The sequence below is a fragment of the Streptococcus sanguinis genome (assembly GCF_003943655.1).
GTDB lineage: Bacteria > Bacillota > Bacilli > Lactobacillales > Streptococcaceae > Streptococcus > Streptococcus sanguinis_F.
The window spans coordinates 1-55,702 of record NZ_RJMM01000006.1 but is presented as its reverse complement, the minus strand read 5'-3'; the positions used below and the strand labels follow the sequence as shown (position 1 = coordinate 55,702).

The window sequence follows — 55,702 nt, the reverse complement described above, 5'->3', positions numbered from 1 at the left end:
GACGACACATTCTTGAGTGCGGATGCGAAATCAGTCAGCAGTCTGAGACTAGTGTCCGACGGCTGATTGCCGTTATCAATCTGGAGTCCCGTACTCCCAGAGAGTCCTCAGGCGACTGAGGGCTGAATAAAGGTGGAACCGCGTGTCAACGTCCTTGCAAAGTTTTTTTGCGAGGGCTTTTTATTATATTTAAATCAGAAGATTCCCCTATTTTCCTTTAGCAAAGCGGTAAAGTTCGTCTTTCATTTATTAGAAGTTCTAAAAGATAATCAGAGTCAGATAATGGCTAGTGCGTGAAAGAGAGGTGGCAAGATGGTTAAGCTAAAAGGTCTCAGGCAGATCAATCCCTATGTAGCAGGGCAGCAACCCAATGATCCAGACATGATTAAGCTCAATACCAATGAAAATGCTTATGGGCCAAGTCCTAAGGTGGCAGAGGCCCTGCAGAACTTTGATGACCAGGAGTTGCGAAAGTATTCCAGTTTGGACCAGACGGAGCTTTGTCAGGCTTTGGCGGCCAACTTGGGTGTATCGCCCGATCAGCTCATTATCGGAAACGGAAGTGACGACATCTTGTCCATGGCTTTTCTGGCCTTCTTTAACAGTGGCGAGTCGGTCTTATTTCCAGACTTGACCTATGGTTTTTACAAGGTCTGGGCTGACCTCTATCACGTGCCTTTTCGCGAAATCCCTCTGACAGATGATTTTGAGGTCCATCCGTCAGATTATTTTGGAGACAACGGCGGCATTATCCTAGCTAATCCTAATGCTCCGACAGGGATTTATCTGCCGCTGGAACAGTTGGAGGAAATTCTGGCGTCCAATCAAGATGTGGTCGTGGTGGTGGACGAGGCCTATATTCACTTTGGCGGTCAATCTGCCCTGCCTCTTCTAGAAACCTATCCCAACCTCTTTATCACACGGACCTTTTCCAAGGATGCGGCCTTGGCTGGTCTGCGGGTGGGCTACGGCCTTGGCCATCCAGACTTAATAGCTGTCATGAAAGCTGTCAAGGATTCCATCAATCCTTACTCGGTGGATCTGTTAGCAGAGAGCTTGGCTCTTGCTGCGGTGCAAGACTGGGATTATTATCTGGAGACCGGTAGAGCCATTCAAGAGACCCGAGATTGGTTCGCTGGAGAATTGGCTGCGCTGGATTTCCAAGTCCTGACAAGTCAGACTAACTTTGTCCTAGCCCAGCCTAGTGGAATTTCTGCAGCAGAGCTTTTCCAGCAGTTAGAGGAGCGTCGGATTTATGTGCGGTATTTTCCAAAAGCAGAACGAATCAAAGACTTTCTGCGCATCTCTATCGGACGGCGAGAGGAGATGGAAACAGTCCTGGCAGCTATCGAGGAAATTTGCAGCAGCTGAGAGTTTGACTCAGAGCCAACCAATGTAAGAATAGAGTAAGAAAGGAAAGCAGCCTATGAATAAAATCACCCTTCCGATTGGCATGCATGACAAGCTTTTCAAGAGGGCGCGTGTGACTTACGAGATTGAGCGGGACATCAGTGATTTCCTGATGGCTCAGGGCTTCAATCGGATTGACACACCGACTTTGGAGCACTTCGAGGTCTTCAGTGACTATGTGGAGCCCCATCATTATCATCTTTTCGATAAAAAAGGCGAGCTACTGGTTCTACGGCCAGATGTGACCAGCCAGATTGGTCGGGTTATTGCTTCGACCAGGGTGCATACGCCTACCAAGTTTTCCTATTCGGGCAAGGTCTTTCACTATCAAGAAGAGCTGCGCGGTCTTGCCAACGAGCTCAGCCAAGCTGGTATTGAGATTATCGGCTATCCAGCTCGCAAGGCGGTGCTTGAGGCTATCAAGACAGCCAAGCAGTCGCTGGATTTAGCGCAGGTTAAGTCTTATCAGTTTGAGTTTTCCCATGCAGCAATCCTGCAGACAATCCTAGAGAGTCTGGCCTTGGATTCGCAGGAGGAGGCCCAGCTGCTTGATTATATTCGCAAGAAAAACAGGACGGGACTCTTTGAATTCACCCAGACCAGATCGAGTGAATTTGATGATTTTTTACAGGAGCTGCCTTATCTGTTCGGCCCTAGCCAACAGGTTTTAGCTAGGGCCAGAGAGCTGGTTGACAACGAGAGAATATTGACAGCTCTAGATGATATAGAGCAGGTTCTGCAGAGCCTATCAGGCTTGCTGGATCAGACAACCATGGACCTAGGGCAGGTAGCGGCCATGCCATACTATACTGGTCTGACCTTTAAGGTCTTTGGTGACCGAGTGCCAGATGCTTTTCTATCTGGTGGTCGCTATGACCAGCTTTTCAAGCGCTTTGGGGCAGCAGAACTGACAGCTATCGGCTGGTCCCTAGACATTGACAGTGTCTATCAGGCCATTCATGATGACCTACCGGACGAGGGTGGAAAGGAAGGTGATGGCAGATGAGTCAGATTACCATTGCCCTGACCAAGGGGCGGATTGAGAAAGATACGGTCAAGCTCTTGACCCAGGCTGGCTTTGATATGTCCTTCATGGCAGACAAGGGGCGCAGCTTGATTTTTGAAAGTCCAGACAGTCGCTTTCGCTTTCTCTTGGTCAAAGGGCCTGATGTGACGACCTATGTGCGCCATGGAGTCGCTGATTTGGGCATTGTCGGCAAGGATATTCTCTTTGAGCATCCGACTGGCTATCTGGAGCTGCTGGATCTGAACTTTGGGCTTTGTAAATTTTCACTGGCCTCGGTGCCCAGCTATGACCCTCATGATCACAAGCGCAAGCGGATTGCGACCAAGTACCCGACGGTGGCGACTGATTATTTTAATCAAAAGGGGGAAGATGTGGAAATCATCTCCATCCAAGGTAGCGTGGAGATTTCACCGGTGCTGGGTCTGGCGGATGCCATTGTCGATATTGTGGAGACAGGGCATACCCTGTCAGCTAACGGCCTGCTGGTTTTTGAAGACATTTGTCGGGTGTCAGCCCGGCTCATTGCTAATCAGGCTTCCCTGAAAAATAACCCGGATATCATGCCTTTTGTGGCAAAGATTGAATCCCTAGTAGGAAGAAGAGAGGTGGCTTTTAAATGACAATTATCAAACGTTTAAGCGGAAGTAACGAAGAAATTTCACGGATTTTATACGAAGAGCAGCTGCAGCTCAGCCAACAAAACTTAGATGTGGAAGAAGCGGTGGCTGAGATTATTGAAACGGTCAAACAAGACGGTGACCAAGCTTTAAGAGACTATACCATGCTTTTTGATAAGGTTGAGGTGACAGATTTTGAGATTGGGCAGGAGCTAATTGACAAGGCCTTTGAGGAGATTGATCCAGAGGTCTTGGCCGCCCTTAAAAATGCCCAAGCCAATATCGAATCCTACCACCGCCAGCAGTTGGAGACTGGTTTTGAGGATAGTCCCAGCGAGGGCGTTATCCGTGGTCAGTTGATTCGGCCGATTGAGCGGGTTGGTACCTATGTACCTGGTGGTACCGCAGCCTATCCGTCCTCCGTCCTCATGAATGTTATCCCAGCCAAGATTGCTGGTGTCAAAGAAATCATCATGATTACACCGCCCCAAGAGCACTTTACCCCAGCGATTTTGGTCGCAGCCAAGCTGGCTGGTGTGGATCGGATTTTCCAAATTGGCGGAGCCCAAGGTGTAGCAGCTCTGGCTTATGGAACGGAGACCATTCCCAAGGTGGATAAGATAACTGGACCGGGTAATATCTTTGTGGCTACGGCCAAAAAGATGGTTTATGGTGTCGTGGGAATTGACATGATTGCCGGACCTTCGGAGATTGGAGTCATTGCGGATCGTTCAGCCAGTCCAATCTATGTGGCTGCTGACCTTTTGTCGCAAGCCGAGCACGACAAGCTGGCTCGGGCTATTCTGGTGACCGATTCAGAGGAGCTGGCAGACCAAGTGGAAGCAGAGCTAGACAGACAGCTGAAAGAGCTGCCGCGGGAGGAAATCGCGCGTGCTTCGATTGAGAACAACGGCCGCATCATCCTTGCACCTTCTAAGGAAGCCATGTTTGAGCTCATGAATCAGGTGGCACCTGAGCATTTGGAAATTGCCATGGATGATGCCTACAGCTATCTGGATCAGGTTGAAAATGCTGGCTCTGTCTTTCTGGGGCATTATACTAGTGAGCCAATCGGTGACTACTATGCGGGAGCCAATCACGTTTTACCGACAACCAGCACCAGCCGTTTTTCATCAGCTCTGGGAGTCTATGACTTCATCAAGCGCATCCAGTACACCCAGTACAGCCGTGCTGCTGTAGGTGCGGCTGACAAAGATATTACCAGTCTGGCCTATGCAGAAGGACTGCAGGGACATGCCAAGGCCATCGAAGCCCGCAGACAGGAAAAATAAAAGGAGTTGCCATGAGACAAGCTGAAATCAAGCGTAAAACACAGGAGACCGATATTGAACTGGCTGTCAATCTGGACCAACAGGAGCCGGTAGCTATCGAGACCGGTGTCGGATTCTTTGACCACATGCTGACCCTTTTTGCCCGCCACAGTCGGATTTCTCTGACAGTCAAGGCTGAAAGCGACCTATGGGTGGATAGCCACCATACGGTTGAAGATGTGGGCATCGTATTAGGACAGGCTCTGCGTCAGGCTTTGGGAGACAAGGCTGGTATCAACCGCTACGGCACTAGTTTTGTGCCCATGGATGAAACGCTGGGTATGGCCAGCCTGGACCTATCCGGTCGCTCCTATCTGGTTTTTGAGGCTGATTTTGACAATCCCAAACTTGGGAATTTTGACACCGAGCTGGTAGAGGAATTTTTCCAAGCCCTAGCCTTTAATCTGCAGATGAATCTGCACCTGAAAATCTTTCATGGCAAGAACAGTCACCACAAGGCGGAAAGCCTCTTTAAAGCGACTGGACGAGCTCTACGGGAGGCTATTACGATCAATCCAGATATTCATGGAGTCAACTCCACCAAGGGCTTGCTCTAGCTTGTCCTTCTGAGTGAAAGGAGTTGATGTAGTGATGATGATTGTTATTGATTATGACGCGGGAAATACTGCCAATGTCCTCCGTGCTCTGGCTCAGGTCGGAGTAGCAGCGCGTCTGTCAGCTAATCCGCAGGAAATTTTGGACGCCGATGGTTTAATTTTACCAGGAGTCGGTGCTTTTCCCACTGCCTTGCAAGAGTTGGAAAATCGAGGGCTGGTCTCCGTTATCCAGCAGGCTGTGGCCGATGGCAAGCCTCTCTTGGGGATTTGCTTAGGTATGCAGCTCCTGCTGGAGTCGGGATTGGAGAATGGTCAAAGTTCTGGACTAGGCTTGATTCCCGGTGTTTGTCGCCGGATTCCGGATCAGGCTGGTCTGCCTGTGCCTCACATGGGCTGGAATGATTTACAGGTCCAGCAGTCGTCTGCTTTGACAGCTGATCTTGATGGCCAGTCAGTCTATTTTGTCCATAGCTACTATACAGATGTTCCGGAGGAGTACTTGGATGTGACGGCTGATTACGGGCTCCCTATCCCAGCCATGATTCACCAAGGATCGGTTTTTGGCTGCCAGTTTCACCCAGAGAAGTCAGGTGCTGTAGGCCTCGGTATCCTAGAGAAGTTTAAGGAGTATGTCTATGAAAATACTGCCCGCTATTGATATCAAAGATGGCCAGGCCGTCCGCCTTTTTAAAGGGGATTTTAGCCAGAAGACGGTGGTAAATCCCGATGTCTTGGAGCAAGCCAAAATTTTCAAAAAAGCTGGGGTTACTATGATTCATGTGGTTGACTTGGACGGAGCCTTAGAAGGTCGGGCGGCCAATCGGGATTTGATTGCCCGAATTAAGTCGGAGACTGGTCTAGTTATCCAAGTCGGGGGTGGTATCCGCTGTCTGGAGCAGATTGAAGATTACCTAGCGGTTGGCATTGACCGTGTCATTATTGGCTCTATGGCTGTTAAAAATCCTGCCTTTGTTGAGGCCGCACTAGAGCGCTTTGGAAGCAGCAAAATCGTGATTGGCATTGATGCGAAAGACGGTCTAGTTGCGACTGAGGGCTGGCTGGAAACCAGCAGTCAGGACTATATCAGCCTAGCATTGGCCATGGAAAAGCTCGGCGTTCGACTCTTCGTCTATACAGATGTGGATCGAGATGGGACTCTGACTGGCCCTAATATTCAGCATTATCAAAAATTGCTGGTAGCGCTCAAGGATGCTCAAGTCATTGCCTCTGGCGGCATCCAGTCAGCAGAGGATTTGGAAGAGCTGAAAAAGCTGGGCTTGACTGGTGCCATTGTGGGTAAGGCCTATTACAGTGGACGAATTAGCCTAGAGCAGATCAAGGAAGCAGAAAGGGGCTAGCCATGCTGAAAAAACGAATCATTCCCTGTCTAGATGTCAAGAACGGCCGGGTGGTCAAGGGCATCAACTTTGTCAATCTGACTGATGTGGGCGATCCAGTTGATGCTGCCAAGGCTTACTATGAAGCCGGCTGCGATGAGTTGGTCTTTCTGGACATCACCGCCACCCATGAGGAGCGGGATACGACGGTCGAGATGGTCCGGCGCGTGGCGGAGCAGGTTTTCATTCCCTTTACCGTCGGGGGCGGCATTCGCACGGTTGAGGACATGAAGCGGATGCTCCAAGCTGGGGCGGATAAGGTTGCAGTTAATTCATCAGCACTGACAAATCCTCAGCTTTTGGCTGATTGCGCTGAGAAATTCGGCAGTCAATGTGTGGTGCTGGCCGTGGATGCTAAGAAAGTAGCGGGCGGCAGCTGGCATGTTTATCTGGCTGGTGGCCGTAAGGACAGCGGTCGCGACCTGTTAGACTGGGTCCAAGAAGCTGTCAGTCTTGGAGCGGGGGAAATTCTTCTGACCAGTATGGACAAGGACGGGACCAAGTCTGGTTTTGACTTGCCTATGCTGGAAGCCGTCTCTCAAGTGGTTTCCGTTCCTATCATCGCCTCTGGTGGTGCTGGCTCTAGCCAGCATATCCTAGAAGTTTTTGAAAAGACTGCAGCGACGGGTGCCTTGGCAGCCTCGATTTTCCATTATGGTCAGGTCTCCATCTCAGATACCAAAAAAGCCATGCAGGCCGCTGGATTGGAGGTGCGCATCTAATGACAGAAGTAAAGTTAGATTTTCAAAAGCAAGGCGGTCTCATACCTGCCATTATCCTAGACCACACCAGCAAAGAGGTCCTCATGCTGGCCTATCTCAATGAAGAAGCCTACCAGCTGACTCGCACTAGTGGGCAAATGTGGTACTGGAGCCGGTCACGTCAGGAGCTTTGGCATAAGGGGGCCACCAGCGGCCACTACCAGACTGTCAAAAAAATCACGGCTGACTGCGACCTAGATACCCTGCTGATCGAGGTAGACCAGCTGGGAGCAGCCTGCCACACCGGTGCCAAATCCTGCTTTTTCCATACAATCTGGGATGAACAAGCCAGCAAAACTGACTAAAAGTTCCCTCGGTTTACTTTAGTACTTGGTTAATGCAAATATAAAACTAAGAAGTCAGTATCAAGAAACCGGCCTGCCATTGGAAAGAATTGCTTTTTATAGTAAAATAAGGACAGTAACAAGGAGATACTATGCTAGAAACCCTCTATCAAGAAGCCCTCAAACGCAAAAAAGAGCCCAAGGAAGGCTCCTATACCAGCTATCTCTATGACAAGGGGCTGGACAAGATTCTCAAAAAAGTCGGTGAAGAAGCGACTGAAGTAGTCATTGCGGCCAAAAACGCTGATAAGAACGAGATGGCCAATGAGACAGCTGATCTGCTCTACCATCTGGCGGTCGCTCTCGTTGAGACTGGCGTCAGTCTGGAAGAGGTAGAGGCCGTCCTCCAGGCCCGTCAGGGCAAGCAGAGCCGGATTCATGATCGACCTGAAATCGACCAATACTAAACGGATATAAGATTTGCAGAAAGGCGGCCCAGCATGCGCGACAACCATCTTCATACCTATTTTTCCTATGATTCTGAGGCGGATTTCTGTGACTATCTGGACCATTATGAGGGCGAGATTGTCACTACTGAGCACTATGATTTGTCCAATCCCTACCCTTACGAAGCTGCCTCGCCCCACGATGATGTGCCTGACTATGAGGCCTATTCAGCAAAAATAGCAGAGCTGAACCAGCAGTATGGCAACCGCATCAAAAAGGGCATTGAAATTGGCTATTACGCTCCGCGTAAAGACGATATTCTAGCTTTCCTAGCAGACAAGGATTATGACCTCAAGCTCCTATCGGTTCACCACAATGGCAGTTTTGACTATCTGGAAGATCCGGTCTTGCAGCTGGACAAGATGGAGCTGATTCCCTCCTATCTGATAGAGTTAGAGGAGGCTATTGAGGCTGTGCCAGCAGATGTACTAGCTCACTTTGACTATGGTTTCCGAAAATTTGCGCTTACCGTAGAGGAGTTAAAAACTTTTGAACCAGAGTTGCGACAGCTTTTTCAAAAGATGATTGACCATGGTCTGGCTTTTGAGCTCAACTGCAAGTCCATGTATCTATATGGACACGAGGAACTCTATATCTACGCTCTCTCTCTAGTCAAGGAGCTGGGCGGTCAGCGCTTTTCAGTGGGATCAGACGGCCACAAGCTGGAGCATTTCCGCTTGCAATTTGACCGAGTTGCCAAAATCTTAGCGGAGGCCGGCATAGGCGAGGAGCAGTTGATCTAGAAGGAGAAATCATGGCCGAGATTATGCCCTTAAAATCAGAGGAAATCCCACTCTTAGAGGAATTTCTTTACCAAGCTATTTTTATTCCCCAAGGTCTAGCGCCGCTTTCTAGAAGCATCCTGAAAGAACCAGATTTAGAGATGTATATCAAGGACTTTGGCAAGCAGCCAGATGATTGGGCTTTAGTTGCAGAAGTGGACGACCGGTTGGTCGGAGCCGTTTGGATTCGCATCATGAAAGATTACAGTTATTATGACGACCAGACGCCCTCTCTGTCCATTTCATTCCTGCCTGACTTCAGAAGCCAAGGACTAGGCCAGCAGTTGATGATGGCCATGCTGGACTTGCTCAAGGCCAAAGGCTACCCAAGTGTCTCCCTCTCCGTTTCCAAAGACAATCCCGCACATCGCTTTTATCAAAGACTGGGCTTTGTCACGGTTGAAGAAAGGGAAGATGATTATTTGATGCTGTGCCGATTATAGCAAGAAGAAAGACCACCCAAACGAGCGGTCTTTTCGTATTATTGTGTCTGCTAGAAGGAGCCTCCTCCTCCTCCGCCCCCACCACCCGAGAAACCACCTGAAATACCAGATGACAAGCTGAAGTAGCTACTTGAGCTGGGAGGATTCAATGAAATATCAACATTGCTAAAGACTGTGGCAAAACCTGTAGATATATTACTGAAGAAGAAACTTTCAAGATTTGTTTCTTCTAATTGAATGTCTCTTCCTTTTAATGTTTGACTGACTTTTTCCGCATAGCCAAAAAGAGTCGCATATACTAGAATTCGATTCCAGAGGATGATTCCCTCTACCTCAGTTTGACTAAGATGAGCAATATCGCGCAGCATATTGGAGAAGCTCTGCCATTCAATTACTTCTTCTCTAAATTCCTTTTTTAGGTATCTATCTGCCATTCGATTCAATTTTATTTGAGCTGCTTTCCCAAGGAACCACGCGACAAATAGAAGCAAAGGATAAATATAGGAATATGAGTAATCAAACTGTCCGGTAGTAAAAGGATTATAAAAAAGAGAACCTAAAGAGAGAATAATAATACCAATGTAATAGGAAATATAAGCTAATGAAACAGGTCTTTCTTCTTTTTTGCTTATTTTACGGTATCGTATAGGGAGATTTAAATCGACTCTTTCTTGACGGACATAGTTCGCAACAGTACGTAGAGCCTCTTGAAATTTCTTTCGTGTAGAAGACTTGGAGCTTTGTTGGTAATCTGGGAACATCGTATCGGGAGTAACTTTATCCTTATCGCCAAAGACCATTTCCAACAGTTTTATCTCGTAGCGGCTTAGGTTATCTAAGTGAACAATTTCCAGTTTCTCTCCTGATCTTCCAATGCGAAATTTTATATTTCCTCTGTCAATCAGATCCATTAAAGTAGCCTGTACTAAACTAGAAAAGCTAGGAGTTCCTGTTTTTCTAGTATGAGCAAGAGATTTTTCAATTGATATATTATAGATATTGTATGCAAGTTGCAGAGGAGTAAGATTCTGAGGCGGTTCATAGAGTCGCGTATTTTTAGGAAGCTTGTTTAGATAATAAAATCTTAGTAAATAGTAAAGAAAGCAAGCCAGACTTATAATCAGAAACGAGATAGCAATGCCTGGACCTAGGACATAAATTATAAAGCTATGTTGCTTCTGTTTTTCTTCAATTTCTTTTTCCTTCTCTTCAAATTGCTTGCGGTGGGTTGAAGGGATAATACTGGCAGTATCAATATCTGTAAATATACTCTTGTCCCAAGCGCCGTGCAATTCAAGTTTTGTTCCTTTTGTGAGATTATTTGATCTAACCGTCAGAATCTGATTTAATTTTTCTACCTTTGGTTGGTTTTTATTGAAGCCTATATGGGCGAAAAGCTGAGCACTAGTATCGAAACGATCCGTAGAAACAGAAAAATATAATCGTCGAATATCCGCATCCCAATCAGAAATAGGTATCCAGTTCAGCTCAGCTATATCTTGATACACCCAAAGCATATTTCGTAATTTCCAAGTTATAGTGATAATGACTTGATCACCAGATTTACCAGAATTATAGATTGTAATCTTTTTTCCATCTTTTACAGCCTCTTCTTTTATCTCTTGCGGGGACTTTTTCTGTCCATTGGTGATAATATCTATCTTAGGATTGTCTTCGATTTGAAAGCCTTTAGGCATCTTGCCAGCCTGGCCCAGCGTGATATATTGACCGTTATAGGAACTGTCGTATTCAAAAGTTACTTCCTCTGTAAAAGTGGCTGTATTATCGCTATGCAGCTCTAGCTGTCCTACGTAGGATGTAATCCTGCTCTCGACATCGTCAGCCAATATGTGACGAGGAACAAAGATGCAAAGTAATGAAGTAAGAAGTGCTAGACTAAGCAGAAGTCTGTACAATCTGTAGGTGTTTTTCATAAATCTTCCTTTCGCTAATGCCTTATTATAACACGTTTCTAAAGCTCTGTCTTAATTTGTTTTCAGTAACCAATGACTTCTACAAATGCTTTATCATATTATTTGTAAGTTTTCTTGCCAAGTGGTAAAATAAAGCCGAAATAAAATATGTTCTCCTAGAGCAATCTAATCGATTAGCAATAATTAATTTGACTGTTCTTCGTAGTCATATAAAGGAGTTGATTTTATGGCTAATACTAGGCGAGCAGTGGTGGCGCTGAGCTTGGGTGTTTTGTTATTGCTAGCAATGGGAATTCTACTGCAGGTTCATTTTTGGAGAATAATCATTTTGCTAGGTCTATTCTTTTTTGCGGAAGTATTTATCATCTGGTACTCGGGAAGTAAGTTTAAGCCGCAGATTAATGGCAGGCAAAGCCTTGAACTCTTCTGGCTTTATATCAAACGCTTGAAAATTCTTTATATCATAATTATGTGTGTCGCGATTCCTTTCGTTTCCTTGTCTTCCAAGCCTGCTTTAGATTTGTTTTTTGTGTTTGAGTTGTTAGTATTCTTGCTCTTAAGCAATTATATCTTTAGCTCTTATGGCATTCAACCGCCCAAGAAAGAAAGAGCTTTTAAAGTCTAATAGCTTTGTTTGCAGCAGTTGATTTGACTGCTGTTTTTCAAAAAAGAAAAAACCTGGATTTTTCCAGGCTTTTTAGTGAAATGTGCAGGCTTAGTGTGCTACACGTTTGCGAGCTGCTTTTTTACGGTTTTCTTCGATGAAAGCCGCTTTTTGTTCTTCAGGTTCGATGACTTTTTTCTTGACTGCATATACTGCGCCTGCCACAGCAGCAACTGTAGCTGCAACTCCTGTAAGAACGCCTTTTCCAAATCCTTTAGCCATGTGATTTCTCCTTTTCTGAACTTTTATTATTTATGTTATAATTAATAGTAACGAAAAATCAAAATTTTTTCAAGGAAAAAAGATGAAAACCAAGATAATTGTGATAGTGGGGCCTACGGCAGTTGGAAAAACAGCTCTGAGTATTGAGGTAGCCAAGCGCTTCAATGGTCAAATCATCAGTGGTGACAGCCAGCAGGTCTATCGTGGCTTAGATATTGGTACAGCTAAGATTCGTCCTGAAGAGCAGGAGGGTGTTCTCCATCATCTGCTGGATGTGAGGGAGGTTGGAGAAAGCTACTCGGCCTATGATTTTGTGACTGAGGCGGCTCAGGCTATTCGTGAGATTGCGGCTCAAGGTCAGCTTCCCATCATTTGCGGTGGCACAGGGCTCTATATCCAGAGCTTACTCGAGGGCTACCATCTGGGTGGTTCCGTCCCTCACGAGGAGATTCTGGCCTATCGGGCGCAGCTGGATAGTTGGTCAGATGAAGCTTTGTTTGGAAAAATAGCAGAGCTAGGTATCGAGATTCCTCAGATAAATCGACGCAGGGCTATGAGGGCGCTGGAGATTGCCCATCTGGGTGGTCAACTAGAAAACAATCTTCCAGATTATGAAGCCCTGCTGATTTGCCTAGATGATGAGCGACAAAAACTTTATGAGCGAATCAATCAGAGGATTGATCTGATGCTAGAAGCGGGACTTTTAGAAGAAGCCCGTTGGCTTTATGAACAAGCTCCGACCAGTCAAGCCAGCAAAGGAATCGGCTACAAGGAACTTTTCCCCTACTTTGAAGGTCTGATAAGTCTTGAAGAGGCCGTGGACAAGCTCAAGCAGAATACCCGCCGTTTTGCCAAGCGCCAGCTGACTTGGTTTCGCAACCGGATGTCTGTAACCTTTTATCAGGTGGAAAATCCAGACTATAAAAATCAGGTCATGGAAGACATCAAGAATTTTTTGGACAAGTAGCTGGCTGACCAGGTCTTAGTAAGGATATGAGATGATAGAAACAGAGAAAAAAACAGAGCGTGTCTTTTTGGTCGGTGTGGAACTGGCAGACACGGAGAATTTTGACCTATCCATGGAGGAACTGCAAAGTTTAGCTAAGACGGCAGGGGCTGAAGTAGTCGGCTCCTATAGCCAGAAGCGGGAAAAGTATGACAGCAAGACCTTTGTCGGTTCTGGTAAGTTAGAAGAAATCCGACAGATGGTTGATGCCGAAGAGATTTCGACCGTTATTGTCAATAACCGTCTGACACCCCGCCAAAATGTCAATCTGGAGGAAAGCTTGGGCGTTAAGGTCATTGACCGTATGCAGCTGATTTTGGATATTTTTGCCATGAGAGCTAGGAGTCATGAGGGCAAGCTGCAAGTTCATCTGGCCCAGCTCAAGTACCTGCTGCCTCGCTTGGTTGGCCAGGGAATTATGCTCAGCCGTCAGGCAGGTGGCATTGGCTCCCGCGGTCCTGGTGAAAGCCAGCTGGAGCTCAATCGACGCAGTGTCCGCAATCAGATTCATGATATTGAGCGCCAGCTCAAGGCAGTGGAGAAAAATCGGGCAACCGTTCGTGAAAAACGGCTGGAATCCACTATTTTCAAAATCGGCCTCATCGGCTATACCAATGCTGGAAAGTCTACGATCATGAACTGCTTGACCAGCAAGAGCCAGTATGAGGCCGACGAACTTTTTGCGACGCTAGATGCCACGACTAAGAACATCAACCTCAGTGGTCAGCTCAATGTCACTCTGACAGACACAGTTGGCTTCATTCAGGATTTGCCGACAGAGCTGGTATCCAGCTTTAAATCCACACTAGAAGAGAGTAAAAATGTCGATTTGCTGGTCCATGTTATTGACGCCAGCGACCCTCATCATGAGGAGCATGAAAAGACCGTACTCGACATCATGAAAGAGCTGGACATGCTGGATATTCCCCGGCTGACTCTCTATAACAAAGCAGACAAGGCGGAGTATTTCACTCCGACCCTAACTCCTTATTCTTTAATTTCGGCTAAGGCGGACAATAGCAGAGCTATTTTGCAGCAAGTCCTACTGGAGCGGATGAAAGAGATTTTCCTGCCTTTTACCATCAAAGTAGCGCCGGCTAAAGCTTACAAGATTCATGATTTAGAGAAAGTCGCGATTATGGGAAATCGAGAATACATAGACGATGTCGAAGTCATTTCAGGCTGGATTGCCGAGAAAAACAAATGGAAACTGGAAGAATTTTATGACTGATTATATTGACTTGGCCCTGAAATACGGCGGTTTTACTAGCCTAGACAGGGTCTACTTAGAGCAAGTATTGGCTGGACTGACAAAGGAGCAGAAGCGTAGCTTCATCACTCCTCCGCCCAGCGTTATCAATGCTTACTTTGCTGAGCTTTATCAAAAGAAAAGTCCGGAAGCCGCAACAGCCTATTTTCTAGAAATTACTCAGGCGCTGGACTTGTGGAATACGGAGCCTAGCTTTGTAGAAAATAAACCTTTTGTACGGCTTAATCTTTCTGGCAAGTCCTATGGATTTTGCTATGAGAGCGAGGAAGTCGGCTTGGTCTTCCCTGAAAAGCCAGAGCCGGTATCAGCTGACTTGCTCTTTGAAATCGCCCAAGTCTTTCCACAGTACTTGGTTTACGAAGAAGCTGGGAGAATAAAAATGGTACCTCTCAATGCTGAGTCTCAAGTCGTTAATAGTCAGGAGTTGACTGCTTTGACCGATTGGCAGCAGCTAGCTGATGGCAGCCAGAGAGTTCTGGGCTACAATCAAGATGAAGTCAGTCAGCTGGCTCAGTCCTATTCTGGCAGGAAATACTATCACTCGCAGAATCGCTCTGCTATGATTTATATCATTTAGAAAGAAAAACATGCAATTACAATTTTTAGGAACCGGAGCCGGTCAGCCATCCAAAGCTCGCAATGTGTCCAGCCTTGTCCTCAAGCTGTTAGAGGAGATCAATGAGGTCTGGATGTTTGACTGTGGTGAGGGGACCCAGCACCAGATCTTGGAGACGACAATTAAACCGCGCAAAATCAGCAAGATTTTTATCACGCATCTGCATGGCGACCATATTTTTGGCTTGCCGGGTTTTCTGTCCAGTCGTTCTTTTCAGGCTAATGAAGAGCAGACTGACTTGGAAATTTATGGTCCCAAAGGCATTAAAAACTTTGTCCTGTCTAGCCTGCGCGTGTCTGGCTCTCGTCTGCCTTATCGGATTGATTTTCATGAGTTTGATGAAAACAGTCTGGGCAAGATTCTTGAAACGGACAAGTTCACAGTTTATGCGGATAAGCTGGATCACACAATTTTCTGTGTGGGTTATCGGGTGATGCAGAAAGATTTGGAAGGAACGCTGGATGCAGACAAGCTAAGAGAGGCGGGCGTACCTTTTGGTCCTCTCTTTGGTAAGGTCAAGAACGGTCAGGATATCGTCCTAGAAGATGGGACCAAAATTATTGCAGCAGACTATATCTCAGCTCCTCGTCCAGGCAAGACCATTGCTATTCTGGGTGATACTCGGAAGACTGCTGCCAGCGTCCGTCTGGCAGTGGCAGCAGATGTGTTGGTCCATGAAGCGACCTATGGCAAGGGAGACGAAAAATTGGCCCGCAATCACGGTCATTCTACCAATATGCAAGCCGCAGAAGTAGCCAAGGAAGCAGGTGCCAAGCGCCTTCTCCTCAACCATATCAGTGCTCGCTTTCTAGCCAAGGACATCAGCCAAATGCGTCGCGATGCCAGTGCTGTCTTTGAAAAGGTCCATGTGGTCAAGGACTTGGAAGAGGTTGAGATATGAGAACCATCATCATCACAGGGGCTAGCGGTGGGCTAGCTCAGGAAATGGTTAAGCTCTTGCCCCATGACCGACTGATTTTGGTCGGACGGAGCAAGGCTAAGCTGGAAAAACTATATGGAGAAAGGGAAATTCTTGACTTAGTGGAGCTGGATATCACAGATAGCTCAGCTTTGGAAAGATTTGCTGAGCGGATTGACAGCCAGTACGGTCGTGTTGATGTCCTGGTCAATAACGCTGGCTATGGGATTTTTGAGGAATTTGACAAAATCAGCTCCAGTGATATTGAGGCCATGTTTGAAGTCAATACCTTTGCCCTGATGAATCTGTCCCGGCTCTTTGGAGCTCGCATGAAGCAGGCAGGTCAAGGACACATCGTCAATATCGTTAGTATGGCCGGCCTCATTGCCAGTAGCAAGTCCAGTCTTTACTCAGCGACTAAGTTTGCGGCGATTGGCTTTTCTAATGCCCTGCGTTTGGAACTCCTGCCTTTTGGGGTCTATGTCACGACGGTTAATCCAGGTCCTATCAAAACAGCCTTTTTCGATCAGGCAGATCCTGATGGTTCCTATGTAAAAGCAGTCGACAAGTATATCCTTGAGCCTGATTTTGTAGCGAGCAAAATTGTCAGTTCCTTTGGTAAAAATAAGCGGGAAATGAATCTACCAGGGATTCTCAATCTAGCTCACAAGCTTTATACCCTTTTTCCAAGAATTGCCGACAAGATGGCAGCCAATATGTTTAACTATAAGTGAGGTTTTATGCCAGCTAATCTACAAGCCTACAAAGCTCATCTGCAGGCGCCTTGGGGCAAGCTTCAGTATGATATTGTTTTTGCCTTTCTAGAGTCACTTAAGGGCCAGAAAATTCTTGATTTCGGCAGCGGTTTTGGGATTGTGGCTGATTTTCTAGCGGAAAAGAACCAAGTGACCGCCATCGAGCCAAGCCCAGAAATGATTGCTGAGCGCAAGCAGGACTTTTCCTATGAGCAATTGCAAGGCAGCTTGGGCTTTCTGCAAAATCTGCCGGACCAGTCTTTTGATGTCATCATCTGTCATAATGTCTTAGAGTATGTATCTGACCCTGCTCTTTATTTAGCAGAATTTTCCCGCCTCTTAAAAAAGGACGGCAAAATTTCTCTGGTCAAGCATCACGAGGTTGGGCGCATTATGCATACAGTGGTTTTTGAAAATGACATAGAAAAAGCCCAGCAACTGTTGGCGGGACAGGAATATCAAACCCACAGCATGGGAGCTGCTAAGGTCTATCAGATTCAGGAAGTGATTTCAGGTCTGCCTTTAGAAGTTGAGGATTATCAAGGGATACGGATTTTTTACGGGCTGCAATCCAATGACTACAAAATTGCCCCTGATTGGGCTGAAAAGATGCTTAAGATGGAGTTAGCAGTCTGTAACCAATCTCCTTATCGAGACATCGCTGCCTTTCAGCATGTTTGGCTAGCCAAGTCCTAGGTCAAAGGGAAAAAGTGCTCATTTACATCTTAAACAAACCTCGTAAGGAGAAAGCTTGATGCAAAAGAGAGAAGTCATAGGGCCAGGGCAGCCAGTCAATTATGCCTTGCTCAGCCTTTTTCAATATATTGCTTCTATTTTGGTAATTTTGGTCCATTGCCAGAGGCTTTTTGAACATGAAGCCCTGCATTTTGTTCAAAAGAGTATGTTTGGTCGCATGGCGGTTCCTTTCTTTTTAATTTCTTCAGCCTATTTTTTCCGATTACGCTGGAAGCGAGAACACGGTTCTACGAAACTGACTCTGTATATTAAAGGCATTTTAAAGGTTTATGGCTTTTGGAGCTTGGTCTATCTCCCCTATGCTTTGACTTACTTCCAATCTCTGCACTTGCCTCTCTACCTAGCTCCGCTGGCTATTCTAGCAGCGCTCTTCTACATCGGAATGAGCTACCAGCTCTGGTATATTCCTGCCTTTCTCTTAGGTTTGCTGCTGGTCCATTTCTTGTATAGGAAATTGGGTCCAAAGAAAACATTTGCTCTTTTGTTAATTCTCTACGCCTTAGGTGCTATTGAGACTTATCACGCCTATCTGGCGCCTAATCTGCTGACAGACTGGTACGATGCCTATGCCAAGCTCTTTTTCACTAGCAGGAATGGCCTCTTCTATACGCCCATTTTTATCTATTTAGGCTACTTTCTAGCTGATTACGGGCAGATAGCCTTATTTCAGAAAAAACGCTGGCTTTCTCTTCTGTTGGTAAGTCTTTTCCTAGCAGGTGAAGGAGTGCTGGTTTATATCAGGCAGGGATTAGATAAAAACTTTTTCTTTGCTCTCATTCCCTTTACACTTTTCTTATTTAACTGGCTACTAAACGCAGAGTGGAAGCGCGAAAAAAACTGGCGACATTTAAAAGATCTAAGTATCCTTTATTTCTTCCTCCATCCTATCTTTATTGAGTTATCTTTCTTTCTGCTCAAATCCCAGCAGTTGACCAAGTGGGAAAATGGCCGTTGGGCCTTCCTTCTGACGATTATCCTGACCCATCTGACTTCAGAGTTGGTGATTCGATGGCGAGGAAAGAAAATCATATAGAGCGTTAAGAACAACTATCAATTTTAAATAGAATTAGCTATAAAAACATTTCAAAGGAGTTCCACATGCTTGAACGTCTACAACAGCAGCTGGCTTTTACCAATGAGCTGGAAAAACTGAAAGCCACTCATCGCAACAATCGAACCTTGGACGCTTATCGTTTTGAAAATTCTGCTGAGCATAGTTGGCAGGGGGCGCTCATGGCGCTCGTCTTTCGAGAATATATTCCTGAAGAGGTCAATCTAGAAAAGGTCATGTCTATGTTATTGATTCATGATTTGGGCGAAATATATGCTGGCGATACCTTTATCTTTGACGACGTGGGCAAGAGCGATTCTTACGATAGAGAGCTGGACTCCTTGAAAATCAGTTTAGACAAGCTGCCGTTAGATCAGCAGGATTCCTTTTTAGAGCTTTGGCAGGAGTTTGAGACAGGCATTAGCATAGAGGCTAAATATGCCCGAGTGCTGGATGCTCTGGTTCCCCTGCTCAATCACTTGGAAGTTGCTCAGCCTCATGATAACCCTCATGGCCTGACCAAGTCGCAGGTTATTGCGAAAAAATCCTTTATCAAAGAAACCTCTGAAACTCTTTGGGAATTGGCTCAGGAAGTTATTGACCAAAGCGTTGCTAAGGGTCTTTACCTAGATGAGTGAGACTGAGGGCCTTGCTCGTAGATAGAAAGTTTGAGACTGGTTGAACCAGTCTTTTCATGTTATAATATTCAGACAAGATTGAACGGAGAAAGTGTTTCACTCATCATGATTAGCTCAAAATACGACTGGCAGTTTGCCACTAATTTTATAGACGAAAAATTTTTAAAAAAGGCTAAGAAAGCTGGATTAGAACCTGCCGCTGCCAGTCTTCTTTACCAAAGAGGTATGCAGACTGAAGAGGCTTTACAGGAATTTTTGGAGCCTAGTTTAGACCAGCTTCACGATCCTTATGACCTGCATGATATGGATCGGGCAGTGGAGCGCATTCGCACAGCCATTGAGAATTACGAACAAATTTTGATCTACGGTGATTATGATGCTGATGGGATGACCTCGGCATCTATTGTCAAGGAAGCCTTGGAGCAGCTGGGGGCGGAGTGTCAGGTCTATCTGCCCAATCGCTTTACGGACGGCTATGGTCCTAATAGCAGTGTTTACAAATATTTTATTGAAAATCAAGGCATCTCGCTCATTATTACAGTGGATAATGGAGTGGCTGGCCTTGAAGCTATCGAGCTGGCCCAGTCTCTCGGCGTGGATGTCATCGTGACGGATCACCACTCCATGCCTGAGGAGCTGCCAAATGCCTATGCGATTGTCCATCCGGAACATAGCGGAGCGGATTACCCTTTCAAGCATCTGGCTGGCTGTGGAGTGGCTTTTAAGCTGGCAACAGCCTTGCTGGAAGAAGTCCAAGTCGAACTTTTGGACTTAGTTGCTATCGGTACCATTGCCGATATGGTCAGTCTGACGGGGGAAAATCGGATTCTAGTCAAATATGGTCTCTCTGTTCTCAAAAATACCCAGCGAGTAGGACTTCAGGAACTCTTCAAAATTGCAGGCATTCAGCCTGATGAGATTGATGAAGAAACGGTTGGTTTCCAGCTTGCCCCCAGACTCAATGCACTGGGACGGCTGGATGATCCCAATCCAGCAGTTGAGCTTTTGACTGGCTTTGATGACGAAGAAGCTCGTGACATTGCGCTTATGATCAACCAAAAAAATGACGAACGCAAAGAAATCGTCCAGCAGATTTATGAAGAAGCACAAACCATGCTGGACCCTAAGAGACCAGTGCAGGTGCTGGCCAAGGAAGGCTGGAATCCCGGTGTGCTAGGGATTGTCGCTGGGCGCTTGCTGGAAGAGTTGCACCAGCCAGTTATAGTGCTCAATATTGAGGATGGTATCGCTAAGGGTAGCGCCCGCAGTATTGAAGCGGTCGATATTTTTGAGGCCTTGGACAGCCATCGTGATCTCTTTGTAGCCTTTGGTGGGCACGCTGGAGCAGCTGGAATGACTCTCGAAGCAGACAAGCTGGCGGAGCTTGCTGATATCTTGACAGAGTATATCTTAGACAATGATTTGGATTTGACTGGCAAAACAGCCCTGTATTTAGATGAGGAGCTGCACCTGCCAGAACTAACCCTCGATACACTCAAAAGCTTTGAAAAACTGGCGCCTTTTGGTATGGATAATAAGAAGCCGCTTTTTTACCTCAAGGACTTTAAAGTGGACAATGCACGGACTATGGGGGCTGGCAATAGCCATCTCAAGCTGAAAATTTCTCAGCAAGATGCATCTTTTGAAGTAGTAGCTTTTGGGCAAGGAAGCCTGGCGACAGAGTTTGCCCAGACAAAGAATCTGGAGCTGGCGGTCAGCCTCTCTGTCAATAAATGGAATGGACAGACCAGTCTCCAGCTCATGCTGGTAGATGCCCGTGTGGACGGCGTTCAGCTTTTCAATATCCGCAGCAAAAATGCGACGCTGCCTGACAAGGTTCCAGTCTTGCGTTTCACAGAGGAATTGCCGGATTTGGCAAATAGCAGAGCGGTTGTGGTTTATGACCTTCCCGATGATTTGCAGGACTTGAAGAAGATTCTTCAATCTCAGGATTTCGAAGCGATTTACTTTAAGAATGAGATTGCCAAGCCATACTATCTGACAGGTTATGGTACCCGTGAGCAGTTTGCCAAACTATATAAGACAATCTATCAGTTCCCCGAGTTTGACGTTCGCTATAAGCTCAAGGACCTAGCAGTTTATCTGAAAATTGATCCTATTCTCTTGGTCAAAATGATTCAGATTTTTGAAGAGCTGGGCTTTGTCAGCATCACAGAAGGCGTCATGACGGTCAATAAGGAAGCTGAAAAGAAAGAAATTGACAGTAGTCATATTTACCAAGACCTCAAGCGCATGGTCAAAGAACAAGAACTCATGGCTCTGGGCACCGTGCAGGAGATTTATGATTATTTGATGGAGAGATGAGATGGTACCAGACTAAGCCTAAGTCTTGCAAAGGAGAACATTTTAGATGAATGAAATTATCCTGAGCGTCAAAACTGAATTTTTTCTCTCTGTTCGATAGATTTGAAATCATCTCATCTTCTATGAAACAATCTAATCCTTTCCACTTGATGGAAAGGATTTTAACTTTCGTGAGATTTACCTTAAATGAATGTGAAATTGGCTTTTCTATGTAAATAATAGATAGGCTTAAAAAGTAAGTTTTTCTGTTACCATTTGGATGAAAAAGTGATATAATAGAGAGTAAAAAATTTTTTTGAAAGAAAGTATATCATGAATTTAAAAGACTACATTGCAACAATCGAAAATTATCCAAAGGAAGGCGTGACATTCCGTGATATCAGCCCATTGATGGCTGACGGAAATGCATATAGCTACGCTGTTCGTGAGATTGTTCAGTATGCGACAGATAAGAAGATTGACATGATTGTTGGACCGGAAGCTCGTGGCTTTATCGTGGGCTGTCCAGTTGCCTTTGAGTTAGGAATCGGCTTTGCTCCAGTCCGCAAGCCTGGCAAGCTTCCTCGTGAAGTTATCTCAGCCGACTATGAAAAAGAGTATGGTATAGATACCCTGACTATGCATGCGGATGCTATCAAGCCAGGTCAGCGCGTTCTGATTGTCGATGATCTTCTTGCGACTGGTGGAACAGTGAAGGCAACGATTGAGATGATTGAGCGTCTTGGCGGTGTAGTGGCTGGCTGCGCCTTTCTTATTGAGCTTGATGAACTCAAGGGTCGCGAAGTTATCGGCGATTACGACTACAAGGTTCTGATGCACTATTAATACATAGTTTCTAGCTATATCTAGTTAGAGAAAAAGTATAATTGAAAACTATATCTCCTTTCAGTATAATGAAAGTACATTGGATAAACAAAGAATAGGCTGGATAAGTATTTCTAAGCCTTTCTAACGATTGAAGGAGATATTTTCATGCCAATTAAGATTGATAAGAAACTGCCAGCTGTTGACATTTTAAGTTCTGAGAATATCTTTGTCATGGATGACGATAGGGCGGACCATCAGGATATCCGCCCTCTGAATATTTTGGTACTCAACCTCATGCCTCAGAAAATGGTGACAGAGACTCAGATACTGCGCCATTTGGCTAATACCCCGCTGCAGTTGACTATTGACTTCCTCTACATGAAATCTCATCAGTCTAAAACGACACGTGCAGAGCATATGGAGACTTTCTATAAGACTTTTGATGAGGTTAAAAATCGCTATTTTGATGGCTTGATTATCACTGGTGCACCGGTAGAGCATCTGCCTTTTGAAGCGGTGGACTACTGGGAAGAATTCCAGCAGGTGATTGAATGGTCTAAGACCCATGTCTTTTCGACTCTGCATATCTGTTGGGGAGCTCAGGCTGGACTTTACGCTCGCTACGGCGTTGACAAGCACCAGATGACGCGCAAATTATCGGGTGTTTATAGCCAGTCAGCTGACAGCAGCAATCTGCTTTTTCGTGGCTTTGACGATGAGTTTTATGCGCCGCATTCCCGTCATACTGAAGTTCTGAAGGAAGATATTGTCAATCTGACTAATCTGGAAATTCTCTCGTATGGAGAGGATACGGGTCTCTCTGTGCTGGCTAGCCGAGACTTGCGAGAGGTGTATAGCTTCGGTCACATGGAATACGACCGCGATACTCTATCCAAGGAGTATTTCCGCGACTTGAAGGCAGGGAAGAATCCACACATTCCAGAGAATTATTTTAAAAACGATGATGTCCATACGACACCGGCCTTGTGCTGGAGTTCGGCCGCTGCACTCTTTTTCAGCAATTGGGTCAATTATGCTGTCTATCAGGAGACGCCTTTTGACTGGGAAAGTCCTGAAAATGATGTATCGTTTTTTGCTTATCTATAAGAGGTGACATGACTTATTTATCAGCTTTTAAATCGGGCAATCTAGTAATCCCGAGCGCTCTTCTTTTACATTTTAAGGACATCTTTGATTCCAGCGATGATTTTTTGGTCTGGCAGTTTTTCTATCTGCAAAATACGACTTCCTTGGAAGAGCTGGCGCCTAGTCAGATTGCGGAGCATATTGGCAAGACCCTGTCAGAAGTCAATCGCTCTATGTCCCATTTGACGGAGAAAGGTCTCTTGCAGTATAAGACCATTGAGCTGAATGGAGAGACAGAGGTTATCTTTGATGCTTCACCGGCTTTGGAAAAGCTGGATGAACTGCTGGCAGCCAAAAGTGGTCATCAGACTGTGGCAAAGGCACCTCAGAATGTCTTGAAAGATTTGGTTGAGACCTTTCAGCAGGAGTTGGGCCGTCTCCTGACACCCTTTGAAATTGAGGACTTGACCAAGACTGTTCAAGACGACAAAACCAATCCTGACTTGGTCAAGGCTGCCCTTCGTGAGGCTGTGTTTAATGGCAAGGCCAACTGGAAGTATATTCAGGCTATCTTGCGCAATTGGCGTAAAGAAGGTATCACCACACTTGCTCAGGTAGAAGCCAAGCGGGAAGAACGTGAAGCAGCTAATCCTCAAAATGTGACAGTTTCAGATGATTTCCTCAATGCCATGAATTTATGGAAGGACTGACTTTATTAGATTTACAGTGGCCTGTTAGATACGACAGGCCCTTGGTTTTATAAAAAAGGAGAAAAGTATGACCTATCAATTGCCAAAAGTCTGGTCTGCTGCGGATAGCGAACAAGGAAAATTTTCAGGTATCAATCAGCCTACTGCTGGCGCGCGCTTTGAGCAGAAGCTTCCTGTCGGTAAAGAGCCTTTTCAGCTTTATTCACTTGGGACTCCTAATGGGGTCAAGGTGACGATTATGCTAGAGGAACTACTTGCAGCAGGTGTGACAGAGGCTGCCTATGACCTCTATAAGATCAGCATCATGGACGGCGACCAATTTGGCTCAGATTTTGTGAAAATCAATCCCAACTCTAAGATTCCGGCCTTGTTGGATCAGTCAGCTGATAAGCCGATTCCTGTCTTTGAGTCGGCGAATATCCTGCTTTATCTGGCAGAGAAGTTTGAAAAGCTTATTCCGTCAGATTTGGCTGGTCGGACTGAGGTGCTCAACTGGCTCTTCTGGCAGACAGGAGCGGCTCCTTTCTTGGGGGGCGGATTTGGTCATTTCTTTAACTATGCTCCCGAAAAGCTAGAATATCCCATCAACCGCTTTACCATGGAGGCCAAGCGACAGCTGGATTTGTTGGATAAAGAATTAGCCAAGAGATCTTATATTGCAGGAGATGACTACAGTATTGCTGATATTGCTATCTGGTCTTGGTATGGTCAGTTGGTGCAGGATAAGCTTTACCCAGGCGCAGCTGAGTTCTTGGATGCCACCTCCTATAAACATTTATCTGCTTGGGCGGAGAAGATTGCAGCTCGTCCGGCAGTTCAGCGCGGTTTAGCTGCCGAGTATCAGAAAATCAAATAAAAAGTGATGGGTAGAACACCCCATCATCAAGTGGCGAGACAAAATCAGTTTATCAACAGGCTGATTTTGTCTCCGCTGCTTTTTTTATACCCTTAAAAATGATATACTGAATAGAAGAATGTTTAGAAAAGAGTGAGCAATGCAAAAAAAGACTATTTCCCAACGCTTGGAGCGAGTAGCTGCTTTTGTGCCGGAGGGGGCAAAGTTGCTGGATGTTGGCAGCGATCACGCCTATCTGCCTATTTACCTGATTCAGCAAGGACGGATTGAGAAGGCTCTGGCCGGAGAAGTGGTGGAAGGGCCTTTTCGGTCTGCCCAGAAAAATGTGGCAGAGCATGGGCTGACGGAGCAGATTGAAGTTCGTTTGGCCAATGGTCTGGCAGCTTTGGAAGCGGGAGATCAGATTGACACCATCGTTATCGCTGGCATGGGTGGTCGCTTGATTTCAGAGATTTTGGAAAATAGCAGAGCTAAGCTTGGGTCTATTTCCCGCTTGATTTTGCAGCCCAATAACCGAGAGGATGAGCTCCGCAGCTGGCTGCTATCTAACGGCTTTCGCTTGCTGGCTGAGGATGTCTTAGAAGAGGCGGGGAAGTTTTATGAAATTCTAGTGGCTGAAGCAGGCCAGCAAACTTTGACAGAGCCAGAAAAGCGCTTTGGACCTTTTCTGATGAAGCAACAGTCACCTGCTTTTCAGTTAAGGTGGCAAAAAGAACTGAAGAAACTTGAAGGAGCTCTAGCCCATATCCCAGAAAAGAATGAGCTAGAACGCTCTGCTATGTCCCAAAAAATCGAAAGTATCAAGGAGGTGCTCCATGTTAGCAAGTGAAATCATTGCCCGTTATGAAGCCTATTGCCCGCAAGAACTGTCCATGGAGGGCGACATTTCAGGCCTGCAAATCGGAACTTTGGATAAGGAAGTGGACAAGGTTCTAGTGGCACTGGATATTCGTGAGCAGACAGTGGCGGAGGCTATTGAGGCAGGTGCTGGACTGATTATTGTTAAGCATGCGCCTATTTTTCGCCCGCTCAAGGACCTAGTGGCTGATAAGGCTCAAAATCGGATGATTTTAGACCTTATCAAGCATGATATTGCTGTATATGTTAGCCATACCAATATTGATGTCGTGGAGGACGGACTTAATGACTGGTTCTGCCAGCTATTGGATATTGAGGAGACAAGTTTTCTCAGTCAAACGAGTCCAGAACGTGGTATTGGCCGCGTGGGGAGGATTGCTCCTCAAACCTTTGGGGACTTTGCGGCTAAGGTCAAGGCAAGTTTTGGACTAGATAGTTTGCGTCTGGTTACTTATGAAGAAGCGGATCTCGAACGCGTGATTGAGCGTGTGGCTATTTGTGGGGGCAGCGGTCAGTCCTTTTATCTGGAGGCCATTGCCAAGGGAGCGCAGGTCTACATTACAGGTGATATTTACTATCATACAGGTCAGGAGATGCTTACAGAAGGACTTTTGGCGCTGGATCCTGGACATCATATCGAGGTTCTATTTACGGAAAAATTAAAAGAAAAGCTTGATACTTGGAAGGCAGAAGAGGGATGGGGGATTGAGATTCTGGCTAGTCAGGCTTCGACCAATCCTTTCCGACATATTTGAGAGGGAGCGACATGAAAAAAGTAGCAGTAATTGGTGCTGGGATTGTCGGTTCAACAGCGGCTTACTATCTGTCCAAATCACCAGATGTGGAGGTGACTGTCTTTGATGACGGCAAGGGGCAGGCAACCAAGGCAGCAGCTGGCATCATCAGTCCTTGGTTCTCCAAGCGTCGCAACAAGGCTTGGTACAGGATGGCGCGTCGGGGCGCTGATTTTTATCAGGTCTTGATTGCGGATCTGAAAGCGGCTGGGATCCAGACAGACTTTTACCAACAGACAGGTGTTTATCTGCTGAAAAGGGACGAGAGCAAGCTGCAGGAACTTTATGATTTGGCTGCTAATCGTCGGGAAGAGTCGCCCTTAATAGGGGACTTGAGTCTTCTCAGCCTTCAGGAAGCCCATGAGAAATTTCCAGACTTGCAAGGCTTTGAGCGGCTTCTTTATGCTTCCGGTGGTGCCCGTGTGGAGGGAGCACTTTTGACGGAGACGCTTGTGAAAGCAAGCAAGGCAGAGTTGGTTGAGAAAAAGGCAAGCTTGACAGTAGATGGAGAGCAACTTTTTGTGGACGGACGCAGCTTTGACTGTGTCATCTTAGCTGTGGGTGCTTGGCTAGGAGAAATCTTGCAGCCACTGGGCTATAAGACAGATGTTCGGCCGCAAAAGGGACAGCTACGTGATTTTAAACTGGCTGACCAAACGGATGACTACCCTGTGGTTATGCCTGAGGGCGAGCTGGATATCATTCCCTTTCTGGCGGGCAAAGTTAGTGTCGGGGCCAGTCATGAAAATGATCAGGGCTTTGATTTGACGGTAGATAAGATGGTACTGAATCAGTTGCAGCAAGAAGCGGAAACTTACTTGCCGAGGTTGGCTACTACAGAGATTTTAGGTGAGCGCGTGGGAACACGGGCTTATACCAGCGACTTTGCACCTTTCTTTGGAGCTGTTCCAGACTTACCGCATGTCTACGCTGCCAGCGGATTAGGCTCTTCTGGTCTGACAACTGGCCCGCTTATCGGACGCCAATTGGCCCAGATGGCTTTAGGAGAAGCAGGGTTTCTGAATCCAGCTGACTATCCTATTGAGCGGTATGTGAAGAAGAAGGCGCTTAAGGAAGATAAATGTTTTTAATATTTTTCATTTTACTAGTATTATCAATATCACTTATTCTATTTACTAGACGCAAAAGTCGTTCTCAACATCCTCTTGTTTTTCATAATAATGGTGAAAATCAGGCACTAGTAAAGAATACCAAACATAAAATAGGTTTCGGTGTCTTAGGTTGTTTTCTATCTAGTGTGGTAATCATTGTTTTATTAGCTCTTGTCTCTATGTTTCTGAGTTTCACAGACATGTGGGGAGTTTTTTCGCAAGTTCCGAAAGATAAAATGGAGCTGGCTGTCCAAGGCTCTTATAAAAAAGAATCTGGAAGAAGGCCAGTCTTTGCAAGGCTTGTATCCAATCCCTATTTCTGATATGTTGGAAAAAAGAGGCTCTTGCCATCGAAGTGAAGGTAACTTTGAACGTGGAGCAGGAAGATGGAACTATCATTAGTATTGGTCAAGACCAGAAGAATGATGATAAAATCAAACAGATTTTACAAGAACAGCTAGATTTAACTAAGCTACCAAATGCTCGCTATCTTATGGCTATTAGTGTCGGAAAAAATAGTAAACATTCTGGATTTGGTGAATATGAAGTCATTGTTCAAAATCATCAGATAGTTAGATTTTCTATCCAAAATACATAATATTAAGTTAGAGTAAGTTTTTTAGGTATTGCTTTAAATTACAGCTTGTGGTTGTGCAAGTGTCATGATTGAGGTTTTCTTAAAGTTACTAGTTCTATGTGGAGAAGGTTTGATATGACAGAAACTATTTTGAATTGGGTCAATGTTTGTGTGAAAAAAGATGATGAAATTTTACTGCTTAATCGCCAGCATGATAACTTTAAAGGGTGGATACAACCAGGCGGGAAGGTGGAATTTCCAGAATCTTTTTTTGAAGCTGCAAGGCGCGAGTTAAAAGAAGAAACGGGACTGACTGCTCTAAACTTGGAATTGAAGGGGATTTCAGGCTTCACTAATCCAAGTAAAGAAGAACGGTATGTATATTACGATTTTCTTTGTACTGCATTTGAAGGACAGGTCAGGGGAAACGATCATGAAGGGGAGCCCAAATGGTGGAAGATTTCGGAACTTGACCAAATAGATATGCAGGATGACATACGTGAACGTTTGCCTCTCTACTGGCGGAAAGGCTCTTTCGAGCGGATTCATTACTGGAATGAGGAAAAACGCTGTATCGGGGAAACCAAGACGATTTTGTATGATTGATTTCAGAGGATAAGGAGAAGTTATGGACTGGTTACGATCGCAGCCTGTGGTTATGCAGGCACTCTTGGCGGGGCTTTTTACATAGGGATGTACTATTGTGGGCTCAGCTGTTGTATTTTTCTTTAAACAGGTCAGTCGCAAGCTGCTGGATATTATGATGGGCTTTGCGGCAGGCGTCATGATTGCGGCTTCCTTTTGGTCGCTTCTGGCACCGTCGATTGAGTATGCGCAAAGTTCTTATAGCAAGCTATCCTGGCTGCCTTCAGCGATTGGTTTTTTAGTGGGAGGTTTTTTCCTGCGGCTGATTGATGCAGTAGTGCCTCACTTGCACTTGAGCAAGGACATTTCGGAGGCAGAGAGTGTTCCTGAGCATAGCCGCAAGAAGCTGTCCAAGACAGCCCTGCTCTTTTTAGCCATTACCATTCACAATTTTCCAGAAGGTTTGGCAGTCGGAGTAGCCTTTGGTGCTTTGGCCGCCAATCCTAGTCCGGAAGCCTTTGTCGGTGCGATTGGCCTAGCTTTGGGAATTGGCCTGCAAAACGTCCCAGAAGGAGCGGCTCTGTCCATTCCGATTCGGACGGACGGCAAGTCTAGGCTTAAGGCCTTTTACTGGGGTTCCATGTCCGCTATTGTAGAGCCAATCCGGGCTGTTCTGGGGGCAGTTGCTGTTATGGCCATGACGGCTATTCTACCCTATGCTCTTTCCTTTGCGGCGGGTGCTATGATTTTCGTGGTGGTAGAGGAGCTGATACCGGATTCGCAGACCAATGGCAATACAGATGTGGCGACTTTAGGTCTCATGGTGGGCTTTGTTCTCATGATGGTCTTGGATGTGGCTTTGGGATGATGCCAACTTGGAATTAAAGAGCGGAATAAAGCGGAATATCCACTCTTTTTCTTTTATTATTTAAGGGTAGTGAAAAGGATGACATCCGCTTTCAAAAATGGTAGAATAAGGAGAATACATTAAGAGAGGAAACTCATATGAAAGGTATTATTCTTGCAGGTGGTTCTGGTACACGTTTGTACCCATTGACCCGCGCTGCGTCAAAACAGCTCATGCCGGTTTATGACAAACCCATGATTTATTATCCACTGTCAACTCTTATGCTGGCTGGTATCAAGGACATCTTGATTATCTCCACTCCGACGGATCTGCCTCGTTTTGAGGATCTGCTGGGAGATGGCTCTGAGTTTGGTATCAAGCTTTCTTATGCAGAGCAGCCAAGTCCAGACGGGCTGGCACAAGCCTTTATCATTGGGGCTGATTTCATTGGAGATGACCGCGTGGCGCTGATTCTTGGGGATAATATTTACCATGGACCAGGTCTGAGTAAAATGCTCCAAAATGCTGCTGCTAAAGAAAAAGGAGCAACTGTTTTTGGCTACCATGTCAAGGATCCAGAACGCTTTGGTGTAGTAGAATTTGATGAGAATATGAATGCTATTTCCATCGAAGAAAAACCAGAACAGCCGCGCTCTAACTATGCAGTGACAGGACTGTATTTCTATGATAACGATGTTGTAGAAATTGCCAAGAACATCAAACCAAGTCCTCGCGGAGAATTGGAAATTACAGATGTTAACAAGGCTTACTTGGATTGTGGTGATTTGTCTGTAGAGCTTATGGGACGTGGTTTTGCTTGGTTGGATACAGGTACCCACGAAAGTCTCTTAGAGGCAGCTCAATATATCGAAACAGTTCAGCGGATGCAGAACGTTCAGGTGGCGAATCTGGAAGAAATTGCCTATCGTATGGGTTATATCACTAAAGAGCAAGTGCATGAATTGGCGCAGCCATTGAAAAAGAATGAGTACGGTCACTATCTCTTGCGCTTGATTGGAGAAGAATAAGAAGATGACGGAACAATTTTTTGATAAGGAATTAGCAGCGCGTGAGGTTCCTGGAATTCCTGGAATGCTGGAGTTTGATATCCCTGTTCGTGGGGACAATCGAGGCTGGTTTAAGGAGAATTTCCAAAAGGAAAAAATGCTGCCGCTAGGCTTCCCTGAAAGCTTCTTTGCAGAAGGGAAACTGCAAAATAATGTCAGCTTTTCTCGTAAAAATGTCCTGCGTGGTCTTCATGCTGAACCATGGGATAAGTACATCTCTGTTGCAGATGGTGGCAAGGTGCTGGGATCTTGGGTAGACCTGCGTGAAGGTGAGACTTTTGGCAATACTTACCAGACAGAAATTGATGCCAGCAAGGGGATTTTTGTGCCACGTGGCGTTGCCAACGGCTTCCAAGTCCTTTCTGACACCGTTTCCTATAGCTATCTGGTGAATGACTACTGGGCTCTGGAACTCAAACCTAAGTATGCCTTTGTCAACTATGCAGACCCAGCTTTAGGTATCCAGTGGGAAAACCTAGAAGCTGCAGAAGTCTCAGAAGCAGACAAGAACCATCCATTACTTAAGGATGTAAAACCACTAAGAAAAGAAGATTTGTAAAAAAAAATTTTTTTCTGATTCATTAATTGATACTAAAATATATGATTTAGCTCAGCTCCTATCCGAGCTCAGCGAGTTAAAGAAATGATTGCCGCTGTGGTGTAAGTCATGTAACAAATTATTTAGTTTGTTACATGACAGGGGATTTTTGAGACATAAGGCTCAAAAATAAGCAATGAAACCGGAGGTTTGCTTACGTCCCCACCATCTAAGGCAATTATAAAAAAATAAGGAATAGAAATGACTGAATACAAAAAAATTATCGTGACAGGTGGAGCTGGTTTTATCGGTTCTAACTTTGTCCACTATGTTTACAATAACTTTCCTGATGTCCATGTGACAGTGCTGGACAAGCTGACTTACGCGGGTAATCGTGCCAACATTGAAGAAATTTTAGGTGACCGTGTTGAGTTGGTTGTTGGAGATATTGCTGATGCAGCCTTGGTTGATAAGCTGGCTTCTGAAGCAGATGCTATTGTTCACTATGCGGCAGAAAGCCACAATGATAACTCGCTCAATGACCCGAGTCCATTTATCCACACTAATTTCATCGGAACTTACACACTTTTGGAAGCAGCTCGTAAATACGACATTCGTTTCCACCATGTGTCGACTGATGAAGTCTATGGAGATCTCCCTCTGCGTGAAGACTTGCCAGGTCATGGAGAAGGTCCAGGTGAGAAATTTACGGCTGAAACCAAGTACAATCCAAGCTCGCCTTATTCATCAACTAAAGCAGCTTCAGATTTGATTGTCAAAGCTTGGGTGCGCTCATTTGGTGTCAAAGCGACTATTTCGAACTGTTCAAACAACTATGGTCCTTACCAGCACATCGAGAAGTTCATTCCGCGCCAGATCACCAATATCCTGAGCGGTATCAAGCCAAAACTCTACGGTGAAGGTAAAAACGTTCGTGACTGGATTCATACCAATGACCATTCATCAGGTGTTTGGACGATTTTGACCAAGGGACAAATCGGCGAAACTTACTTGATTGGTGCTGACGGTGAGAAGAACAATAAGGAAGTGCTGGAGCTGATTCTTAAGGAAATGGGACAGCCAGCTGATGCTTATGATCATGTGACAGATCGTGCCGGCCACGACCTCCGCTATGCTATTGATGCCAGCAAGCTTCGCGATGAGCTAGGTTGGAAGCCAGAGTTCACCAACTTTGAAGCAGGTCTCAAAGAGACGATCAAGTGGTACACGGATAACCAAGACTGGTGGAAATCTGAAAAAGAAGCAGTTGAAGCCAACTACGCTAAGACCCAAGAAGTGATTAAATAAGAATAGGCTATTTATGATGAGCTTTGTAAAACTAGCGCTATGTGATTGAGAGGCTGGGATGATCTGTCCCAGCCTTTTCTCACAGGATTGTTAGCTTTTTAATATGTTTGTTACAGAAAATTATGCAAAAATAGTGTAAAATAAGATAAATCCTTTTTGTGTTTTTAGCTAAAGGGATTTTCTCAAATTAAAGGAATACAAACATGAAAATGGTAAAAAGAGTAGTGGGAATTGCTTTGGTGTTGTTGCTTGCAGCGGTGCTATTTCTGGTTCCTGCATCTGTTAATCAAAGTGAACAATTAAAGAATGTTCAAGGCAGTGCTTCCTGGATGAGTATTATTGAGCCAGCTTTGAGCAATGCCAATGTGACGGCTCAGGGAGTCAGCACGGAGGTTTCTCTCAATAGCGTCCAGCTTAATCAGGTGCTCAAGTCTTCTCTGACTGACTCTGAGAATCAGGAGCTGCTGAACAGCGTTTACAGTATTGAAGGCAATAAGCTGCGCATCCAGTATCCAGTCAAGCTGCTCTTCATTGACAGTAAGCTGGACCTAGAGGTGGATGTGACGGTGAGGGATAATGTCTTGCACATCACAATCGATAGTGCCAAGCTGGGCTCCCTTCCTATCCCTAAATCTTGGGTGACAGGCATGCTGAAGCAACAAATGCAGGCCTCTAATTCATCTATCACAACGGAGGGAGATAGTTTCCTTCTAGCTCTGCCGCAGAGTCAATTCAGTATTAATAAAATTAGCTTCCAGAATGGAACTGCTAAAATCCAGTTCAGCATGGGTTATGGAATCTAAAAAAGAAAACTTCATTTGAGGAGGAGTCTTTCCGAATCAAATGGAGTTTTTATACTATTATTTGAGCAATAGCATTGTAAGGGAGAAAAGATGCCTACAGAACCGCATTTAGTCCAAGGAAGACTATCAGATCCATTGGCTTGATTGGTGTAAGAGAGAAGCTGGAAAATTTGATAAGAGCTGATATCGCGAAGCTCTTGTGTTATAATAGATAAAGGAAATCAATATATTAAATCAGAGGTAAGATAATGCTTTATGAATTTTGTGCGGAAAATGTAACCTTGTTAAAAAAGGCTATGAAGGCTGGAGCCCAGCGGATTGAGCTCTGTGATAATCTGGCTGTCGGAGGCACGACACCCAGTTACGGCGTAATTCAAGCAGCAGTTGACTTAGCCAAGCCTTACGGTGCGACTGTGATGACCATGATTCGGCCCCGAGGCGGTGATTTCGTTTACTCGGATCTTGAAATTGAGATTATGCTGGCTGATATCCAAAAAGCCAAGGAAGCCGGCAGTCAGGGAGTCGTTTTTGGTGTTTTGACGGAGAAGAATGAAATAGATGTTCCTAAGATGCAGCGGCTGCTAGAGGCATGCAAGGGACTGGAAGTAGTTTTTCACATGGCTTTTGATGCGATACCGGCTGAATACCAGTTTGGCGAAATGGATTGGCTAATGGAGAACGGTGTCCAGCGAATTTTGACCCACGGAGGGCCTGCTAATGAGCCGATTGAGGAGCATTTTGCTTGGCTGGACGAATTAATCGAGCATGCTGCTGATCGGATTGATATCATGCCGGGAGGTGGGATTCATCTGGGCAATCGTCAGGAAGTTATAGATAGTCTGGCAGTAGACCAGCTGCATGGAACTAAAATTGTATTTTAAGGAGGGGGAAGCTGCGCTAGCAGCGGCTAAGTAGATGTTGGAACTATTTGAAAAATACAAGGCTAATCTAGACAAGCTTCAGACTTACGGCTTTAAGAAGTCTGATGGAGCTTACCGTTTCTCGCAGAAGATTATGAAGGGTGACTTTCGCTTGGAAATAACTATCAGAGATGGGAAGCTGGACTATCAGGTCTTTGACTGTGAGACTGATGACGCTTATCTACAGGTCAAGATGGAGCAAGTGACGGGTGAGTTTGTCGGTCAGGTTCGTGAAGCTTGTCAGGCAGTACTGCTGGCTATCCGTCAGCACTGTTTTGACGAGGTTGGCTTTCTCTATGAGCAGAGTAAGCGACTGCGGGATCATGCAGCTGAGGTTTATCAGGGGCAAATAGAGTACCTCTGGGAGAAGTCGTCCAGAAAGAGCTCGACTAAAGCTGGGGTTTTCCGCCACCAGGACAGTAAGAAATGGTACGGAGCTTTTTTGACCACAGACTGGTCTAAGTTTGAAGCAGAGCGAAGCGGCGCTATTGAGGTGCTGAATGTTAAGAATGACCATGTGGCAGAGCTGATTCAGAAAAAGGGGATTTACCCGGCCTTTCACATGAATAAGAAATATTGGCTCAGTCTGCCCTTGGATGATAGCCTGAGCGATCAGGAAATCTTTGATTTATTGGCTGTTAGTTACCAGCTGACCAGTAAAAAATAGAATCGAAGCACAGCGCTCCAATCCGCTGTGTTTCATTTTTCCTCAAAAAACAGTATAATAAAAAGACCAGTAAGAATAGGAGAAATTATGAACCTCATTAGAAAATTAGCCTGGTTTTTTAAGTTGGAAAAGCGGCGCTATATCATTGGTATCTTGGCCTTGTCCTTGGTAAGTGTCTTCAATCTGATACCGCCTAGAGTCATCGGTCAGGTTATTGACCGAATTGCTAGCAAACATCTGACTTCTCAAGAGCTGCTCTTTAATTTGCTGTTGCTGATTGCTTCAGCTTTTATCATGTACGGCCTTCGTTATGTCTGGCGCCTTTATATCTTAGGGACGTCCAATAATCTGGGACGGATTCTGCGCTCTCGATTGTTTGAGCACTTTACTCAAATGTCTCCCTCTTTTTATCAGAAATATCGAACAGGGGACTTGATGGCTCATGCGACCAATGATATCAATGCGGTTGTCAGTCTGGCTGGTGGCGGAGTCATGTCAGCTGTGGATGCTTCTATTACAGCCTTGGTGACCCTGCTGACTATGTTTTTCATTTTGGACTGGCGACTGACTTTGATTGCCATTGTGCCCATGCCTTTCTTGTCCTGGGGAACAGGTTTGATTGGTCGTAAAAATCATGAAAGTTTTAAGGCTGCTCAAGAGGCTTTTTCGGATTTGAACAATAAAGTTCAGGAGAGTGTTTCAGGGATTCGAGTGACCAAATCCTTTGGCTATCAGGAAGCTGAGACTCAGTCTTTTGCCAAGACAAATCAGGAAGTCTACGAAAAAAACGTTTTAGCTGCCAAGTACGATTCTCTTTTTGACCCCTTGGTTTTGCTTTTTATCGGCCTTTCTTATGTTTTGACCTTGATTTTCGGTGGAATTTTTATCTCCCAAGGACAGTTTACCATAGGAGAGTTGGTTACTTTTATTACTTATCTGGATATGCTGGTTTGGCCGCTGCAGGCTACAGGCTATCTTTTTAACATCGGCCAGCGAGGTGCCGTTTCCTATGAACGGATCGAGAAACTGCTAGCTCAGGAGTCAGATGTCAAGGAAGCTGAACAACCTCTTTCTCATGCGGAAAATGGTCGATTGGACTATGACATTCAGAAGTTTTCTTATGCAGAGGAGACTAGTTTATCGGATATTCATTTTTCCATTGAGCAGGGACAGACACTGGGAATTGTCGGTCAGACGGGCTCAGGGAAAACCACTCTTCTGCGCTTGCTGCTGCGGGAGCAGGATATTCAGGAGGGGGCTATCTATCTGAATGGCCATGATATCCGAGAGTACCGCCTCAAAGACTTGCGACATCTCATCGGCTATGTACCACAGGAACAGATGCTTTTTGCTCTGTCGATTCGGGATAATATTCGCTTTGCTAATCCCCAGCTGACAGATAGTCAGGTTCTAGCTGCCGCTCAACTCTGCGGTGTTTATGAGGATATTCAGGCTATGCCAGAGGGGTTGGATACGATTGTCGGTGAGCGTGGCTTGTCTCTGTCTGGTGGGCAGAAGCAGCGCTTGGCGATGAGTCGGGCTATTATTACCAATCCTGAAATTCTGATTTTGGATGACTCACTGTCGGCTGTTGATGCCAAGACAGAGCATCTGATTTTAGAAAATCTAAAGTCTGAGCGTGCTGGCAAGACAACTATTATCACAGCTCATCGGCTGTCGGCTTTGGTGCATGCAGACCTGATTTTGGTCATGGAAGAGGGCCGTATCAAGGAGCGGGGGACTCACCAAGAGCTATTGGAGCAAAAGGGCTGGTATGCCCAGACATACCATAATCAGCAGCTGGCAGAAAGCTTGAAGGAGGAAGATTAACATGAAAAAGAAAGCAACTTTTCATCGCCTCCTAGGCTATATGTGGCGTTACAGGATAGTGAGCAGCATGGCCCTGACCTTCATTCTGCTGACGACTATTGTCACAACGGCATTGCCGCTTCTGGCCCGCTATTTTATTGATCAATTTATCGGCCGTAATCAAGCCTGGGCTGGCCTTCCTCTCTTGGCTCTTTACTATGGTCTGTTCCTCTTGCGGGTACTTTTTACCTTCTTGGGAAAGTATTTCTTTGCGCGTGTGGCTCAAAGTGTGGTTCGGGACCTGCGACAGGAAAGCTTTGCCAATATCCAGCGTCTGCAAATGGCTTATTTTGATCGAACGCCAGCTGGTGCTATCGTTTCCCGCCTGACCAATGATACTCAGGCAGTCGCAGATATGTTCAGTGAGATTTTTTCTAATTTTTTGAGCTCCCTGCTGATTTTAGTTGTTACTTTGAGCGCTATGTTTGCCCTCAACTGGCAATTGACCCTCATGATTGCTCTCTTTTTGCCTCTGATGGCAGCCTCTATCTTGCTCTATCAGCATTTATCCAATCGTCAGCTGAAGCAGGTCCGGAATAAGCTCAGCGATTTAAATGTCAAGCTATCTGAGAGTATTGAAGGGATGCGGATTATCCAAGCTTTTGGGCAAGAGAAGCGTTTGCTGCGGGAATTTGAAGAAATCAACGGTCAGCATTTAGGCTTCACCAATCGCTATCTCAATATCAATAGTCTCTTTCTGAGGCCGGCCATGTCTCTGCTGAAAATCTTGGCTTATGGAGTGATTCTGACTTACTTTGGCTTGACTTGGCAAGTGGCGGGAATTACGGCTGGTATTATGTATGCCTTTATCCAGTATGTCAATCAACTTTTTAATCCTTTGATTGATGTTATGCAGAATTACTCTGTTCTGCAGACATCTATGGTTGCTGCGGAGCGGGTTTTTGAAATCATGGATCGCACAGATTATGAGCCTGAGCAGGCTAACCAAGACTTGCAAATCCAAGATGGCAGCATCGAATTCAAGCATGTTTCCTTTTCTTATGATGGGAAGCGTGATGTTTTGCAGGACATCTCCTTTTCTGTCAAAAAAGGCCAGACGATTGCCTTTGTTGGCTCGACTGGCTCTGGCAAGTCCTCTATTATCAATCTTTTCCTGCGTTTTTATGAGTTTGAGCGAGGGCAGATTTTGATTGATGGCCGTGATATTAAAGACTATAATCAGGCGGAGCTGCGGCGAAAGATTGGACTTGTTTTGCAGGATCCCTTCCTTTATCACGGTACCGTTGCTTCCAATATCCAGCTTTATCAAGAGAAGCTGACGCGAGAAGACATTATAGAAGCGGCTAAGTTTGTAGATGCTCATGGCTTTATCAGTCAGCTGCCTCAAGGCTATGATGCCCCTGTGACTGAGCGGGGAGCGACATTTTCCAGCGGTCAGCGGCAGCTTCTAGCCTTTGCCAGAACCATCGCCACTAAGCCTAAAATCTTGATTTTGGATGAGGCGACAGCCAATATTGATTCGGAAACAGAGGAGCTGATTCAAGCTTCACTGAGGAAAATGCGGCAGGGTAGGACAACCGTTGCCATTGCACACCGTCTGTCTACCATTCAGGATGCCGACTGCATCTATGTCTTAGATAAGGGCCGCATTATCGAATCCGGCAGCCACGAAGAATTGTTAGCACAGGATGGCACCTATAAGAAAATGTACCAACTGCAGGCTGGGATGATGGAATCTTGAAAAGCCTGATTTTAAATAAAAGGTGTAGAATTCTAAATGAATTCTACACCTATTTTAAATAGTCTTTTAATTTCTCTAGATTTTCTTCTAAGTTATCGTAGTGTAGCTTGGCATACTGGTAAGGGCAGCTAGCAAGGTAGCTTTGTTCAAAGAAGTCAAACGGCAGGCTGCTGTGTTTGAGAGCACTGACGGAAGAAAGTGATCTCAAGTCTAGCAGGACGCCGTCCTTGGTCAGATAGCTGTCTAGCGGCAGCTGAGCTCGCTCTAGCAGTGTCTGCGCCTTTTTTGCTTCCTCTTCCTGAAGCTGCAGCAGCGCCAGCCTATTTTTTTCAAACATGAGACTGTCGATGTAGAGCGATAGGGCCTTCTGCATGATGAGGTTGCTGTCGTAGTCCACGGCGCTTTTGTAAGCGATGAAGGTCTTTTGAATCTGGGGCGGAAGGAGCAGGGCGGTAATCCTCAGGGCTGGGAAAAGGCTGGTTGAAAAGGACTTAATGTAGATGACTCGCTGGCTATTATCTAAATAGTGAAAGGTTAGCTCTCGCCGGCCATCAAAGTCTGATAGGTAGTCGTCTTCTACAACATAGACATTATAGAGCTGGGCTAGCCGAAGAATCTCTTCCTTGTCCTGCCGACTGTAGGAGTGGCCCAAGGGATAGTGAAAGCGCGGAATAGTGTAGAAAAACTTGATCTTTCCGCTTTGAAAAATCTTCTCCAACTCTCCTAGATTAATCCCTTGAGGTGTTCTTTCAATGGTTTCACAAGGAAGTTTTTGCGCTAGCAGAAGATCATTAATACGATGGTAGGTCGGCTGTTCCACCAAGATTCGCTCTTTTTGATTGGGAAAGTCAATCTGTGAAAGGATATAGAGGGCCTGCTGGGTGCCGGAAGTCAGTACCAGCTGGTCTCTAGAAGCATAGACAGCAGAGTCCAACATTAGCTTTTGCACAGAGCGGCGCAGATCCTCCAGTCCTTCCTGCTGAGGGTAGTAGTTGAAGAGATAATTTTCCCGGCCGATCAGAGTTTCATTCACACAGAGTCGGAAATCTTCGTAGGCTTGGTGGCGGTCATCCCTCACAGGCAGCTCCAAATCCTGCTTTTCTTCCTGAGCATTTTCCAGTACATAGTAGCCGCTTTTGGGAACGGCATAGATGTACTTCTGATACTTGAGCTCAATCAGAGCCTTTTGCGCGGTATCCTTACTGCAGTGATAACGCTCTGCCAGCTTGCGGACAGAAGGGATTTTCTGACCAGTAGCCAATTTTCCCTCTTTAATATCCTTAGTAATCTTATCAACGATGCGTTGGTATTTTGCTTTAACCATAAAACTGTCCCCATACAGATTTGATTTTTTCATATTGTAACTCATTTTCAGATATTTTACAATAGAGAACAAGTAGGAGGAGTCATGAAAACAAAAACAGTCATTCTGGCCACAGATATTTCTGGCTTAGGTAAGGTTGCCGCAACAGCTGCCCTGCCGCTTTTTGCAATTTGCCAGCTAGAAGTCGCCCTGTTGCCAACCATGATTTTGTCGTCCCATACAGGTGGTTTTTCAAATATCTATATAGATGATTACACGCATGGGATGCTTGCTTTTTTGAAACAATGGCAGAGCCTAGAGTTCAACTTTTCAGCTCTGATAACAGGATATTTGAAGTCTGATATTCAGGTGGAAAATTTGCTGCGCTTTAAAGAGGAAAAAAGCTTGCCCCTTATCGTGGATCCTATCATGGGGGATAAGGGAACTTTTTATCAGGGATTTTCAGATGCCCATCTAGACCATATGCGTCGCCTCTGCCAGCATGCTGATTTGGTTCTGCCCAATTTGACAGAAGCCTGTTTGTTATTGGAAGAACCCTACGAAGATAGTTTATCAGAAGATAGATGGGAGGAGTACTGCAAGCGTTTGACTGAGTTAGGACCGAGCAAGGTCTTGCTAACTGGCTTGTCCATGAAAGAAAAACAGATTGGTGTGGCCTATTTTGATGCGGGAACAGAAGAGTTTAACCTCTTTTCCAGTCCATCTCTGCCCCAGCAATTTTTTGGAACGGGTGATATATTGACGACTCTTGTAGCTGCGGCTTTTGTTCAGGAGGTTGATATCAAGCAAGCCCTGCCTGTGATTTTGAAGTTTATTGAAAAGAGCTTGGTACTTAGCTTTAAAGAGCAAATAGATCAAAAGAAGGGCGTTTTTTACCAGCCCTACCTAGGAGAGCTTTTTGCTGATTTTCAAGCCTTAATGGAGGAAAAAGATGAAGAAACAAACACTTGATTTGCAAACCGTAACCACGATTAGTTTATTTGCTGCTTTAATTTTTTTGAGCATTCAGTTCTTTAAAATTCCTGTCGGAGCTCAGTTTATTCACTTTGGAAATGCACTTGTGGTAGTGGGCTGTCTGATTTTTGGCAGTAAACTCGGTTTTTTAGCAGCTGCCATTGGACTGGGAATATTTGACTTGCTGAATGGTTACGCAGCAGAAATCCCAGTCATCTTGTTAGAAGCACTTGCAGTAGCCGTGGTGATTCATTTTCTGTATGAAGGACTCTTTCAGAGAAAGGATAAACTAAGAAATATTCTTATTACAGCATTAGCAGCTGCTTTGGTGAAGATTGTGCTTAATATCTTCAAGTACACTCTGACAGGAACACTGTTTGGTGGGAGTAGTTTACCAGCAGCCTTTTTGCTGGCAGTAGCTAAGATTACTGGTACATTTGGCTCCAGTCTAGCGACAGTCATCGCTGTCCCAATCTTATATCCAATCTTTCAGCAAGTCAGAAAAGCGCACAAGCAAAGAAGTCCTCTGGAAAAGCAGGGATAAATCAATAATCAACATAAATGAAGAAACCGTCTGAGAATCCTCAGACGGTTTTGTATTTTTCTCTTACATAAAATAAACGATAGCCAGGTATTGCAGGGCAGAGGCCGCTAGAATGAAAAGGTGCCAAATCATGTGGAAGTAGGGCTTCTTTTGAGCATAGAAGCCAGCTCCTACAGTATAGCAGAGGCCACCAGCCAGCATGAGTCCCCAGAATACAGGTCCAGTTTGACCGATAATCTGCGGAATGATAAAGACAACCAGCCAGCCCATAATCAAATAGAGAGCCAAGCTGAATTTTTCATTAACCTTCTTAGCGAAAATCTTATAGAGAATGCCAAAGATGGTCGTGCCCCACTGAATAGCAATGATGAGATAGCCAAACCAGTTATTCATCAGTGACAGCACGACTGGCGTGTAGCTGCCAGCGATGGCGATGTAAATCATAGAGTGGTCAATAATGCGCAAGATATACTTGTGGGTCGAGCCATAGGACATAGAGTGATAAACTGTTGAGGAGAGGAACATGAGAAAGAGGCTGATGACAAAGATAGAAGTTCCGACAGCAGCCACCAATCCGTGCCCTTCATAGCTATAAATGGCTGAGATAGGCAGCAGAATCAGCATCAGAACGGCTCCTACCGCATGGGTAACAGCGTTGGCAATTTCCTCTCCAAAGGATAGTTTTTTACTGAGTTTAAGCGCGTAGTTCAAGATTTTCTTCCTCCTCATTTGGTACTTGGATTAGGGATAAGGTCTTTTGATAGAGTTTGACCGTCTGGCAGGCTGTAGAAATGATGGGTGCTACCTCTAACTTATTGCCATTCATGTAGTCAACGAAGTCATCATAAAGTTCTCTCGAATCTGCTTCCTTATGCAGCATATTTAAAGTAGCAGAAATTTCCTGGATAGAAAAGACCGTTTTTAAGGTCGTAATGGCAATCAAGCGGGCTACCTGGCGGCGTTGATATTTTTTCTTGACCGGTTTGGCAATATAGCCGTGTTTGACATAGTTGTTAATCATAGAAGCGGTCAGTCCCTTGTCAGCAGCTGAAATGGAAGAGCCACAGACATTGTTTACATAGAGCAGCACCTGATCCAAATATAGGTCTAGTTCTGGTATTTCGTCCCACTTGGGAAAAACTTGTTGAGTGTTCAAATCTTTATCACTTTCTTATCTAGTCTTTATAACTAGATGATAACATCTCTGTAAATCAAAGTCAAGCAAAAAATAGAATGTCCCATTGAAATTTGATATAATTTTAAAAAGAAGAAAGGGAGGTTTCAGATGAAAAAACAAACAATCTTTGATATGTCAGCCTTCCTAGGCAGTCTGATTTTTTGGTCTTGGCTCTATATGCGCTTTTTTTATGCCTACGTAGCCGTCGTCTTTTACAAGAATCAGCCAGAGTGGAACCTGCTGATACCAGCTTCTATTATCCTGACTCTGACAGCCATTACGTCGCTTTTTATTCGTGGTCTCTACAGTCGGCACATTCCCCGTTGGCTGGTGCTAGCTAGTTACACCCTTTATTTTCTCATTCTATTCTATGCTCTCTTTTTGAAAAATATCGGCAGGCAGGGCTTCAATCTGGACTTGCAGTCTTTTACCTATAATTGGATCTATGGAGATAAGCTGGTACCGACCATGAATATCATTATGTTCATTCCGCTGGGCTTTCTCTGCAAGCTATCATGGAAGCATGTGGCTTATTTTACCTTGACTATCGGTCTGGTCGAGGGGAGCCAGTATCTCTTTCACCTGGGTATTTTTGACTTGGGTGATATCTTGACCAATCTGCTAGGCTTCATCATCGGCAGCTATCTACTAGAGACAGCCTTAGGCAAATGGGTTGTCCGACATATTCACTAAATGAAAGAAGGAAACTATGAAAATTCTTATCCCAACTGCGAAAGAGTTGAATCTAACTGCGCCATCCGCAATCCCGAATCCACCTTCAGCACAAACTCAGGCTGTGTTGGGTGAGTTGGCAACCATGTCAGTAGCTGACTTGGCATCATTTTATAAAATCTCCCCAGAAAGAGCTGAGTTAGAGTGGCAAGCCATTCAGGCTCTGCGAGAAGGAAATGCGCAGTATGCTCCAGCCCTCTATCTTTTTGACGGCCTCATGTACCGCCATATCAAGAGGCAGGACTATACCAAGGAGGAAAGTCAGTATATCGAGAAGCATCTTGCCATCACATCAGCGCTTTACGGAGTCATCCCAGCCCTGGAGCCCATAGCGCCTCACCGCTTGGACTTTATGATGCCGCTTAAGCTAGATGGGAAGAGTCTCAAGGCTTTTTGGAAAGAAGCTTATGACCAAGCTCTGGCAGAAGATGAGCTTATCTTCTCTCTATTGTCCAGCGAGTTTGAAACCGTCTTTTCCAAGGAAATCCGCCAGCGCATGATAGGTTTCAAGTTTCTAGAAAACCGAGGCGGCAAGCTGAAAGTCCATTCGACCATTTCTAAAAAGGCGCGTGGCGAGTTTTTAACAGCTCTAATAACTAACCAAGTGACTGAAGTCGAACAGATGAAAAAATTAAGCTTTGCAGGCTTTACCTACCGACCTGATCTATCTAGTGAAAAAGAGCTTGTTTATGTGAAGGAAGTGTGAAAAGCGAAAACCGAGTCAAGTGCTATCTCTGCTCAGAATGCTATTACTAAATTGGTTGGGGTAGATACAAGTGACAAGCAAAATCAGCAGGTAGAGTTCAGCTATACTACAGAGAATGCTGGTATGTAGGCTGACCGTCAGGCATGCAATCAAAGAGTAAAATGTTAAAAAATGAAAAAATATTATAAAAACAAACCAACTCAAGCTTTCTTGACGCTCATTGTGCTTATTTGGTCTTTATATGAGATTGGTGCGACCAGTCTGGCTAGCAATTCGGCCCTGACCNAGGAATTCATGCATAGTCGGTATGTTATGGTTTGGCCAATGGTAGATAAGAAGGCAACTCTTTATCACTATGCAGAAGAATGGACTAGTGACGTCTTAGATGGAATGATGCATCTAGACTATGAAAATATTAGAATAACTAGTTTTCCTAGAAAATGGGATAGTGAAGTTGAAATATACTATGCTCTGTCTGAAGATAAGTATGCTGATAGAGTATATTTTTTCTTAGATGAACCAATATCCAGAGCCTATACCACTAGTTTAGACCGAAATTATTATTTGATTTCAAAGAATGCAGCTGTTATTAAAGAGGAAACAGGCAAAACGGTTGAACAGTTAGGTCAAGAAGTGGGACATGCAAGGGAGAAGTTTTTGTCTGCTCTTGGTAAGATGAAAATCCTCCGTTTGGTCTATTTGATTCTTCGTATGATAGTACTGTTACTATGTATCAGGTGGTCGGGTCAGCAGAGAAAACGGAAAGAAGATGAAATCTTGCAGAATGGATAGAGTCTTAAGATTATACAGAGTCTATAAAGGAAATAAAGAATGATAAATTCTGTAATTTTTATTGCAACTCTAATATTCCTTTTGCATCATACTAACATCAGTTCAGCTTAAAAATGGACAAGTAAAAATTATGATTATTAACCGTTATCCTCTTTATGATAACAAGGGTGAAATTGGGTATTTAGACTATTCCGGTTGTGTATATCCTTTTGGTATGAAGGATAATCAAGCTTGCTTCTTTAACAAAGAAGATATTGAAAAAATTTGGTTTGAGGGGTATATAGATGAATCAGAAGAGAAAATGCTAGCAAAAATAGAAGATAAATTATCTCAAATTCCTTATCCTAAATATTCTTTAAATGATTTGAAATAGAAAAGNTATTCATCTAATAGATAAGTGCTAATCTTGCTTAGGAGAAAAAATGCTGAGATTTAAAAATATACTAATTTTTATTTGTTCTGTATGTCTTCTAGTCGCCGGCTTTAACCTCTATCTCAATTATCAAAGTCAGCAAGAATTCCTTCAGCTGAAAGAAGATTTTAAACGGGATGATAAAATCATAGTTTTAGAGCAGCTAATGGCATCAGAAAAGTATGCATCTGACATTCGCAAAGCAGGCTATATTATCCCGCCAGATGGAGCTATTCGCTTTGATGGGGGAATCAATCCCTTAGAAATAGAAGGGGATTTACATTTGAAGATTGCGCACCCAGGCGGGAACGAAGTAACAGTTTTTTTTGAAACTGAGTCTGATGGGTCAATAATAAATTGTCAATATGTTTTAAACGACAATCTGGACATAGTTCGCAGTTACTATTCTCACATAAATAAACAAAATATAAATGAGCAAGTGAGCATCTCACAATCCGAAGAAGCCCGCTTATTGAAAATTGTTCAAAATGAGATTGATGGCTTTATGAAAAAAATGTATCAGACTTTGTATGGTTAAGGCTGTCTACTTGCTCTTTTCAATAATACATTCTAAAACCCCTCGCAATTATTTGCGGGGGGTTAGTGTCTTATAAGTTTTCTTTTCTTTTTATAATCTTCTCTTTTTAGTTAAGGGCTGCTAAAAGAGCATCAGCCTGTGCTGAGAGTTCAGCAAGTTTGTCTTCTGCGACAGTCAGTTGACCAGTTCCCCATGCTTCTGGGTTGATACCAACACCTGTGAATGGTTCTACCACGTTCATACGGATGAATGGCAGCAGGCTGCGGTAGTGCTTGAATACTTCATCTGGTGATGTGCCGTTAGCTACAGATGAAACAGTAACAACCTTAGCATTCAGAGCAGATGGACCAGTTGGGTCTGACAGATCCAAAGCGCGTGAAGCCCAGTCCAAGAGGTTTTTCACTACTCCTGGAATAGCCCAGTTGTAGACAGGTGAGAAAATCCAGATGGCATCAGCGGCCAAGATTTCTTCACGAACCTTAGCAACAGCAGCTGGAGCAGGACTTTCGATGTCTTGGTTGAAGAATGGTACATCTTTGTAATCAAGATATGAAACTTCTGCCTTGCCAGCCAAAGCTTTTTCAGCTTGCTCAGCCAATTGGTGGTTGAAAGAACCTTGACGAAGCGAGCCGACGATGAATAATACTTTAGACATTGCATTGTCTCCTTTTTTATAAAATAAAGAGAAATTTCTCTTGTTACAATATATGTTACAACATTAATCACTAGTTAGCAATTATTTAGCTCATTTTTTTGAAATTTTTTAGAATGCGAATCAAATCTTGTTTATCGTCTTCTTCGAGAATGGACAGAGCTTGCTGGATATTTTTGATATGATCAGGCAGGGCGGCTTCAATTTTAGCTCTGCCTTGTTCCGTCAAGCCAATCAAAAAAGCCCGGCGGTCATTGGGGTCGCAGGTGCGGACAATCCAGCCGTCGCGTTCCATATTTTTGATGACGACAGTCATGTTGCCAGAAGTAGCCAGTATACGGTCAATCAAGTCCTGAATGCGCAGCTCTCCTTTGCTGTATAGGGTTTCTAAGACGGAAAACTGAGTAGGAGTCAAATCATGCTTTTTAAAAATTTGGGCTTCAATGGCACGGATAGTTCTTGCTGCCTTGTGAAAGACAATCATGGTTTTCAAATCAAGCAGAGTTTCTTTGCTTAAATCGTCTGTAATCTTCATAACAATATTTTACCAATAAATAGTATCATATGCAAGGATATTGCTTTAGAATTATGAGAATATTCTCATCAAAAAAAGATAGAAAAATAGGAGTATTTGTAGTATAATGACGGAGTGAAATATAAAAATAGAAATAAAGCCAGTTTTCCAATTTGGCAGTACCTGATAGGTATTTTTATCGTTCTCAGTGTTCTTGTCTTTTCATTTTTTGCTGTTTTGCAAGTATCCATGCAGCCGAGACAGTCGGCTAAGGAAGCAAGCAGCCGCTTGGCCAAGGAATATGCAGATCTTGAAAAAGTGGATTCTTTTGCCATCTACAATGGGCAGGAATCTTACTACAGTCTGCTTGGCAAGACCAGTAAGGGTGTCGAAAAAGCTGTATTGATTGCAAAAGATTCCAATGAGATTCGGGTCTATCGACTGGACCAATGCGTCAGTCAGGCCGAGGCGGAGAGCATTGCCAAGGAAAATGGAGCAGGAACTATTGATAAGGTGACCATGGGCTATTTTCAGGATCAGCCCATCTGGGAAGTCAAATCGGGAGGCACCTACTACCTGATTGGTTTTGAAAGCGGACAGTTAGTCAGCAAGGAGGGACTATGAAATTATCAAATCGTGTCTTAAAGATGGAAGAAAGTGTGACTTTAGCAACAGCAGCACGAGCTAAGGCTTTGAAAGTGCAGGGGCGGGATATTCTGTCTCTGACTCTGGGAGAGCCAGATTTTCCAACGCCTAAGAACATCCGAGATGCGACTGTAGCAGCTATTGAGGATGGGCGTGCTAGCTTTTATACGGTGACTAGCGGTCTGCCAGAGCTAAAAGAAGCAGTGGTAGAGTATTTTGCCAACTATTACGGCTACACAATCCAGCCGAATCAAGTGACGGTGGCAACCGGAGCTAAGTTCTCCCTCTACACCTTCTTTATGAGTGTTCTTGACCCAGGTGATGAAGCTATCATTCCGACGCCTTATTGGGTAAGCTACGGCGACCAGATTAAGATGGCCGAGGGGACTCCTGTTTTTGTTCAAGCGACTGAGGAAAATAATTTCAAGGTAACGGTGGAACAGTTAGAAGCTGCTCGTACTGATAAGACCAAGGTCTTGGTTTTGAACTCGCCATCCAATCCGACGGGTATGATTTATACAGCGGAGGAGCTGTTGGCGATTGGGAACTGGGCTGTGGAGCATGATATTCTGATTTTGGCAGATGATATTTATGGACGTCTGGTTTATAACGGTAATACATTTACGCCAATTTCCAGTCTATCTGAGGAGATTCGTAAGCAGACGGTGGTCATCAATGGTGTTTCCAAGAGCTACTCCATGACAGGCTGGCGGATTGGCTATGCTGTTGGTGAACCGGAAATCATAGCTGCCATGAGTAAGATTGCAGGTCAGACGACCTCTAACCCGACAGCAGCGGCTCAATATGCAGCTATCGAAGCTCTGACTGGCAGCCAGGAAACGGTCGAGACTATGCGTCAGGCCTTTGAAGAACGCCTCAATACTATCTATCCACTCTTGGCTCAGGTGCCAGGATTTGAAGTGGTCAAGCCACAAGGGGCTTTCTATCTCTTTCCAAATGTCAAGAAAGCCATGGAAATGAAAGGTTATATCGATGTGACCGAGTTTACGACAGCAATTTTAGAAGAAGTTGGCGTGGCTCTAGTGACCGGAGCAGGCTTCGGTGCTCCAGAAAATGTCCGTCTTAGCTATGCGACAGATTTGGAAACACTCAAAGAAGCCGTTCAACGTCTGCAATATTTTATGGAGAGTAAATAAAGCTCACAATCCGGCATTGCTTGCTAAAGAGAAACCGCAAAAATTTATAAACAAAAGATAAGGACGGACTCAGAGTTCGTCCTTTTCAGTTCCCCTAAACTGCACTGGCAAATAGTTTGATAAAATGGTAAAATAATATAGAATATCATAAAATCGCTTTCATATTTTCTGGTCGAATTGAGAAGATTTTGGGCGACGAAATAAAAGCTGGGAGCAGTTAGAATTTAGCTGCTAGGTCTTGTAAACAGGAGTCGAAGGAGAACAATATGAAACGTCGTTTGATTTTCTTATTCTTGCTAGGCGTTCTAGTCTTGCTAGGAGCTTATGTTTTCTTTAATTCAGAGGTGGGTTGGACCACTATTTCCGAATCCAATGGCTATAGTCTGCAAGCCAAAGGTCATCGCTATCGTATCCAATATTATGAGAATGACTCGGCCCGAATAGACTGGTATTTGAGCAATTATCAGCCAGCTTTAAATTTAAAGATGCGAACTTTGAATAGTGAGCAATTAAAAAATACTGAAGGGGGATCTGCAAAGCAGGAACTTTCTGGGACGGGCTATGCGGATTTTACGATGGTTTATGAGACTCGCTATAATCCTCAGATTGAGCGAACCTATTTTAAGGTCCATATTGTAGTTAATGATAAGGGAGATGTAGACACTAAGAAAAGCAGTATGACCTACTGGAAGACGGAAGAAGAGATAAAGGATGATCCACCTATTGATTAAAATAGCAGCTATCAATGGCAGATTAACTAAGTATAAGTAACTTTCTGATAAGAATCACCAGACGACTTAAAAATTTGAGGAGTATTTAGTTGAAGACGATGGTGTTTCGGTGTATAATAAAAGAAGTCCATTTGGTCTAGCCCTGCATTCTATTGACTTGCAGTGTGTTCCTCATGGTCTTTTTGCTTAAGTAATAATAGGGATGAAGATTATTTTGTACAAAAGGAGATAAAATGGGATTTATCAGAAAGGAAATAGGGGAAAGAGAGAAGAAGCTTCTCGAGGATTTTTCTATTGAAGAAAAAGAATTGGCTCTGCCATTTTTACTAGAGGATGAGAAGAGAGGGATTTTTCTCTGCGTCAAGCAATTTCGTATAGGGGAAGGGAAATATCAAGTCTTAGCCATGATTCTCGGTGGCCACTTGCTTGAATTTCGCCTAGAAGAAGAGCGAGCCGATAGATATCCAGCTCGCAATGAGGAAGATCAAAGTGTAAAAGGTCTATCAACAGAAACAATCTCCCAGCTTGTGATTCCCAAGGTTTTAAAAGGACGAGAGGACAAGATCATAACAGTGATTCAACATGCCCTGTCGCAGATTAACCCTTATTATGATACAAAGATAAGAGAAGTAAACCACGTGGAGTACAGATAAAGAGGAGATAGGATATGGGATTATTAGAAAAGTGTCTGGATTTTTTACNGACTAGGCGGGCTGTCAGTGACATAGAAGAAGAGATGACTTGGGAGGAAGAATTTACCCCTAAAAGGGTTTACCATAAAGAAGTCAGTAGTAGCACTCAGAAGGAGACTGAGGGAACAGCGTCTCTTCCCCAAGAAGGAAGTTGGAAGTTCGTGCACGAGATGATTTCTGAAGAAGGGATTGAGCTTTTAAAGAAGGCTGGGATTGATGATGAGCTAGTCTTTGAGACGGGTGATTGGGTCGCAGATCATGAGTTGGGGATTTATCTGGTCCTTTATCGCTTTGGTGGTAGAACCAACTGGAAGAAGACTTATAAGCTAATCTTGCAAGGACAGGTGATTGAATTTAAGACCAAGACCATTTTTCATCAGCAGGATTTTTCTTATGAAGATGGGGAATTCACTAAGGGAGTGATTGTAAAAAATGTCTCCAATATGCTCCTGCCCTTAGCTTTCGAAGGTCAACAGCAGCGGGTGCTCCATATCATTCAAGCAGCTCTGTCAGCAGCTAGCCCAAGCTATGATACGGTCATTTACAGGGCGAACTTTGATTTGGTTTAGGAGGGGAAGATGATATATATTACAAGAGAAGATGTTTTGACTTGGCTGGAGAAACATGAGCCAGTGGCCAATCGTCAGAAGGATATTGCGGCTTTTCATAAAGAACTGTCGTTTCGTCTGCAAAGAATGGACTTTCGACCGTCTACTAGTTCAAAAGATCCGAGGAGAGATATTTGTGAAGATCCTGACCAAGAGCTGACTGTGGCCTTTACTCAGGATGGGGAGGGGAATTATGCGACGATCGACCAGAGTCCAGGAGGTCAGATTCTCAGTGATCAGCGTTTTAAGATGGCTTTGAAAAAAGTCTTGAACTATGATGATGATATGGTTGATCGACTGCTATATGGAACAAAAAATTAGTCCTCTTATTCAGAGAGAGTTATCCGCCAGCCTTTAGGAGGCTGGTTTTTTAATTTTTCTGAGATTTCGACTCTTCAAGGATAGCTATTGCAATCGCTTTATGGTAAAATATAGAACAGATGTCCAAAAGATTTGTCTTGAAATAAAGTGACATTTAGCAACCAATCTAGGAGGCAGATATGATTGATCATTTTGAGATAAAGGTCAGGAATCTACAAATTTCAAAAGACTTTTATACAAGTTTTCTCTCTCCTCTAGGCTACAAATTGGCTTTTAGAAGTAGTTCTCTACTCAGTTTTGTTGCTCCCAACAGCCCACATCCTGGTGGAGATTTTTGGTTGGGGGAGGGAGAGCAGTCTCCGATTCACTTTGCTTTTTTGGCAGAAAACCATGAGCAGGTTCAAGCTTGTTATGAGGCTGGTTTAAAGGCAGGGGGAAAAGACAACGGTGCGCCAAATTATCGGGGGAACCTTTCATCATATTATGCAGCCTTTGTCTTGGATCCGGATGGTAATAATGTCGAGGCGGTCTGTCATAAAGAATAAAAAATAGAAAAGAGAAAAAACGTGTCAAAGAAAATCGTAACAATTATTGATGTGAAAAATTATGTTGGTCAAGAAGTGACCATCGGTGCTTGGGTAGCCAATAAGTCAGGTAAGGGTAAGATTGCTTTCTTGCAGCTGCGCGATGGCTCTGCCTTTTTCCAAGGGGTGGCCTTCAAGCCTAACTTCATTGAGAAATTTGGCGAAGAAGAAGGATTGGCGAAGTTTGATACGATTAAAAAGCTTAGCCAAGAAACTTCTGTCTATGTGACAGGGATTGTCAAGGAAGACGAGCGCTCAAAATTTGGCTATGAGCTGGACGTTACAGACATCGAAATCATCGGCGAGTCAAATGACTATCCAATCACGCCCAAAGAACATGGGACGGACTTCCTCATGGACAACCGTCACCTGTGGCTGCGTTCTCGTAAGCAGGTGGCAATGATGCAAATCCGCAATGCCATCATCTATGCTACCTATGAATTCTTTGACAAGAATGGCTTTATGAAGTTTGACAGCCCAATCTTGTCAGGAAATGCAGCAGAAGACTCAACTGAGCTCTTTGAAACAGACTATTTCGGAACTCCAGCATACTTGAGTCAGTCAGGACAGCTTTATCTGGAAGCAGGTGCTATGGCTCTTGGTCGTGTTTTTGACTTTGGTCCTGTATTCCGTGCCGAAAAATCAAAAACCCGTCGTCATTTGACTGAGTTCTGGATGATGGATGCAGAGTATTCATATTTGACGCATGATGAGTCACTTGACTTGCAAGAAGCTTATGTCAAAGCCTTAATCCAAGGTGTTCTTGACCGTGCTCCTCAAGCTTTGGAAACACTGGAACGCGATGTAGAACTCCTGAAACGCTATATTGCAGAGCCGTTCAAGCGTGTTAGCTATGATGAAGCGATTGACCTCTTGCAAGCTCATGAAAATGATGAAGATGCTGACTATGAGCATCTGGAACATGGTGATGACTTCGGTTCACCTCATGAAACATGGATTTCAAATCACTTTGGTGTACCAACCTTTGTCGTGAACTACCCAGCAGCCATCAAGGCTTTCTACATGAAGCCTGTGGAAGGAAATCCAGATCGCGTCCTCTGTGCAGACTTGCTGGCACCTGAAGGCTATGGCGAAATCATTGGTGGTTCTATGCGTGAAGAAGACTACGATGCGCTCGTTGCTAAAATGAATGACCTTGGTATGGATACGACAGAATATGAATTCTACCTAGATCTTCGTAAGTATGGAACAGTTCCGCACGGTGGCTTCGGTATCGGTATCGAGCGTATGGTAACCTTTGTAGCAGGGACTAAGCATATCCGTGAAGCCATTCCATTCCCACGTATGCTGCACCGTATTAAACCATAAAATGATTCAAACGCCCATGTGGCGTTTTTTCAGCAATGAACTATGAAATAATCCAAATATAGAATTTTAGAGAAAGAAGAGGTAGAGGTCATGTGAACAGCAGATTAACAAGTGATAAAGGATAGAAATTAAAAAACACTTGTTAAAGGAGAAAATATGTTTAAAAGAAGTTATCGGAAAAATATCGGCCTTATGGCCGGAGTAGAATTTTTTGCCTTTCTAGGTATTACTAGTTTTTGGATTTTATTTCTCAGTCAAAACGGCATGTCACTTTGGCAGATTGGGCTTTTGGAAAGTATTTTTCATGCGACCAGTGTCATCTGTGAAATTCCTTCTGGGATGTTGGCGGATCGCTTTTCCTACAAGACTAATCTGTATCTGAGTCGGATAGCTGGGATTGTGTCTTCTGTTCTCATGTTAGTTGGGCAGGGGAACTTCTGGGTTTATGCGTTGGCTATGGTGATTAGTGCTTGGTCCTATAATTTTGATTCGGGGACAAGCGCAGCCATGGTCTATGATTCATCTGTGGAAGCCGGACTCAAGGAACGTTACTTATCCATCTCCAGCTTTATGTCTGGAGTGGCCGAGGCGACCCGGTCTTTGGGAACGGTCTGGGCCGGATTTTTTGTCCATGGACAATTGCATCTGACCTACTATATCATGATTGCTACCTCTATCATCGTTCTTTTCTTGACCTGGATGCTGAAAGAACCTAGTGTCAAAGCAGAGAAAGCGGAGCGTCTGACTATGAAAAAGATTATCTGGGCTGTCAAAGAGGAGTTACAGAGAAATCCCAGCCTTTTTATCTGGATGATTCTGTCCCAAATCATCGGAACACTGATGTGTATGTTTTATTTTTATTATCAAAATCAATTGCCTGATTTAAAAGATTGGCAGATTTCGGTAGTCATGCTGATTGGCAGTGCTTTGAATATCTTAGCGGTCTATATGGCGAGTGTGATTGGAAAGAAGTATTCTGCCCTAAAACTCTTTCCTTCAGTGGTACTTTTAACTGGAGCAAGCTACCTGCTGTCCTATTTTGGAACGCCAATCATCTATATTTTGATTTATCTAATCAGCAACGCCTTGTATGCTCTTTTCCAGCCGATTTTTGACAATGATTTACAAAAGCAGCTGCCAAGTGAGGTGCGGGCGACCATGCTCAGTGTCTATTCTATGATGTTCAGCCTGAGTATGATTGTCATTTTTCCTGTGACGGGCTGGTTGATTGATTACTTTGGCTTCGATTGGACTTTTATAGCTTTGGGCGGCTTTTTATTTGCTGTAACCCCATTTTTGCATATAGCTCTAAAGAAAATAAGCCAGAGCTTACAAGAAGTCTAATATCAATGTTCTCTTTCTGCTGGTCAGAAGGAGAATATTTTTTACCCTTTGAAAATTATGGTAAAATAAATACAGTTTAATGGAGAAGTAGGCAGTATGAAAGATTAAGAAATTATAATCTGCACTAACTAATAGAAACTATTGAAATTTCTCCTATCATTTGATAATATATTATTATAACATAAATAAAGGAGAGTTATTATGTCTAATACTGAAGACAGATATGCAATTAATTGGGAAGAATATAAACAACCGATTGTTTTGAAATGTAAGTATTGGGATGGAATACCTGAACATTATATGTTTTCCAAAGAATTGGGACGTATAAGACATATCTTGGATGATTTTAATAAAGTGGCAGAGGACAGTAAAAAGAATGGACAAGCTGACGAATGTGATGCTGGAAAAATGTTTATTCAGAAAGAAATGTCTAGAGTGATTGCCATATCTGGAGAACGTGGTTCTGGGAAAACCTCCCTTTTGAAGAGTTTGAAAAATATTCTTGAGAAAGAATATCATGTTTTTGATATTATTGGTCCAGAAGTACTCTCCTCTGATCTCAGTATAATAGATATTTTCGTTTCTATGCTTCGTGATATTGTGAATAGTTTAGACAGTGAGTGTTTTAGTACATGTGTTTTAACCAAACTAAATGCTCAATTAAAATCTATTACAGCTGCTATTTCAGTCGACAAGCAAAAGGAAGATTATTTTAAAAACGGGCACTCTGATTCTTCTATCCTAGAATCTCTAAATAAAAGAGTGCATCTTGACGTACTCTTTGGAACATTTCTACAAGACCTTCTTGCCATTTTACAAACAAATAATAAGAACCCTAAAGATTTTGTTTTAATCATTGATGATTTGGATTTGGTAAAAAATCAACTGATTGCAAAGCTTCTTAATGACATTCAGCGTTACCTGGATAAGAAGATAATCATTATCTTCGCTTACAGAAAACGTCAATTGGAAAATTCTTTATTTGAAGATCTTATAACTGATAATCAGAGACTTTTGGAGCATGAAGTGATTGATAATGAAGAAATTTTTTCACAAATCAATCAATTTCTACTTAAACTGGTTCCTTTAGGGAATCGTGTATCTCTTTTCCCAAACAATGATTTATTAAATAAAAAAATGTGGGTTATCTTAAAGTCTATTGATCTTGGTCTGGATGAAGAGTTAAGAATCTTTAAGGCGAATAATGAATCAATTAATAATAAAGAAAACCTGGAATTAACTGTAGAGGACTGGTTTTATAAGTTTATATTTATACGGACTGACTTAAATATTAGGCCGATTGACAGTCGTGAAAATACAAAGTTGCTTTTACCCCAGAGTTTGCGAGAAATTATTCAAGTGGCAGAAATTTTTAGTGAGATGAAGCCCTTAAAAAGAGACAAAGGCTATACAAAGTTTTTCCAAGAGTTAATAGAAAATCTATCTGGATTTAAGCAATATATTGATTATAAAATAACAAGTCAATTCAACGCTAATTTATCTATGTTAAACTTCTTTAGGGAGTGGGATTCAGCTAAGCCATATAGTAAAAACCATCTCACTTATTC

At 44.1% G+C, this 55,702-nt stretch carries 65 protein-coding genes and 2 pseudogenes; 60 read left to right on the top strand and 7 right to left on the bottom strand.

Features of this window, described 5'->3' with window-relative positions; all coding sequences use genetic code 11:
* Positions 1-312: 312 nt before the first annotated feature.
* The 12 genes from hisC (at position 313) to D8886_RS04400 (ending at position 9,116) form a co-directional block, all read left to right on the top strand.
* Positions 313-1,371: a histidinol-phosphate transaminase gene (gene hisC / locus D8886_RS04455; RefSeq protein WP_002909407.1), complete on the top strand. Its 1,059-nt coding sequence runs from the start codon at positions 313-315 to the stop codon at positions 1,369-1,371.
* 55 nt (positions 1,372-1,426) lie between these two features.
* Positions 1,427-2,416, top strand: coding sequence for an ATP phosphoribosyltransferase regulatory subunit (locus D8886_RS04450; RefSeq protein WP_002909408.1), 990 nt, complete (start codon positions 1,427-1,429; stop codon positions 2,414-2,416).
* Complete coding sequence (hisG, locus tag D8886_RS04445; protein ID WP_002909409.1) at positions 2,413-3,057, top strand: ATP phosphoribosyltransferase; 645 nt, start codon at positions 2,413-2,415, stop codon at positions 3,055-3,057. Before D8886_RS04450 ends, hisG begins: the two co-directional genes overlap by 4 nt.
* Positions 3,054-4,346 (top strand): histidinol dehydrogenase, encoded by a 1,293-nt coding sequence (gene hisD, locus D8886_RS04440; RefSeq protein WP_125434347.1) that lies wholly within the window; start codon positions 3,054-3,056, stop codon positions 4,344-4,346. The genes hisG and hisD overlap by 4 nt, the downstream gene beginning before the upstream one ends.
* Positions 4,347-4,357: 11 nt before the next feature.
* Positions 4,358-4,942 (top strand): imidazoleglycerol-phosphate dehydratase HisB, encoded by a 585-nt coding sequence (gene hisB / locus D8886_RS04435; RefSeq protein ID WP_125434346.1) that lies wholly within the window; start codon positions 4,358-4,360, stop codon positions 4,940-4,942.
* A gap of 34 nt (positions 4,943-4,976) precedes the next feature.
* On the top strand, positions 4,977-5,600 hold the full coding sequence (hisH, locus tag D8886_RS04430) for an imidazole glycerol phosphate synthase subunit HisH (RefSeq protein WP_125434345.1): 624 nt from the start codon (positions 4,977-4,979) through the stop codon (positions 5,598-5,600).
* Complete coding sequence (hisA, locus tag D8886_RS04425) at positions 5,578-6,300, top strand: 1-(5-phosphoribosyl)-5-[(5-phosphoribosylamino)methylideneamino]imidazole-4-carboxamide isomerase (RefSeq protein WP_185761249.1); 723 nt, start codon at positions 5,578-5,580, stop codon at positions 6,298-6,300. The genes hisH and hisA overlap by 23 nt, the downstream gene beginning before the upstream one ends.
* Positions 6,301-6,302: 2 nt before the next feature.
* Complete coding sequence (hisF, locus tag D8886_RS04420; protein ID WP_125434343.1) at positions 6,303-7,061, top strand: imidazole glycerol phosphate synthase subunit HisF; 759 nt, start codon at positions 6,303-6,305, stop codon at positions 7,059-7,061.
* The gene (gene hisI, locus D8886_RS04415) at positions 7,061-7,405 is read left to right on the top strand and encodes a phosphoribosyl-AMP cyclohydrolase (protein WP_125434342.1); all 345 of its coding nucleotides are present in this window, start codon (positions 7,061-7,063) and stop codon (positions 7,403-7,405) included. Before hisF ends, hisI begins: the two co-directional genes overlap by 1 nt.
* Before the next feature lie 131 nt (positions 7,406-7,536).
* Entirely contained in the window at positions 7,537-7,851 is a 315-nt protein-coding gene (hisE, locus tag D8886_RS04410; RefSeq protein ID WP_002924252.1) for a phosphoribosyl-ATP diphosphatase, read from the top strand.
* Positions 7,852-7,884: 33 nt separating this feature from the next.
* A complete protein-coding gene (locus D8886_RS04405; RefSeq protein ID WP_125434341.1) occupies positions 7,885-8,634 on the top strand; it encodes a PHP domain-containing protein in 750 nt (249 codons plus the stop codon).
* An 11-nt stretch (positions 8,635-8,645) separates the two neighbouring features.
* The gene (locus D8886_RS04400) at positions 8,646-9,116 is read left to right on the top strand and encodes a GNAT family N-acetyltransferase (protein WP_125434340.1); all 471 of its coding nucleotides are present in this window, start codon (positions 8,646-8,648) and stop codon (positions 9,114-9,116) included.
* A gap of 50 nt (positions 9,117-9,166) precedes the next feature.
* Here the strand turns inward: D8886_RS04400 and D8886_RS04395 are convergent, their stop codons facing one another.
* Positions 9,167-11,050 carry a DUF2207 domain-containing protein gene (locus D8886_RS04395; protein WP_125434339.1) on the bottom strand — a complete coding sequence of 628 codons (1,884 nt, stop codon included), beginning with the start codon at positions 11,048-11,050 and terminating at the stop codon, positions 9,167-9,169.
* A gap of 226 nt (positions 11,051-11,276) precedes the next feature.
* On the opposite strand from D8886_RS04395, the gene D8886_RS04390 reads away from it, so the two are divergent.
* Complete coding sequence (locus tag D8886_RS04390; RefSeq protein WP_061602801.1) at positions 11,277-11,675, top strand: hypothetical protein; 399 nt, start codon at positions 11,277-11,279, stop codon at positions 11,673-11,675.
* Positions 11,676-11,765: 90 nt separating this feature from the next.
* Here D8886_RS04390 and D8886_RS04385 read toward each other — a convergent pair whose 3' ends face one another.
* The gene (locus tag D8886_RS04385) at positions 11,766-11,936 is read right to left on the bottom strand and encodes a DUF3042 family protein (protein WP_002895160.1); all 171 of its coding nucleotides are present in this window, start codon (positions 11,934-11,936) and stop codon (positions 11,766-11,768) included.
* An 82-nt stretch (positions 11,937-12,018) separates the two neighbouring features.
* Here D8886_RS04385 and miaA point away from each other — a divergent pair, with 82 nt between their 5' ends.
* From miaA to D8886_RS04240, 29 genes and pseudogenes are all read left to right on the top strand, one after another.
* Positions 12,019-12,903, top strand: coding sequence for a tRNA (adenosine(37)-N6)-dimethylallyltransferase MiaA (miaA, locus tag D8886_RS04380; RefSeq protein WP_125434338.1), 885 nt, complete (start codon positions 12,019-12,021; stop codon positions 12,901-12,903).
* Between the two features lie 31 nt (positions 12,904-12,934).
* Complete coding sequence (hflX, locus tag D8886_RS04375) at positions 12,935-14,173, top strand: GTPase HflX (RefSeq protein ID WP_125434337.1); 1,239 nt, start codon at positions 12,935-12,937, stop codon at positions 14,171-14,173.
* Positions 14,166-14,789, top strand: a complete 624-nt coding sequence (locus D8886_RS04370; protein WP_185761247.1) for a cystathionine beta-lyase — start codon at positions 14,166-14,168, stop codon at positions 14,787-14,789. The genes hflX and D8886_RS04370 overlap by 8 nt, the downstream gene beginning before the upstream one ends.
* A 10-nt stretch (positions 14,790-14,799) precedes the next feature.
* The gene (gene rnz, locus D8886_RS04365; RefSeq protein WP_125434335.1) at positions 14,800-15,729 is read left to right on the top strand and encodes a ribonuclease Z; all 930 of its coding nucleotides are present in this window, start codon (positions 14,800-14,802) and stop codon (positions 15,727-15,729) included.
* A complete protein-coding gene (locus tag D8886_RS04360) occupies positions 15,726-16,481 on the top strand; it encodes an SDR family NAD(P)-dependent oxidoreductase (RefSeq protein ID WP_125434334.1) in 756 nt (251 codons plus the stop codon). The genes rnz and D8886_RS04360 overlap by 4 nt, the downstream gene beginning before the upstream one ends.
* Positions 16,482-16,487: 6 nt before the next feature.
* A complete protein-coding gene (locus D8886_RS04355; RefSeq protein ID WP_125434333.1) occupies positions 16,488-17,198 on the top strand; it encodes a class I SAM-dependent methyltransferase in 711 nt (236 codons plus the stop codon).
* 58 nt (positions 17,199-17,256) lie between these two features.
* Positions 17,257-18,291, top strand: coding sequence for an acyltransferase family protein (locus D8886_RS04350; RefSeq protein ID WP_125434332.1), 1,035 nt, complete (start codon positions 17,257-17,259; stop codon positions 18,289-18,291).
* 65 nt (positions 18,292-18,356) lie between these two features.
* Positions 18,357-18,947, top strand: coding sequence for an HD domain-containing protein (locus tag D8886_RS04345; RefSeq protein WP_125434331.1), 591 nt, complete (start codon positions 18,357-18,359; stop codon positions 18,945-18,947).
* Positions 18,948-19,052: 105 nt separating this feature from the next.
* Positions 19,053-21,272, top strand: a complete 2,220-nt coding sequence (gene recJ, locus D8886_RS04340) for a single-stranded-DNA-specific exonuclease RecJ (protein ID WP_125434330.1) — start codon at positions 19,053-19,055, stop codon at positions 21,270-21,272.
* Between the two features lie 312 nt (positions 21,273-21,584).
* Positions 21,585-22,097 (top strand): adenine phosphoribosyltransferase, encoded by a 513-nt coding sequence (locus D8886_RS04335; RefSeq protein ID WP_125434329.1) that lies wholly within the window; start codon positions 21,585-21,587, stop codon positions 22,095-22,097.
* Positions 22,098-22,244: 147 nt separating this feature from the next.
* Positions 22,245-23,186 carry a homoserine O-acetyltransferase MetA gene (metA, locus tag D8886_RS04330; RefSeq protein ID WP_125434328.1) on the top strand — a complete coding sequence of 314 codons (942 nt, stop codon included), beginning with the start codon at positions 22,245-22,247 and terminating at the stop codon, positions 23,184-23,186.
* Between the two features lie 8 nt (positions 23,187-23,194).
* On the top strand, positions 23,195-23,875 hold the full coding sequence (locus D8886_RS04325; RefSeq protein WP_002909462.1) for a DnaD domain-containing protein: 681 nt from the start codon (positions 23,195-23,197) through the stop codon (positions 23,873-23,875).
* A 67-nt stretch (positions 23,876-23,942) separates the two neighbouring features.
* Positions 23,943-24,731: a glutathione-dependent disulfide-bond oxidoreductase gene (gene yghU / locus D8886_RS04320; RefSeq protein ID WP_125434327.1), complete on the top strand. Its 789-nt coding sequence runs from the start codon at positions 23,943-23,945 to the stop codon at positions 24,729-24,731.
* 139 nt (positions 24,732-24,870) lie between these two features.
* Positions 24,871-25,560, top strand: a complete 690-nt coding sequence (locus D8886_RS04315) for a tRNA (adenine(22)-N(1))-methyltransferase (RefSeq protein WP_125434326.1) — start codon at positions 24,871-24,873, stop codon at positions 25,558-25,560.
* Positions 25,547-26,344 carry a Nif3-like dinuclear metal center hexameric protein gene (locus D8886_RS04310; protein ID WP_125434325.1) on the top strand — a complete coding sequence of 266 codons (798 nt, stop codon included), beginning with the start codon at positions 25,547-25,549 and terminating at the stop codon, positions 26,342-26,344. The genes D8886_RS04315 and D8886_RS04310 overlap by 14 nt, the downstream gene beginning before the upstream one ends.
* Positions 26,345-26,355: 11 nt before the next feature.
* Positions 26,356-27,474 (top strand): NAD(P)/FAD-dependent oxidoreductase, encoded by a 1,119-nt coding sequence (locus D8886_RS04305; RefSeq protein ID WP_125434324.1) that lies wholly within the window; start codon positions 26,356-26,358, stop codon positions 27,472-27,474.
* Positions 27,465-27,818: a hypothetical protein gene (locus tag D8886_RS11795; RefSeq protein WP_260469491.1), complete on the top strand. Its 354-nt coding sequence runs from the start codon at positions 27,465-27,467 to the stop codon at positions 27,816-27,818. The genes D8886_RS04305 and D8886_RS11795 overlap by 10 nt, the downstream gene beginning before the upstream one ends.
* A gap of 50 nt (positions 27,819-27,868) precedes the next feature.
* Entirely contained in the window at positions 27,869-28,093 is a 225-nt protein-coding gene (locus D8886_RS11790) for a hypothetical protein (protein WP_260469490.1), read from the top strand.
* A 114-nt stretch (positions 28,094-28,207) separates the two neighbouring features.
* Complete coding sequence (locus D8886_RS04295) at positions 28,208-28,678, top strand: 8-oxo-dGTP diphosphatase (protein ID WP_125434323.1); 471 nt, start codon at positions 28,208-28,210, stop codon at positions 28,676-28,678.
* Positions 28,679-28,772: 94 nt separating this feature from the next.
* Positions 28,773-29,525: a ZIP family manganese transporter TmpA gene (tmpA, locus tag D8886_RS04290; protein ID WP_260469492.1), complete on the top strand. Its 753-nt coding sequence runs from the start codon at positions 28,773-28,775 to the stop codon at positions 29,523-29,525.
* 137 nt (positions 29,526-29,662) lie between these two features.
* Complete coding sequence (gene rfbA, locus D8886_RS04280) at positions 29,663-30,532, top strand: glucose-1-phosphate thymidylyltransferase RfbA (RefSeq protein WP_049541301.1); 870 nt, start codon at positions 29,663-29,665, stop codon at positions 30,530-30,532.
* 4 nt (positions 30,533-30,536) lie between these two features.
* Positions 30,537-31,130, top strand: coding sequence for a dTDP-4-dehydrorhamnose 3,5-epimerase family protein (locus tag D8886_RS04275; RefSeq protein ID WP_049541299.1), 594 nt, complete (start codon positions 30,537-30,539; stop codon positions 31,128-31,130).
* A gap of 240 nt (positions 31,131-31,370) precedes the next feature.
* Entirely contained in the window at positions 31,371-32,417 is a 1,047-nt protein-coding gene (rfbB, locus tag D8886_RS04270; protein ID WP_002906330.1) for a dTDP-glucose 4,6-dehydratase, read from the top strand.
* A 203-nt stretch (positions 32,418-32,620) separates the two neighbouring features.
* On the top strand, positions 32,621-33,220 hold the full coding sequence (locus D8886_RS04265; protein ID WP_125342506.1) for a hypothetical protein: 600 nt from the start codon (positions 32,621-32,623) through the stop codon (positions 33,218-33,220).
* Between the two features lie 94 nt (positions 33,221-33,314).
* Positions 33,315-33,404, top strand: a pseudogene (locus D8886_RS04260) (GNAT family N-acetyltransferase); the annotation flags it as partial.
* A 64-nt stretch (positions 33,405-33,468) separates the two neighbouring features.
* Positions 33,469-34,101, top strand: coding sequence for a copper homeostasis protein CutC (locus D8886_RS04255; RefSeq protein WP_185761246.1), 633 nt, complete (start codon positions 33,469-33,471; stop codon positions 34,099-34,101).
* Between the two features lie 34 nt (positions 34,102-34,135).
* On the top strand, positions 34,136-34,807 hold the full coding sequence (locus tag D8886_RS04250) for an MmcQ/YjbR family DNA-binding protein (protein WP_125342508.1): 672 nt from the start codon (positions 34,136-34,138) through the stop codon (positions 34,805-34,807).
* Between the two features lie 87 nt (positions 34,808-34,894).
* A complete protein-coding gene (locus D8886_RS04245) occupies positions 34,895-36,637 on the top strand; it encodes an ABC transporter ATP-binding protein (protein WP_125342509.1) in 1,743 nt (580 codons plus the stop codon).
* 1 nt (position 36,638) lies between these two features.
* Entirely contained in the window at positions 36,639-38,378 is a 1,740-nt protein-coding gene (locus tag D8886_RS04240; RefSeq protein WP_125342510.1) for an ABC transporter ATP-binding protein, read from the top strand.
* Positions 38,379-38,427: 49 nt separating this feature from the next.
* Here D8886_RS04240 and D8886_RS04235 read toward each other — a convergent pair whose 3' ends face one another.
* Entirely contained in the window at positions 38,428-39,747 is a 1,320-nt protein-coding gene (locus D8886_RS04235; protein ID WP_125434322.1) for an aminotransferase-like domain-containing protein, read from the bottom strand.
* A gap of 39 nt (positions 39,748-39,786) precedes the next feature.
* Here D8886_RS04235 and D8886_RS04230 point away from each other — a divergent pair, with 39 nt between their 5' ends.
* Positions 39,787-40,653, top strand: a complete 867-nt coding sequence (locus D8886_RS04230) for a pyridoxamine kinase (RefSeq protein ID WP_125434321.1) — start codon at positions 39,787-39,789, stop codon at positions 40,651-40,653.
* Positions 40,634-41,200: an ECF transporter S component gene (locus D8886_RS04225; protein WP_125434320.1), complete on the top strand. Its 567-nt coding sequence runs from the start codon at positions 40,634-40,636 to the stop codon at positions 41,198-41,200. Before D8886_RS04230 ends, D8886_RS04225 begins: the two co-directional genes overlap by 20 nt.
* Before the next feature lie 63 nt (positions 41,201-41,263).
* Here D8886_RS04225 and trhA read toward each other — a convergent pair whose 3' ends face one another.
* A complete protein-coding gene (gene trhA / locus D8886_RS04220) occupies positions 41,264-41,911 on the bottom strand; it encodes a PAQR family membrane homeostasis protein TrhA (protein WP_002900134.1) in 648 nt (215 codons plus the stop codon).
* Entirely contained in the window at positions 41,895-42,356 is a 462-nt protein-coding gene (locus tag D8886_RS04215) for a DUF1836 domain-containing protein (protein WP_125434319.1), read from the bottom strand. Before D8886_RS04215 ends, trhA begins: the two co-directional genes overlap by 17 nt.
* Positions 42,357-42,485: 129 nt before the next feature.
* Between D8886_RS04215 and D8886_RS04210 the strand changes: the two genes are divergently transcribed.
* From D8886_RS04210 to D8886_RS11685, 6 genes and pseudogenes are all read left to right on the top strand, one after another.
* Positions 42,486-43,070 (top strand): VanZ family protein, encoded by a 585-nt coding sequence (locus tag D8886_RS04210; RefSeq protein ID WP_125342515.1) that lies wholly within the window; start codon positions 42,486-42,488, stop codon positions 43,068-43,070.
* A 16-nt stretch (positions 43,071-43,086) separates the two neighbouring features.
* The gene (yaaA, locus tag D8886_RS04205; protein WP_125342516.1) at positions 43,087-43,815 is read left to right on the top strand and encodes a peroxide stress protein YaaA; all 729 of its coding nucleotides are present in this window, start codon (positions 43,087-43,089) and stop codon (positions 43,813-43,815) included.
* A 24-nt stretch (positions 43,816-43,839) separates the two neighbouring features.
* Positions 43,840-43,941, top strand: a pseudogene (locus D8886_RS11785) (TIGR04197 family type VII secretion effector); the annotation flags it as partial.
* Positions 43,942-43,986: 45 nt separating this feature from the next.
* Entirely contained in the window at positions 43,987-44,607 is a 621-nt protein-coding gene (locus D8886_RS04200) for a hypothetical protein (RefSeq protein WP_125434318.1), read from the top strand.
* A 130-nt stretch (positions 44,608-44,737) separates the two neighbouring features.
* Positions 44,738-44,980, top strand: coding sequence for a DUF4176 domain-containing protein (locus D8886_RS04195; protein WP_125342518.1), 243 nt, complete (start codon positions 44,738-44,740; stop codon positions 44,978-44,980).
* Positions 44,981-45,029: 49 nt separating this feature from the next.
* Entirely contained in the window at positions 45,030-45,557 is a 528-nt protein-coding gene (locus D8886_RS11685) for a thiol-disulfide isomerase (RefSeq protein ID WP_185761245.1), read from the top strand.
* Between the two features lie 106 nt (positions 45,558-45,663).
* Here D8886_RS11685 and D8886_RS04185 read toward each other — a convergent pair whose 3' ends face one another.
* Together D8886_RS04185 and D8886_RS04180 are read right to left on the bottom strand one after the other, a co-directional pair.
* Positions 45,664-46,212 carry an NADPH-dependent FMN reductase gene (locus tag D8886_RS04185; protein WP_002895223.1) on the bottom strand — a complete coding sequence of 183 codons (549 nt, stop codon included), beginning with the start codon at positions 46,210-46,212 and terminating at the stop codon, positions 45,664-45,666.
* Positions 46,213-46,297: 85 nt separating this feature from the next.
* Complete coding sequence (locus D8886_RS04180; protein WP_002930817.1) at positions 46,298-46,744, bottom strand: MarR family winged helix-turn-helix transcriptional regulator; 447 nt, start codon at positions 46,742-46,744, stop codon at positions 46,298-46,300.
* Positions 46,745-46,858: 114 nt separating this feature from the next.
* On the opposite strand from D8886_RS04180, the gene D8886_RS04175 reads away from it, so the two are divergent.
* From D8886_RS04175 to D8886_RS04130, 10 genes are all read left to right on the top strand, one after another.
* A complete protein-coding gene (locus tag D8886_RS04175; RefSeq protein ID WP_125342519.1) occupies positions 46,859-47,347 on the top strand; it encodes a cell wall elongation regulator TseB-like domain-containing protein in 489 nt (162 codons plus the stop codon).
* Entirely contained in the window at positions 47,344-48,525 is a 1,182-nt protein-coding gene (locus D8886_RS04170) for a pyridoxal phosphate-dependent aminotransferase (protein ID WP_125434317.1), read from the top strand. The genes D8886_RS04175 and D8886_RS04170 overlap by 4 nt, the downstream gene beginning before the upstream one ends.
* 266 nt (positions 48,526-48,791) lie before the next feature.
* The gene (locus tag D8886_RS04165; RefSeq protein WP_125342521.1) at positions 48,792-49,256 is read left to right on the top strand and encodes a hypothetical protein; all 465 of its coding nucleotides are present in this window, start codon (positions 48,792-48,794) and stop codon (positions 49,254-49,256) included.
* Positions 49,257-49,489: 233 nt separating this feature from the next.
* Entirely contained in the window at positions 49,490-49,909 is a 420-nt protein-coding gene (locus D8886_RS04160; protein WP_002930810.1) for a hypothetical protein, read from the top strand.
* Between the two features lie 14 nt (positions 49,910-49,923).
* Positions 49,924-50,517 carry a hypothetical protein gene (locus D8886_RS04155; protein ID WP_125434316.1) on the top strand — a complete coding sequence of 198 codons (594 nt, stop codon included), beginning with the start codon at positions 49,924-49,926 and terminating at the stop codon, positions 50,515-50,517.
* A gap of 9 nt (positions 50,518-50,526) precedes the next feature.
* The gene (locus tag D8886_RS04150) at positions 50,527-50,877 is read left to right on the top strand and encodes a hypothetical protein (protein WP_125434315.1); all 351 of its coding nucleotides are present in this window, start codon (positions 50,527-50,529) and stop codon (positions 50,875-50,877) included.
* Positions 50,878-51,056: 179 nt separating this feature from the next.
* Positions 51,057-51,422 (top strand): VOC family protein, encoded by a 366-nt coding sequence (locus tag D8886_RS04145; RefSeq protein WP_002906354.1) that lies wholly within the window; start codon positions 51,057-51,059, stop codon positions 51,420-51,422.
* A 21-nt stretch (positions 51,423-51,443) separates the two neighbouring features.
* A complete protein-coding gene (gene asnS, locus D8886_RS04140) occupies positions 51,444-52,790 on the top strand; it encodes an asparagine--tRNA ligase (RefSeq protein WP_125434314.1) in 1,347 nt (448 codons plus the stop codon).
* Positions 52,791-52,946: 156 nt separating this feature from the next.
* Entirely contained in the window at positions 52,947-54,134 is a 1,188-nt protein-coding gene (locus tag D8886_RS04135) for an MFS transporter (RefSeq protein WP_125342526.1), read from the top strand.
* A gap of 201 nt (positions 54,135-54,335) precedes the next feature.
* Positions 54,336-55,702, top strand: a 1,367-nt coding sequence (locus D8886_RS04130) for an AAA family ATPase (RefSeq protein ID WP_142999458.1), incomplete at its 3' end; no start/stop codon positions are given.

Excerpts from the sequence above, each read along its gene's own strand:
- hisC (WP_002909407.1), top strand. The coding sequence starts at position 313 with ATGGTTAAGCTAAAAGGTCTCAGGCAGATCAATCCCTATGTAGCAGGG.
- D8886_RS04450 (WP_002909408.1), top strand. The coding sequence starts at position 1,427 with ATGAATAAAATCACCCTTCCGATTGGCATGCATGACAAGCTTTTCAAG.
- hisG (WP_002909409.1), top strand. The coding sequence starts at position 2,413 with ATGAGTCAGATTACCATTGCCCTGACCAAGGGGCGGATTGAGAAAGAT.
- hisD (WP_125434347.1), top strand. The coding sequence starts at position 3,054 with ATGACAATTATCAAACGTTTAAGCGGAAGTAACGAAGAAATTTCACGG.
- hisB (WP_125434346.1), top strand. The coding sequence starts at position 4,358 with ATGAGACAAGCTGAAATCAAGCGTAAAACACAGGAGACCGATATTGAA.
- hisH (WP_125434345.1), top strand. The coding sequence starts at position 4,977 with ATGATGATTGTTATTGATTATGACGCGGGAAATACTGCCAATGTCCTC.
- hisA (WP_185761249.1), top strand. The coding sequence starts at position 5,578 with ATGAAAATACTGCCCGCTATTGATATCAAAGATGGCCAGGCCGTCCGC.
- hisF (WP_125434343.1), top strand. The coding sequence starts at position 6,303 with ATGCTGAAAAAACGAATCATTCCCTGTCTAGATGTCAAGAACGGCCGG.
- hisI (WP_125434342.1), top strand. The coding sequence starts at position 7,061 with ATGACAGAAGTAAAGTTAGATTTTCAAAAGCAAGGCGGTCTCATACCT.
- hisE (WP_002924252.1), top strand. The coding sequence starts at position 7,537 with ATGCTAGAAACCCTCTATCAAGAAGCCCTCAAACGCAAAAAAGAGCCC.
- D8886_RS04405 (WP_125434341.1), top strand. The coding sequence starts at position 7,885 with ATGCGCGACAACCATCTTCATACCTATTTTTCCTATGATTCTGAGGCG.
- D8886_RS04400 (WP_125434340.1), top strand. The coding sequence starts at position 8,646 with ATGGCCGAGATTATGCCCTTAAAATCAGAGGAAATCCCACTCTTAGAG.
- D8886_RS04395 (WP_125434339.1), bottom strand. The coding sequence starts at position 11,050 with ATGAAAAACACCTACAGATTGTACAGACTTCTGCTTAGTCTAGCACTT.
- D8886_RS04390 (WP_061602801.1), top strand. The coding sequence starts at position 11,277 with ATGGCTAATACTAGGCGAGCAGTGGTGGCGCTGAGCTTGGGTGTTTTG.
- D8886_RS04385 (WP_002895160.1), bottom strand. The coding sequence starts at position 11,936 with ATGGCTAAAGGATTTGGAAAAGGCGTTCTTACAGGAGTTGCAGCTACA.
- miaA (WP_125434338.1), top strand. The coding sequence starts at position 12,019 with ATGAAAACCAAGATAATTGTGATAGTGGGGCCTACGGCAGTTGGAAAA.
- hflX (WP_125434337.1), top strand. The coding sequence starts at position 12,935 with ATGATAGAAACAGAGAAAAAAACAGAGCGTGTCTTTTTGGTCGGTGTG.
- D8886_RS04370 (WP_185761247.1), top strand. The coding sequence starts at position 14,166 with ATGACTGATTATATTGACTTGGCCCTGAAATACGGCGGTTTTACTAGC.
- rnz (WP_125434335.1), top strand. The coding sequence starts at position 14,800 with ATGCAATTACAATTTTTAGGAACCGGAGCCGGTCAGCCATCCAAAGCT.
- D8886_RS04360 (WP_125434334.1), top strand. The coding sequence starts at position 15,726 with ATGAGAACCATCATCATCACAGGGGCTAGCGGTGGGCTAGCTCAGGAA.
- D8886_RS04355 (WP_125434333.1), top strand. The coding sequence starts at position 16,488 with ATGCCAGCTAATCTACAAGCCTACAAAGCTCATCTGCAGGCGCCTTGG.
- D8886_RS04350 (WP_125434332.1), top strand. The coding sequence starts at position 17,257 with ATGCAAAAGAGAGAAGTCATAGGGCCAGGGCAGCCAGTCAATTATGCC.
- D8886_RS04345 (WP_125434331.1), top strand. The coding sequence starts at position 18,357 with ATGCTTGAACGTCTACAACAGCAGCTGGCTTTTACCAATGAGCTGGAA.
- recJ (WP_125434330.1), top strand. The coding sequence starts at position 19,053 with ATGATTAGCTCAAAATACGACTGGCAGTTTGCCACTAATTTTATAGAC.
- D8886_RS04335 (WP_125434329.1), top strand. The coding sequence starts at position 21,585 with ATGAATTTAAAAGACTACATTGCAACAATCGAAAATTATCCAAAGGAA.
- metA (WP_125434328.1), top strand. The coding sequence starts at position 22,245 with ATGCCAATTAAGATTGATAAGAAACTGCCAGCTGTTGACATTTTAAGT.
- D8886_RS04325 (WP_002909462.1), top strand. The coding sequence starts at position 23,195 with ATGACTTATTTATCAGCTTTTAAATCGGGCAATCTAGTAATCCCGAGC.
- yghU (WP_125434327.1), top strand. The coding sequence starts at position 23,943 with ATGACCTATCAATTGCCAAAAGTCTGGTCTGCTGCGGATAGCGAACAA.
- D8886_RS04315 (WP_125434326.1), top strand. The coding sequence starts at position 24,871 with ATGCAAAAAAAGACTATTTCCCAACGCTTGGAGCGAGTAGCTGCTTTT.
- D8886_RS04310 (WP_125434325.1), top strand. The coding sequence starts at position 25,547 with ATGTTAGCAAGTGAAATCATTGCCCGTTATGAAGCCTATTGCCCGCAA.
- D8886_RS04305 (WP_125434324.1), top strand. The coding sequence starts at position 26,356 with ATGAAAAAAGTAGCAGTAATTGGTGCTGGGATTGTCGGTTCAACAGCG.
- D8886_RS11795 (WP_260469491.1), top strand. The coding sequence starts at position 27,465 with ATGTTTTTAATATTTTTCATTTTACTAGTATTATCAATATCACTTATT.
- D8886_RS04295 (WP_125434323.1), top strand. The coding sequence starts at position 28,208 with ATGACAGAAACTATTTTGAATTGGGTCAATGTTTGTGTGAAAAAAGAT.
- rfbA (WP_049541301.1), top strand. The coding sequence starts at position 29,663 with ATGAAAGGTATTATTCTTGCAGGTGGTTCTGGTACACGTTTGTACCCA.
- D8886_RS04275 (WP_049541299.1), top strand. The coding sequence starts at position 30,537 with ATGACGGAACAATTTTTTGATAAGGAATTAGCAGCGCGTGAGGTTCCT.
- rfbB (WP_002906330.1), top strand. The coding sequence starts at position 31,371 with ATGACTGAATACAAAAAAATTATCGTGACAGGTGGAGCTGGTTTTATC.
- D8886_RS04265 (WP_125342506.1), top strand. The coding sequence starts at position 32,621 with ATGAAAATGGTAAAAAGAGTAGTGGGAATTGCTTTGGTGTTGTTGCTT.
- D8886_RS04255 (WP_185761246.1), top strand. The coding sequence starts at position 33,469 with ATGCTTTATGAATTTTGTGCGGAAAATGTAACCTTGTTAAAAAAGGCT.
- D8886_RS04250 (WP_125342508.1), top strand. The coding sequence starts at position 34,136 with ATGTTGGAACTATTTGAAAAATACAAGGCTAATCTAGACAAGCTTCAG.
- D8886_RS04245 (WP_125342509.1), top strand. The coding sequence starts at position 34,895 with ATGAACCTCATTAGAAAATTAGCCTGGTTTTTTAAGTTGGAAAAGCGG.
- D8886_RS04240 (WP_125342510.1), top strand. The coding sequence starts at position 36,639 with ATGAAAAAGAAAGCAACTTTTCATCGCCTCCTAGGCTATATGTGGCGT.
- D8886_RS04235 (WP_125434322.1), bottom strand. The coding sequence starts at position 39,747 with ATGAGTTACAATATGAAAAAATCAAATCTGTATGGGGACAGTTTTATG.
- D8886_RS04230 (WP_125434321.1), top strand. The coding sequence starts at position 39,787 with ATGAAAACAAAAACAGTCATTCTGGCCACAGATATTTCTGGCTTAGGT.
- D8886_RS04225 (WP_125434320.1), top strand. The coding sequence starts at position 40,634 with ATGAAGAAACAAACACTTGATTTGCAAACCGTAACCACGATTAGTTTA.
- D8886_RS04210 (WP_125342515.1), top strand. The coding sequence starts at position 42,486 with ATGAAAAAACAAACAATCTTTGATATGTCAGCCTTCCTAGGCAGTCTG.
- yaaA (WP_125342516.1), top strand. The coding sequence starts at position 43,087 with ATGAAAATTCTTATCCCAACTGCGAAAGAGTTGAATCTAACTGCGCCA.
- D8886_RS04195 (WP_125342518.1), top strand. The coding sequence starts at position 44,738 with ATGATTATTAACCGTTATCCTCTTTATGATAACAAGGGTGAAATTGGG.
- D8886_RS11685 (WP_185761245.1), top strand. The coding sequence starts at position 45,030 with ATGCTGAGATTTAAAAATATACTAATTTTTATTTGTTCTGTATGTCTT.
- D8886_RS04185 (WP_002895223.1), bottom strand. The coding sequence starts at position 46,212 with ATGTCTAAAGTATTATTCATCGTCGGCTCGCTTCGTCAAGGTTCTTTC.
- D8886_RS04180 (WP_002930817.1), bottom strand. The coding sequence starts at position 46,744 with ATGAAGATTACAGACGATTTAAGCAAAGAAACTCTGCTTGATTTGAAA.
- D8886_RS04170 (WP_125434317.1), top strand. The coding sequence starts at position 47,344 with ATGAAATTATCAAATCGTGTCTTAAAGATGGAAGAAAGTGTGACTTTA.
- D8886_RS04165 (WP_125342521.1), top strand. The coding sequence starts at position 48,792 with ATGAAACGTCGTTTGATTTTCTTATTCTTGCTAGGCGTTCTAGTCTTG.
- D8886_RS04160 (WP_002930810.1), top strand. The coding sequence starts at position 49,490 with ATGGGATTTATCAGAAAGGAAATAGGGGAAAGAGAGAAGAAGCTTCTC.
- D8886_RS04150 (WP_125434315.1), top strand. The coding sequence starts at position 50,527 with ATGATATATATTACAAGAGAAGATGTTTTGACTTGGCTGGAGAAACAT.
- D8886_RS04145 (WP_002906354.1), top strand. The coding sequence starts at position 51,057 with ATGATTGATCATTTTGAGATAAAGGTCAGGAATCTACAAATTTCAAAA.
- D8886_RS04135 (WP_125342526.1), top strand. The coding sequence starts at position 52,947 with ATGTTTAAAAGAAGTTATCGGAAAAATATCGGCCTTATGGCCGGAGTA.